General features: G+C 62.3%; 49 protein-coding genes and 2 tRNA genes. 31 read left to right on the top strand and 20 right to left on the bottom strand.

Features of this window, described 5'->3' with window-relative positions:
* The coding region (locus tag GSQ88_RS09940; protein ID WP_159007556.1) for an FAD-binding protein at positions 1 to 1,234 on the bottom strand (1,234 nt) is incomplete at its 3' end.
* A 227-nt stretch (positions 1,235 to 1,461) separates the two neighbouring features.
* On the opposite strand from GSQ88_RS09940, the gene GSQ88_RS35955 reads away from it, so the two are divergent.
* Positions 1,462 to 2,016: an MBL fold metallo-hydrolase gene (locus GSQ88_RS35955; protein WP_283810675.1), complete on the top strand. Its 555-nt coding sequence runs from the start codon at positions 1,462 to 1,464 to the stop codon at positions 2,014 to 2,016.
* Positions 1,916 to 2,434, top strand: coding sequence for an MBL fold metallo-hydrolase (locus tag GSQ88_RS09935; protein ID WP_283810674.1), 519 nt, complete (start codon positions 1,916 to 1,918; stop codon positions 2,432 to 2,434). The genes GSQ88_RS35955 and GSQ88_RS09935 overlap by 101 nt, the downstream gene beginning before the upstream one ends.
* Positions 2,435 to 2,504: 70 nt before the next feature.
* Here the strand turns inward: GSQ88_RS09935 and GSQ88_RS35190 are convergent, their stop codons facing one another.
* A complete protein-coding gene (locus GSQ88_RS35190) occupies positions 2,505 to 2,651 on the bottom strand; it encodes a hypothetical protein (protein WP_210253778.1) in 147 nt (48 codons plus the stop codon).
* A gap of 474 nt (positions 2,652 to 3,125) precedes the next feature.
* Here GSQ88_RS35190 and GSQ88_RS09930 point away from each other — a divergent pair, with 474 nt between their 5' ends.
* A complete protein-coding gene (locus GSQ88_RS09930; RefSeq protein WP_159007555.1) occupies positions 3,126 to 5,066 on the top strand; it encodes a sigma-54-dependent Fis family transcriptional regulator in 1,941 nt (646 codons plus the stop codon).
* Positions 5,067 to 5,085: 19 nt separating this feature from the next.
* Here GSQ88_RS09930 and GSQ88_RS09925 read toward each other — a convergent pair whose 3' ends face one another.
* The 10 genes from GSQ88_RS09925 to GSQ88_RS09880 form a co-directional block, all read right to left on the bottom strand.
* Positions 5,086 to 6,714, bottom strand: a complete 1,629-nt coding sequence (locus GSQ88_RS09925) for a molecular chaperone GroEL (RefSeq protein ID WP_159007554.1) — start codon at positions 6,712 to 6,714, stop codon at positions 5,086 to 5,088.
* Positions 6,715 to 6,782: 68 nt separating this feature from the next.
* The gene (locus GSQ88_RS09920) at positions 6,783 to 7,556 is read right to left on the bottom strand and encodes a metal-sulfur cluster assembly factor (RefSeq protein ID WP_283810676.1); all 774 of its coding nucleotides are present in this window, start codon (positions 7,554 to 7,556) and stop codon (positions 6,783 to 6,785) included.
* Between the two features lie 35 nt (positions 7,557 to 7,591).
* The gene (locus GSQ88_RS09915; protein WP_159007552.1) at positions 7,592 to 8,635 is read right to left on the bottom strand and encodes an amidohydrolase family protein; all 1,044 of its coding nucleotides are present in this window, start codon (positions 8,633 to 8,635) and stop codon (positions 7,592 to 7,594) included.
* A 127-nt stretch (positions 8,636 to 8,762) separates the two neighbouring features.
* Positions 8,763 to 9,119, bottom strand: coding sequence for an MmoB/DmpM family protein (locus GSQ88_RS09910; protein WP_159007551.1), 357 nt, complete (start codon positions 9,117 to 9,119; stop codon positions 8,763 to 8,765).
* A gap of 41 nt (positions 9,120 to 9,160) precedes the next feature.
* Entirely contained in the window at positions 9,161 to 10,258 is a 1,098-nt protein-coding gene (locus tag GSQ88_RS09905; protein WP_159007550.1) for an aromatic/alkene monooxygenase hydroxylase subunit beta, read from the bottom strand.
* Positions 10,259 to 10,306: 48 nt separating this feature from the next.
* Positions 10,307 to 11,347: a 2Fe-2S iron-sulfur cluster-binding protein gene (locus tag GSQ88_RS09900; RefSeq protein ID WP_159007549.1), complete on the bottom strand. Its 1,041-nt coding sequence runs from the start codon at positions 11,345 to 11,347 to the stop codon at positions 10,307 to 10,309.
* Between the two features lie 96 nt (positions 11,348 to 11,443).
* Positions 11,444 to 13,114 carry an aromatic/alkene/methane monooxygenase hydroxylase/oxygenase subunit alpha gene (locus GSQ88_RS09895; protein WP_159007548.1) on the bottom strand — a complete coding sequence of 557 codons (1,671 nt, stop codon included), beginning with the start codon at positions 13,112 to 13,114 and terminating at the stop codon, positions 11,444 to 11,446.
* Between the two features lie 165 nt (positions 13,115 to 13,279).
* Positions 13,280 to 13,549, bottom strand: coding sequence for a hypothetical protein (locus GSQ88_RS09890; protein ID WP_159007547.1), 270 nt, complete (start codon positions 13,547 to 13,549; stop codon positions 13,280 to 13,282).
* Positions 13,546 to 13,920 carry a hypothetical protein gene (locus tag GSQ88_RS09885; protein WP_159007546.1) on the bottom strand — a complete coding sequence of 125 codons (375 nt, stop codon included), beginning with the start codon at positions 13,918 to 13,920 and terminating at the stop codon, positions 13,546 to 13,548. The genes GSQ88_RS09890 and GSQ88_RS09885 overlap by 4 nt, the downstream gene beginning before the upstream one ends.
* Before the next feature lie 50 nt (positions 13,921 to 13,970).
* Entirely contained in the window at positions 13,971 to 15,014 is a 1,044-nt protein-coding gene (locus GSQ88_RS09880) for an NAD(P)-dependent alcohol dehydrogenase (RefSeq protein WP_159007545.1), read from the bottom strand.
* Positions 15,015 to 15,347: 333 nt separating this feature from the next.
* Here GSQ88_RS09880 and GSQ88_RS09875 point away from each other — a divergent pair, with 333 nt between their 5' ends.
* From GSQ88_RS09875 to GSQ88_RS09770, 22 genes are all read left to right on the top strand, one after another.
* Positions 15,348 to 17,228, top strand: coding sequence for a sigma-54-dependent Fis family transcriptional regulator (locus GSQ88_RS09875; RefSeq protein ID WP_159007544.1), 1,881 nt, complete (start codon positions 15,348 to 15,350; stop codon positions 17,226 to 17,228).
* A gap of 17 nt (positions 17,229 to 17,245) precedes the next feature.
* On the top strand, positions 17,246 to 17,665 hold the full coding sequence (locus GSQ88_RS09870; RefSeq protein ID WP_159007543.1) for an SseB family protein: 420 nt from the start codon (positions 17,246 to 17,248) through the stop codon (positions 17,663 to 17,665).
* A 350-nt stretch (positions 17,666 to 18,015) separates the two neighbouring features.
* A complete protein-coding gene (locus GSQ88_RS09865; RefSeq protein WP_159007542.1) occupies positions 18,016 to 19,266 on the top strand; it encodes an ABC transporter substrate-binding protein in 1,251 nt (416 codons plus the stop codon).
* 137 nt (positions 19,267 to 19,403) lie between these two features.
* On the top strand, positions 19,404 to 20,231 hold the full coding sequence (locus GSQ88_RS09860; protein WP_159007541.1) for an AraC family transcriptional regulator: 828 nt from the start codon (positions 19,404 to 19,406) through the stop codon (positions 20,229 to 20,231).
* A 195-nt stretch (positions 20,232 to 20,426) separates the two neighbouring features.
* On the top strand, positions 20,427 to 21,437 hold the full coding sequence (locus GSQ88_RS09855; protein WP_159007540.1) for a branched-chain amino acid ABC transporter permease: 1,011 nt from the start codon (positions 20,427 to 20,429) through the stop codon (positions 21,435 to 21,437).
* 1 nt (position 21,438) lies between these two features.
* Positions 21,439 to 22,545: a branched-chain amino acid ABC transporter permease gene (locus GSQ88_RS09850; protein ID WP_159007539.1), complete on the top strand. Its 1,107-nt coding sequence runs from the start codon at positions 21,439 to 21,441 to the stop codon at positions 22,543 to 22,545.
* Entirely contained in the window at positions 22,538 to 23,320 is a 783-nt protein-coding gene (locus tag GSQ88_RS09845) for an ABC transporter ATP-binding protein (RefSeq protein ID WP_159007538.1), read from the top strand. The genes GSQ88_RS09850 and GSQ88_RS09845 overlap by 8 nt, the downstream gene beginning before the upstream one ends.
* Positions 23,313 to 25,526 carry an ABC transporter permease gene (locus GSQ88_RS09840; protein ID WP_159007537.1) on the top strand — a complete coding sequence of 738 codons (2,214 nt, stop codon included), beginning with the start codon at positions 23,313 to 23,315 and terminating at the stop codon, positions 25,524 to 25,526. Before GSQ88_RS09845 ends, GSQ88_RS09840 begins: the two co-directional genes overlap by 8 nt.
* Before the next feature lie 3 nt (positions 25,527 to 25,529).
* A complete protein-coding gene (locus tag GSQ88_RS09835) occupies positions 25,530 to 26,363 on the top strand; it encodes a phosphoenolpyruvate hydrolase family protein (RefSeq protein WP_159007536.1) in 834 nt (277 codons plus the stop codon).
* Between the two features lie 25 nt (positions 26,364 to 26,388).
* Positions 26,389 to 29,283, top strand: a complete 2,895-nt coding sequence (locus tag GSQ88_RS09830) for a flotillin family protein (protein ID WP_159007535.1) — start codon at positions 26,389 to 26,391, stop codon at positions 29,281 to 29,283.
* A 9-nt stretch (positions 29,284 to 29,292) separates the two neighbouring features.
* Entirely contained in the window at positions 29,293 to 29,730 is a 438-nt protein-coding gene (locus tag GSQ88_RS09825) for an SRPBCC family protein (protein ID WP_159007534.1), read from the top strand.
* A 1-nt stretch (position 29,731) separates the two neighbouring features.
* A complete protein-coding gene (locus GSQ88_RS09820) occupies positions 29,732 to 30,175 on the top strand; it encodes an SRPBCC family protein (protein ID WP_159007533.1) in 444 nt (147 codons plus the stop codon).
* A gap of 16 nt (positions 30,176 to 30,191) precedes the next feature.
* The gene (locus GSQ88_RS09815; RefSeq protein WP_159007532.1) at positions 30,192 to 31,010 is read left to right on the top strand and encodes an FAD binding domain-containing protein; all 819 of its coding nucleotides are present in this window, start codon (positions 30,192 to 30,194) and stop codon (positions 31,008 to 31,010) included.
* A 19-nt stretch (positions 31,011 to 31,029) separates the two neighbouring features.
* Positions 31,030 to 31,509 carry a (2Fe-2S)-binding protein gene (locus GSQ88_RS09810; protein WP_159007531.1) on the top strand — a complete coding sequence of 160 codons (480 nt, stop codon included), beginning with the start codon at positions 31,030 to 31,032 and terminating at the stop codon, positions 31,507 to 31,509.
* Between the two features lie 11 nt (positions 31,510 to 31,520).
* Positions 31,521 to 33,104 carry a xanthine dehydrogenase family protein molybdopterin-binding subunit gene (locus GSQ88_RS09805; protein WP_159007529.1) on the top strand — a complete coding sequence of 528 codons (1,584 nt, stop codon included), beginning with the start codon at positions 31,521 to 31,523 and terminating at the stop codon, positions 33,102 to 33,104.
* 2 nt (positions 33,105 to 33,106) lie between these two features.
* On the top strand, positions 33,107 to 34,129 hold the full coding sequence (locus GSQ88_RS09800; protein WP_159007528.1) for a xanthine dehydrogenase family protein molybdopterin-binding subunit: 1,023 nt from the start codon (positions 33,107 to 33,109) through the stop codon (positions 34,127 to 34,129).
* 9 nt (positions 34,130 to 34,138) lie between these two features.
* Positions 34,139 to 35,020 (top strand): AAA family ATPase, encoded by an 882-nt coding sequence (locus GSQ88_RS09795; RefSeq protein WP_159007526.1) that lies wholly within the window; start codon positions 34,139 to 34,141, stop codon positions 35,018 to 35,020.
* Positions 35,017 to 36,135: a vWA domain-containing protein gene (locus tag GSQ88_RS09790; RefSeq protein WP_159007524.1), complete on the top strand. Its 1,119-nt coding sequence runs from the start codon at positions 35,017 to 35,019 to the stop codon at positions 36,133 to 36,135. The genes GSQ88_RS09795 and GSQ88_RS09790 overlap by 4 nt, the downstream gene beginning before the upstream one ends.
* The gene (locus GSQ88_RS09785) at positions 36,132 to 37,022 is read left to right on the top strand and encodes an amidohydrolase family protein (RefSeq protein WP_159007522.1); all 891 of its coding nucleotides are present in this window, start codon (positions 36,132 to 36,134) and stop codon (positions 37,020 to 37,022) included. Before GSQ88_RS09790 ends, GSQ88_RS09785 begins: the two co-directional genes overlap by 4 nt.
* A gap of 47 nt (positions 37,023 to 37,069) precedes the next feature.
* Positions 37,070 to 37,918, top strand: coding sequence for an MBL fold metallo-hydrolase (locus tag GSQ88_RS09780; RefSeq protein ID WP_159007520.1), 849 nt, complete (start codon positions 37,070 to 37,072; stop codon positions 37,916 to 37,918).
* A gap of 18 nt (positions 37,919 to 37,936) precedes the next feature.
* Entirely contained in the window at positions 37,937 to 39,517 is a 1,581-nt protein-coding gene (locus GSQ88_RS09775) for an isochorismatase family protein (protein ID WP_159007519.1), read from the top strand.
* Between the two features lie 13 nt (positions 39,518 to 39,530).
* Entirely contained in the window at positions 39,531 to 40,157 is a 627-nt protein-coding gene (locus GSQ88_RS09770) for an FMN-dependent NADH-azoreductase (protein WP_159007517.1), read from the top strand.
* 5 nt (positions 40,158 to 40,162) lie between these two features.
* Here the strand turns inward: GSQ88_RS09770 and GSQ88_RS09765 are convergent, their stop codons facing one another.
* From GSQ88_RS09765 to GSQ88_RS09750, 4 genes are all read right to left on the bottom strand, one after another.
* Positions 40,163 to 40,789 carry a 2-hydroxychromene-2-carboxylate isomerase gene (locus GSQ88_RS09765; protein ID WP_159007515.1) on the bottom strand — a complete coding sequence of 209 codons (627 nt, stop codon included), beginning with the start codon at positions 40,787 to 40,789 and terminating at the stop codon, positions 40,163 to 40,165.
* Positions 40,786 to 41,301, bottom strand: a complete 516-nt coding sequence (locus GSQ88_RS09760) for a winged helix-turn-helix transcriptional regulator (protein WP_246735186.1) — start codon at positions 41,299 to 41,301, stop codon at positions 40,786 to 40,788. The genes GSQ88_RS09765 and GSQ88_RS09760 overlap by 4 nt, the downstream gene beginning before the upstream one ends.
* 85 nt (positions 41,302 to 41,386) lie before the next feature.
* Positions 41,387 to 42,652, bottom strand: coding sequence for a CaiB/BaiF CoA transferase family protein (locus GSQ88_RS09755; protein ID WP_159007513.1), 1,266 nt, complete (start codon positions 42,650 to 42,652; stop codon positions 41,387 to 41,389).
* 2 nt (positions 42,653 to 42,654) lie between these two features.
* Positions 42,655 to 43,452 carry an enoyl-CoA hydratase/isomerase family protein gene (locus GSQ88_RS09750; protein WP_246735183.1) on the bottom strand — a complete coding sequence of 266 codons (798 nt, stop codon included), beginning with the start codon at positions 43,450 to 43,452 and terminating at the stop codon, positions 42,655 to 42,657.
* A gap of 303 nt (positions 43,453 to 43,755) precedes the next feature.
* On the opposite strand from GSQ88_RS09750, the gene GSQ88_RS09745 reads away from it, so the two are divergent.
* On the top strand, positions 43,756 to 45,171 hold the full coding sequence (locus tag GSQ88_RS09745; protein WP_159007511.1) for a M28 family peptidase: 1,416 nt from the start codon (positions 43,756 to 43,758) through the stop codon (positions 45,169 to 45,171).
* Positions 45,172 to 45,887: 716 nt separating this feature from the next.
* Here the strand turns inward: GSQ88_RS09745 and GSQ88_RS09740 are convergent.
* Complete coding sequence (locus GSQ88_RS09740) at positions 45,888 to 46,787, bottom strand: AraC family transcriptional regulator (protein ID WP_159007509.1); 900 nt, start codon at positions 46,785 to 46,787, stop codon at positions 45,888 to 45,890.
* A gap of 226 nt (positions 46,788 to 47,013) precedes the next feature.
* Between GSQ88_RS09740 and GSQ88_RS09735 the strand changes: the two genes are divergently transcribed.
* Entirely contained in the window at positions 47,014 to 47,604 is a 591-nt protein-coding gene (locus GSQ88_RS09735) for a DUF308 domain-containing protein (protein WP_159007507.1), read from the top strand.
* Positions 47,605 to 47,651: 47 nt separating this feature from the next.
* A complete protein-coding gene (locus GSQ88_RS09730; protein ID WP_210253777.1) occupies positions 47,652 to 48,437 on the top strand; it encodes an SDR family oxidoreductase in 786 nt (261 codons plus the stop codon).
* A 94-nt stretch (positions 48,438 to 48,531) separates the two neighbouring features.
* On the opposite strand, the gene GSQ88_RS09725 is transcribed toward GSQ88_RS09730, so the two are convergent.
* Positions 48,532 to 49,422, bottom strand: a complete 891-nt coding sequence (locus GSQ88_RS09725) for an aldo/keto reductase (RefSeq protein ID WP_159007503.1) — start codon at positions 49,420 to 49,422, stop codon at positions 48,532 to 48,534.
* Between GSQ88_RS09725 and GSQ88_RS09720 the strand changes: the two genes are divergently transcribed.
* Positions 49,421 to 49,888 (top strand): MerR family transcriptional regulator, encoded by a 468-nt coding sequence (locus GSQ88_RS09720; RefSeq protein ID WP_210253776.1) that lies wholly within the window; start codon positions 49,421 to 49,423, stop codon positions 49,886 to 49,888. The two genes, GSQ88_RS09725 and GSQ88_RS09720, sit on opposite strands and share 2 nt — an antisense overlap.
* A 31-nt stretch (positions 49,889 to 49,919) precedes the next feature.
* On the opposite strand, the gene GSQ88_RS09715 is transcribed toward GSQ88_RS09720, so the two are convergent.
* Positions 49,920 to 49,993 (bottom strand) — tRNA-Gly (locus tag GSQ88_RS09715).
* Between the two features lie 496 nt (positions 49,994 to 50,489).
* Here GSQ88_RS09715 and GSQ88_RS09710 point away from each other — a divergent pair.
* Positions 50,490 to 50,837 (top strand): GrlR family regulatory protein, encoded by a 348-nt coding sequence (locus GSQ88_RS09710; protein ID WP_159007501.1) that lies wholly within the window; start codon positions 50,490 to 50,492, stop codon positions 50,835 to 50,837.
* A 142-nt stretch (positions 50,838 to 50,979) separates the two neighbouring features.
* On the opposite strand, the gene GSQ88_RS09705 is transcribed toward GSQ88_RS09710, so the two are convergent.
* Positions 50,980 to 51,065, bottom strand: a tRNA-Tyr gene (locus GSQ88_RS09705).
* A 220-nt stretch (positions 51,066 to 51,285) separates the two neighbouring features.
* On the opposite strand from GSQ88_RS09705, the gene GSQ88_RS09700 reads away from it, so the two are divergent.
* Positions 51,286 to 52,034, top strand: a 749-nt coding sequence (locus tag GSQ88_RS09700; protein ID WP_159007499.1) for a TrmH family RNA methyltransferase, incomplete at its 3' end; no start/stop codon positions are given.

Here is a 52,034-nt window from a genome sequence, read left to right as displayed (position 1 = left end):
CGTTGGTTGCAAGCCCGCCAAATGTATAGGCGAGGCCGCCGACCAGTGGATAAGCCAGATATGGCGGTTGATCGATGGCGCGGGCCCAGTTCGATTTCGGCGGATCGAGTTCGCTGCTGGCCGCAAGCCCGTCGCAACGTGTGGCGTCGAAGCGCGCGGCGTCCCCGGTTGCCGCCCGATTGAACGCGTCGACCGTCTCGCGCAGTTGACCGGCGGGAGTGCCGATCAGCGCGGCGAGGTCCTCGATCGTGTCGGCCTGATGCGGCGCCACCTCCGACCTGATCGCGCGCTCGAAGCCTTTGATATCGAACAGCCGGCTATCGAGGATCGCATAGGCGATATGCTCCGGTCGCGCGAAATGGATGTCGCGGGCGAAAGCCTCCCAGGTCTCGTGCACGAGCCCGCCACCTTCATCCAGAAAACGGCGCCCATCCTGGTCGACGACAATTCCGTAGGGATAGACCAAAACCACCGGCGCGGATTGCCGGCTGCGCGGGTCGATCGGCTCGATGTGCATGCCGTTCCAATCGCCGGAGACGGATGCACCGAGATCAACGGCCATGACAATACCATCGCCGGTATCGAAGCGCGTACCTGGCGAGATCAATCTGATGGTCTCGGCGGCCGGCCCGAAACGGGCCCGCATCATCGCGAGATTGCCCTGAAATCCGCCGCTGGCGAGAACAACGGCGTCGGCACCGATCGCCGTGACGTGATCGCCGGATCGAACAAGGACGGCGCTGACGCGATCCCCCTGCCCCACCACCAAGCCGGTCGCCGGGGATTGATAGCGAACCGTCACGCCCGCCTTTCTGGCGGCGGCCGCAAGCGCATCGACGATGGCGCGGCCGCCACCGACAGGCTGGATCCGCGGCGGACCGGCGCTGAGATAATAGACCGGGATGTCAAACGCGACGCCGTGACTCCCCAGCCATCCAATGGTCGCTGCGGCGTTCTCTGCCAGCGTTCGAAAATAGCCGCGGTCGGCTAATCCGCCCGATGCCTGATGCATATCGTCTTCAAAACCGGGCGCGAGGCGATCGGGTGCCGCGAGCCGCATATAGGAAGGACTGCAGCGGGTGTTTCCACCGGCTTCATCTTCACCTGACTTTTCAACCAGGGTGATCTCAATGCGCAAGCCTCGTCTGGCTGCCTCTTCAGCCGCCGAGACCGCCGCGGCAAGCCCGGCGGCGCCGTGTCCGATGATCACCAGCTTTTGAGGATTTGGATTCATCAGGGAAATCGCAGGTCTTGAGTTTCAAGTATTGAGGTTCAGGTCACGAGCGCTCCGCCGTCAAGATAGACGATCAATCCCCGGACGGAAATCTGTTCTACTTATCGTGAGGGCGTGCCTATTATGCGCCTACCGGCCATCCATGCCACGGATCGTCGCGCTTGCGATAGCTGGACCAGGAAGGCCAATATTCGTTTTGTCAGTCCTAAAAAATGTGGGAAATGCTTATGCGATTGAAGCAAGCGATACGCACGGTTTTTACCGCAGCCTTTGCTGCCGCTGTCGGCACTCTGTCATCGGGTGCGGCCTTCAGTGCGGCACCTCAGATCAAAACCCAGGCGCCCGCTTACTATCGCCTCATGCTTGGGGACGACGAGATTACCGCAATCTCGGACGGCACGGTCCGATTGCCTATGGACAAATTGCTCTTCAATGTCGACCCGCAAGTTCTCCAGCGTACCCTCGCTGAGGCCTATCTCACGATCCCGGTCGAAACCTCGGTGAACGGCTTTTTGATCAACACCGGCAGCAAACTAATCCTGATCGATACCGGCGCCGGCGCGCTGTTCGGGCCGACGCTGGGCAAACTGCTGACCAACCTGAGGGCGGCCGGATATCAGCCTGAGCAGGTCGACGAGATCTATCTCACCCACATGCATCCCGACCATCTCGGGGGGGCTGATGGCGGACGACAAGATCGCGTTCCCAAATGCCATCGTACGCGCCGACCAACGCGAAGCCGAGTTCTGGCTCAGCCAGGCCAACCTCGACAAGGCGCCTGACGATTCGAAAGGCCTTTTCCAGGGCGCGATGGCGTCGCTCAACCCTTACGTCAAGGCCGGCAAGTTCAAGCCGTTCGATGGCGACACCGATCTGGGCGGAGGCATCAAGGCGGTGGCGAGCTACGGACATACCGCCGGGCATAGCGTCTATGTTGTCGAGAGCAAGGGTCAGAAGCTGATTGTCTGGGGTGACCTGATCCATGTCGGCTCGGTGCAGTTTCCCGATCCATCGGTCGTCATCCATTTCGACGGCGACTCCAAGGAAGCCCTGGCGCAACGCCTGAAGGTCTTCGCCGACGTGGCCAAGCAGGGCGACATGGTGGCGGCAGCCCACCTCTCGTTCCCCGGCATTGGGCACGTTCGCGCGGCCGGTTCCGGCTACACGTGGCTTCCGATCAACTATTCGTCGATGCCTTGACCGGCGTCGCAGGCCCCGCGGGTCCCGCGTCTACATGAACCGGCACGGCTCCCGATGCCGGCGTACACGGTCACTTTGAAGGACTTGCCGCGAAGATGGCGGCGCGAGAGCGCTGCCATCCTTCCGCGATCAAATCGCACGGTTGCTTCAGCGGGCGAAAGTAGTAGCGGGCTGTTTCGCGGTGGCGATCGAGCGGCTGCTCGGCGATGTCTAACACCGCTCAACCCTCGGATGCTGCGCTGCACCTGTCAAACGCCGCCCGAGCACGAGCCTTCGACCGAGTGGAACTGCAGCGAACTTCAGCAAAAGCGCGAGTTCCCGCGAGGTAATCGCGTTAAAACTCGCACCGGCTCCGGCCTTTCCGTGAAGCGCAAAAAGACTCCGGAGCTACGGACTCGTCCTTTGCGCGGGGTCGCCGACGAGTATAGGCTGTGTTCAGCGGGCGCTAAAGAACCGCATGGGACGTCTGGGAAGTAAACGCTGGATCGGGTGCTTGACTGGATGGCGCGACCGTCCTCGCGACACGTGTAACTGTTGTTCGGCCCGATACAGGCCGCCGCCTGGAAGGGTTTTGACGTTACGCTTTGCGTGATGAAAACGGCTATTGCGACAAGCAGCCCGCAATCAGGTGATGGATGGCGAGGCCCGTCAATGAGCGGGGCTTACGCCTTCTCACCTCGGAGGAGCCGGTATGGATCAACGAGAAGTGCTGGCCGCATGGGAGAAATTCATCGAACGCGGAACGCTGTCGTCCGATTTGAACTCATCGGTCGCAGCGTCGTGGCAGAGATCCAAGCGCCATCAAGTCACGATCGACCGCGCAAGAGCGCCGCTTGTCGCAGACGCCGAACTGTTTCGTCTCCGCTCCAAACACGCCTCGCTCCGTCATGCCGCCCGCTGCGCGCTCGAGAATTCAAAAACATTCCTGAGCGACGCCAATTCAATCATGATCCTGACCGATCCCACCGGATTGATCATCGATACGCAGGGTGATGACAGGGTCATTGACGCCGGTCGCACGGTTCACCTGGAACATGGCGGACGCTGGAGCGAGGCCGACATCGGCACCAACGCGATCGGCGCGGCGCTGGCGGAATCGAAGCCCGTTCAAATCCGCGGCGCGGAGCATTTTTGCTCAAAGGTGCAGCGCTGGACCTGTGCTGCGGTTCCGGTCCATGATCCTACCGACGGCGAACTGCTGGGCGTGGTGGACATCTCCGGCCCCGCCAACACCTTCAATCCGCAGAGCCTCGCTTTGGCCGTCGCCGTCGGCCATCATGTGGAGAGCGTGCTCGCGCAATCGGTCCGACAGGAACACGAGCAACTGCTCTGCCGCTTTCTTGCCAAGAGATCGCTGTGGTCGAACGACGAGTATATCGTACTCGACCGCCGAGGTCTGATTCTCCACGCCACCGAGCGCGCCCTGAGCGCCATTGAGAATGACCGCCACGGCGCTCGCGGCAATGCGCCAACCCGATTTTTAAAGACGCTTCCCTTCGAGGAATGGCCCGGCAAATTAAGAGAGCTGCTTCCGAACGCGAGCTTCAACCTCATTGAGAACGAAGGTTCCGGTATCGGCGCCATCGTGGTGCTGCATGCACGGCGACGCCAGCCGACAGCTGATCGTGACATGCAGAACCGGAAGCCCGAAATCGAACGCCGCGATACGGCGGACTTGTCGCCTCCCCGCAAGGATTCGGCGCCGGGACGTCGCCCTCTTGAGCGCAACATTGCGAGCGCGGCCTTCGGATTCGTTGCTCGCGATCCGACGGTGCGGAGCATTGTCCGTCAGGTCGAGACCGCGGCAGCGCGCAAGATGCCCATTCTGATCCGCGGTGAGACCGGCACCGGCAAGGAACAGCTCGCCCGCCACGCCCACGACGTCAGCGGACGAACCGGCGCCTTCGTCCCCGTCAATTGCGCTGCCCTGCCCGAAAGCCTGATCGAGGCCGAACTGTTCGGCTACGCCGAGGGTGCCTTTACCGGAGCGCGGCGCGGCGGTGCGATCGGGCTCGTCAAGGAGGCTGATGGAGGAACGCTGTTCCTCGACGAGATCGGTGACATGCCGGTCGCACTACAGGCCGTGCTCCTGCGCCTGCTTGACGACTGGACCGTACGTCCCGTTGGCGGTGTCCGATCGAAGGTAGACGTCTTTCTCGTCTCCGCCACCAACGCCAGCCTCGACAAGGCCATCGCCGCCGGGCGCTTCCGGTCCGACCTGCTCTATCGCCTCAATACCCTCGAGGTGACGCTACCAAAACTGCGGGATCGCAACGACTTCGACGCCATCGTTCGTCATCTGCTTGGCGCGATCGATCCGCATTGCGAGATCACGCCGGCGACCGTCGCCCATCTCGCCGCGCGCGCCTGGCCCGGCAACATCCGCGAACTACGCAATATGCTGGCACGCTTTACGCTGGCCGCCGCGGACGGCCTGATCGATGAGGCCAGCGTGGAGGCGACGATCGATCGGTCCGCCCAGACCGAACCAGGATCGCTCCACGACATCCAGCGGGCTCGAATCCTCGTGGTATATGCCGAGACCGCCGGCAACATCAGCGAAACCGCGCGACGTCTCGGTGTCTCGAGAAACACCATCTATCGCGCGCTCGGGCAAAAGAAGCCGACATGATCGGCGGCTGCCTCGACGATCAAAGCAACTCGGCGCCGCCGCCCAGCGCCGGTCCAGTGGTCGGGTCGTAGTCGTCCGGCTTCTTGGCGATCAGCGTCTGCGTGGTCAGGATGAGGCCGGCGACAGAAGCCGCATTGCGAACCGCACTATAGCAGACCTTGACCGGATCGATGATGCCCGCCTCGACGAGATCGACGGATGCCCCATTGCGCGCATCGAGACCGTGGCCGTTGCTGGCTTTGGCGGCCTTGGTCACTTCCGCCTCGGCATTCAGGCCGGCATTGGCGGCGATATAGAAGAACGGACGGCTTAGCGCGCGTTGCAGCAGCTCCGCTCCTTGCCGGGCTCCGCCCTTCAATCCCTCGATCGTGCCGTCGAGCTGCGGCGCCACCCTGAGCAGGGCGACGCCGCCCCCCGGGACGATGCCTTCCTCGATCGCCGCACGGGTGGCGTTGATCGCGTCCTCGATCAGCTGGGTCCGTCGCTTCTGCTCGACCGGCGTTGCACCGCCGGCCAGGATCATGGCCGTGCCGCCCGACAGTTTCGCGATGCGCTCCTGGAACTTGTCCCGCTCGATATTTTCCGGAGCGGCATCATATTGCCGCATGACCTGCTCGCGGCGCGCCGCGATCTTCTTTTGATCGCCGGCTCCCGCCGTGATCAATGTCTTGGACGCTGAAATTCGCACCTGGCGCGCAGAACCGAGATCGTGCAGCTCCACCTTTTCGAGCCGTCCGCCAAGATCAAGCGAGATCACCCGGCCGCCGGTGGTAATCGCAATATCCTCCAGCATCGCCTTGCGCCAATGGCCATATTCCGGCGGATGGATCGCCGCCACTTTGAAATTGGTCTTCTCCCGGCGCGCCAGCAATTGCATGATCACCGGCGGAGCTACCTCCTCGGCGATGATCAATAGCGGCCGCCCGCTCCTTTCGATGAGCGAAATCACGCCGGCGAGCTGTTCGCCGGTTTGAATTTTGTGATCCGTCATCAGGATGAACGGATTGTCGAGGACGACCTGCATCTTCTCGACATCGGTGACCATATGATGCGAGAGATAGCCGCGCTCGAAGGCCATGCCTTCGATCACCTCCAGCGTCGTATCGACCGTGTTGCCGAATTCGACCGCGACAATCCCGTGATTGCCGGCCCGCTCAAAGGCTTCCGCGACCATATTGCCCAACACCGCGTCATTGGCGGCAATGCTGGCGACCGCACGCAAACCGGATTGCCCCTGCACCGCTTTGGCCGAACGTTTCAGCGCCGCGATGGTCTCGGTAACCGCGAGTTCAAGCCCCTCCACCAATTCAACCGGATTGGCCCCCGCGGCCAGGCACCTCAAGCCGTCCTGCACCAGCACGTCGGCTAGCACGGTCGCGGTCGTCGTGCCGTCACCGGCCACGTCATTGGTTTGTTTTGAAACCTCGCGCAGCACCTGCGCGCCCATATTTTCGAATGGGCACTCAAGCTCGATCTCGCTGGCAATGCTGACGCCGTCGCGTGACACGATCGGCGTACCGATCGGTCGGTCCATGATCGCGTTCATGCCCTTCGGGCCCAGCGTGCCGCGAACCGCTTTGGCGAGCTTGGCGACACCCCTGCCCAGCGCCGCCCGCGCGGCTTCATCATGCAGCATGATCTTCGGCATTGGATGTCCTCACCTTTTCAAGAACGGGTCGTCTCGTTTGAAGTCGCTCACGGTCACGAACTCTCGTGTCAAGGCACGTGCTGAGAGCCCGAATTCGTTGATGACGACATCTTTGATTTTGCAACGAAGGGCGTTTCGAGATCGAAGCGCACCGAAAGCAGACCGCGGCACAGCGCGCTGTTGAACTCGGCGTTGATGCCGACGCGCCGCAAGCCGGAGACGTAGCTCGATAGACCATCCGCCTTCAGCCGTGCGCCTTCGGCATCCAGGAACGCCAAAGCATCGGCACGCACTGGTCCAACGACATCGCGCCGCTCAAGATAGCGGCGTACCAATTTCGCGCCTTCATCTTCGACGGGCAGATCGCCAAGCTCGCCCAGCGTCAGGCTGACGACCGTCGTCGCCGCGTGCCCTGCCCCGGCCAGATGGTTGAGCAGGGCCACCTGCCGACGCTGGAATGCCTTGATCAGAAACGTCCGGCGCAGATCGTCCAGGTCGCCGTCAGCCTCGACCCCGAAGGTGTCCCGAAAGGATAACCCCTTGGCGAGACCCTCGTTGATCTTGTCGGCATACATGTGCTCGCCGAGAACGACGCTGACGCCCACGACCCAGTCGAGCTCAATCACGGCGCGGCGCATATCGTCCGCCATCAGGAATGAAAAATTCGCGGCGCACCAATAAGTCGGAAGCCGGAATTCAATGTGGACCCGGTTTTCCGAATCCACCTCGACTCTGCTGATGAAGTTCAACTCGACGACCGACTCGTCGAGTTCCGGATCCGTCACGCCTTGCAGGCAGTGCCAGACTTCGGCCGCGCGGCCCCGGGGCCGCGCGCCTGCCATCTGTTGGTTTTGGTCGCCACGTTCGTTCATGGTGGTCATGGCGCGGCGTGAACGGCTTCGGGAAGATGGGCATAGCCACCACCAGCCCTGATCTTCTTCTTTTGCGCCTCGACATCGATGCCATAGAGCCGCGCGGCATTAAGGCCGAGAATCTTGGTCTTCGTCTCCATCGACAATACCGAGCCGGTCTCCTTGGTAACATCAGCCGGAATCTCAAAGGCCATGAACTTGTCGATCAGCCATTTCGGCGTCCAGATGCCGTAGTCGCTGCCATACAGGATCTTGTCGGGCCCAACCCAGAACAGGAGCTCCGAGATGATATGGGCGAAATAACCCGGCCGCGTATGGATGAAGGGCAGCGCCACGGCCAACCCCGCATAAACGTTGGTCTCCTGGGTTGCGATCCAGCAGAAATCGTCAAGCCGCGGCAGGCCGCAATGTTCGACGATGAAGTTCAGGTCCTGAAACGAGGTCGCGACGTCGTCGACATCGGCCACATCGAACGCATCGCGGTTGAGCGGGATGATGGTCGGCCCCTTGTGGACGTGAATGTTCTTGATACCGAGCTTCTGCGCAGCCTCCAGATATTGATAACAGGCCTTGTCCGTCAGCTTGTAGCCCTTGGATTCGCCACGCCATTCGGCGGTGTAGAGCTTGACGCCCTTGAGTTTGTGCTTCTCGGACAGCGCATGCAGATCCTCCAGGCCCTTGGTGCCATCGCGCGGATCGAATGCCCCATTCAGGATGAACCGATCCGGGTGGCTCTTTTTGATCGCCGAGTTGCGCTCGGTGGTGTTGAAGCCATTTTTGTAGAAATCCGTCAGGTAGGTCGGCTGCAGGATCGCCATATCGTCGTAACCGGTAACGAATAAATCGTCGAACATGGTTTTGGCGTCGTACTTCTCGAACTTTTCCAACGGCCACTTCTCGGACGGCGGACTGAGGTTCGAGTGATAGGCATAAAAGCACTCGATAAACTGCTTGCCATGGATATTTTTCTGGTTCGCGGGGCTTCCGTCCCAAAAATGCGTATGACCGTCGATGACGAATATTTCTTCACCCTTGGCTGTCCTGTACATGGCGTTTCTCCTGCTCCCGCGAGCGGTTTGAATATGATGGGGCTCGCCATCGGCGTAGCCGGTATCGTGTAGCCGGTATCGGTGCGGCCGGCTTCCCGGCCGGCCACACCGTCATTTTGCGCGACCGTCAGACGATGTATTTCATCATCTCGTTCATGTCGCCGAACAGCATCACCGTGTTGTCGTCGGTCATCACCATGCGGCCGTAATGGGTGGAGGTTGAAATCTCGAACAGATGCGGGGTCATGGCGCGCCCGAGTTCCTCCGAAATCTCATCCATCTTGAATTCCATCGTGCCGGTGCCGTCGATACGGATCATCGCCGGCATATAGGTCACCTTGATATGCTCGTGACGGCCCATGACATCGGCGATCGCGCGCGCCTCGACGCTGTCGTTCATCGTGACCCCGCATTGATGCGACACGGTATCCTCGAACGTGATGTCTTTCATCGATTTGAAGATATTGTCGTTCTCTTGCAACATTGCTGTCTCCTGAAGGATTCGGTTAAAGGATGTAGATCGGATTATGATGCGAGGTTGGCTGGAAGCTTCAGGCCAAGCTCGCTGGCGATCCCCTTGATGCGGTTCTTGGCGTGCGCCAGGGCATCGGCGAACGTTGCGACCTTGACGCGCGGCTGCGACCAGATCGGTTGCAGATGATTGGAGGCATCAAGTGCGAGGTCGGCATGTTTCACGAGCCACTTGTTGAACAGCGCGATATTGTGGCCGCCGTGCGTGGGATCCTCGCCGAGGATGTGGAACAGCTCGACGGTGTTGGCGAGATTACGCTCGTAGTCGGCCTCCGCGGCCGAGACGACGGCAGGGGTGATGAAGTCGTTCTGTGCCGAAGCCGCCTGCATCAGGAACCCGGAGCGGAATAATTCGCCAACCAGCGGCTCGAACACGACATTGGTTGCGAAATATTGCTCAAGATAATCGTTCGAACCCATGATCGATTCGATCGACTTGCGTACGCCCTGCCAGATCGGATCCTCGAGCCAGTGCTGCTTGCCGGCGGCAATGTCGAAACCCGGAAGGTCGAGGCCGATTTCGCTCAGATAGAGCGTGATATCCTGCGCGAAACGCAGCTTGTACGAGGAATTGGTCAGGATCGCATTGTTGACCATCTGGGTATAGCCGTAGCGCTGCGCCTGCATGGTCGACGTGCCCAGGCCAAATTCGGCGTGCTTGTAGGCGCCGAGATGGTTCTGCAATATCTTGACCCAGGCGGCATCGAAGCGCGCGGGCGCACCCGACCTCCGACCGTTCTCGATGGTGTTTTGCACCATGCCGCAAATGGTCGATTGACGCTGGTAGTGCGTCCGTTCCCATTCCTGGTCCACGGCGCGGAATTTGTGCCAGTTGGAGCTCTTGGCCGCGGTCCAGTCCTTGGAATAAGTCGGCGTTCCGTCCGGAAACGAAATGATCCAATCCTGCAGAAGATAGCGCTCGGGATCGGGTTGGACATCGACCGTCATGTCCTCGTAATGCGTCGCCTTGCGGCCCTTGGGCTCGAAATAGTTGTATTTACGACTGTCGGACCCCGGAAAGACCGCGGATCCGGCCGCCCCGGATTTGACGATTGCCGGCTTTGCTGCGGCTCTGCTCGCTTGTGCGCTCATAGGTGGCTCCCTTTGATGTCCTGTGTTGCGACGAACTTCCAAACGCCGTCATCGCACCGCCGGCGTAAATTTGTCGAAATAGATGTGCTCGGGCTCGACGCCGTTCATTTGCAGGATCGGCAGTACGGCGTCGATCATCGGCGTCGGACCGCAGGCGTAGGCATCGATCGTACCGGTCAGCTTTTCCTCGCGCAGATGACGCAACACGACCTCGTGGACAAAGCCGGTTTCGCCCTCCCACTTCTCGCCTGCCTCCGCATGCGATAGCGCGGGTATAAATTTGAAATCCTTGAGCTTGGCGGCGATCGCAGCCAGTTCCTCGAGGTAGAACAGGTCGTCACGCGTGCGGGCTCCATAGAAGAACCGCACGGGCCGTTGCTCCCCACTCTCGATATGGTCCGCCAGGATCGACCACAGCGGCGACATTCCCGAACCGCCACCGATCAGCAGCATCGCGCCGGGCCGCTCTTCCCGCCGAAAGCAGGTGCCGTAGGGTCCTTTGGCGACGACCGCGTCGCCGACGCCCAATTCACCGTCGAGCTGGGAGGAGAACGCTCCGTTCGGGTATTTCTTAATGATGAAGCGCAGGCTGGTGCCTTCGCCAGGCGCATTCGCCATCGAAAACGCCCGGGTGATCGCGCCACGTTGCAGCGTCAGGTCGACATATTGTCCGGCCCAGAATTTGAGCGGCTTTTCGATTTCGATCTCCAGCAACCTGATATCCGACGTCAGCGCGCTGATCCCGGTGACACGCCCGGGAAACGACTTCACGGCGATCGAACGGCTGAGCAGGTCTTCGTCGTAATTGAGCAATTCGAAGCTGACATCGCTGAAGGCGTGGGTACGGCACAACAGGACATGGCCGGTTTCGCTCTCGTAATCGGGCAGCGCGAAGGTCGAGTATTTCAACAGCTCGATGTCACCATCGACCAGCTTCGATTTGCAGCTGCCGCATTGACCTTCCTTGCAGCCATGCATCAGCGAGATGCCCTGACGAAACGCGGCGTCGAGCACGGTCTCCCCCTCCTCTACTTCCATCTCGATGCCCACAGGCTCGAACCGAACCTTGTGAACCTGCGCTTCTGACATTGGGTCGCCCTTGTTGCAGTCGTGACTGAAAAATGCCGGAGCGACACGCTCGCGCCGGGCAATGGGGGCCGCGACGGCGGCCCCCACCCGATTGGCTCAATGACAAGGATTGATCTTGAAGCCCTTGCGATAGTCGGCGATCGCGACCTCGCGTTCGATCGGCGAGAGCGCCCGGAAACCGCGCAGCGGGCTGCCAAGCTGATGCCCACGGACGTGATCGAGCGTCCACATGTCCTTCTCGTCGAAGCGCAGATGCGGCTGGGCGATCAGGGTCTTGCCGTCGGGTCGAACGAACCCGAGATCCTTGATCGCGTCTGCGACATCCCAACCGTGATAGCAGTCTTCCCATTCGCGGCGACCGCTGAAGCGGCCCATCGCCGGCGTGGCGCGGCCTTCGTACTCGGCGGCAAACGCCACCTTGTGGGTCCAGCGGCACCCTTCCGAGCAATAGGTGTAAAGCTTGCCGTCCACTTCGTCGCAGACGAAGTCTTCGCGGATCAGGCAGGGAACCATGCAGCTCCAGCAACGATGGGGATACGAATAGCCCACATCGCTATTGAACAGGATGTTGGTTTCGCCAGGGACGCTGAGCTTCGCATGCCACTTCCAGAAGTCGCCGAACTCGGCGTACCAGCCTGGATATTTATGCTCGAACCACTCGAAGTCCTTCTCGGTCTGGGCCTCGATCCGCCAGAAGTTCACCGACCAGCCGACCGTGAAGAATTGCGCGGTCTTGTGCACATAGTTCTTCTTCACGATACGATCCCAGGCCGCGGCCACGTCGTCGTGGTGGATCTTGATGCCGTATTTCTCGAGCGGCAGCATGTAGGTGCGATAGTAATCCTCGTAAATCCAGCGATGCCAAAGCTCGGCATAGGATTCCTTGTTCTTGTCGCGATTGGTCGTGCCGTATTCGATGAAGGTCCCGATCGCGGCATCGACGATGGCGTGATTTTGCCAGAAGGCGTATTTCAGGTCTCGCTCGAGCAACTGATGGTTCGACGGGTCGTTGATCATGGCCATCAGCATCGAATGGCCGTTGCCGATATGGCGGGATTCGTCGGACTGCACCGACAGGAACACTGTCGGCAGAGCATAATCACCGTTGCGCGCCGCTTCCGACGGCATCGCGACGAACAGCGTATTGGTGAACGCTGTTTCGGCAACGACCGTCAGATAGACGTTCGCGGCAGTTACGGCATCCCCGGTCAGGAAGCCTTCGGCGAACTGGCGACCGATGGTGGTGGCGTAGCACTTGCCGAACGCGGCCTCGGTAATATCGAACCCTGCGGGATCGATGTAGTTTTCCATGTACCATTTCTTCAGGTTCATCTGGATCGTCGAGTGGCGGAACTCATCGACCATCTGCATGGTGAACCCGGTACGCAATTCTTCGCCCGGCGCCAGCCGGCCGACCATCGCCATCGATCGCGCCGCCGAGATCTCCGGGAACGGGATGATGGCCAGGAAAAGCTTCATCCATTCGACCCAACGCGGCTCGACGTTGCGGAACATGTCGCCGCGCAACGCCGCATCGAGCGCGCCGTACACGCGGTTGTCTTTTTCTTCCTGCATCGGGAAATACGACCGCAGCACCTGCTTCATCGGGTCGCGCGGCGTCTTCGATATCTTGTAGTCGGTCGGGAACGTCATCGCTTCCTGCACGTAACTCGGCGTCCAGCCGAGATCGGCAACGCGGTTGGCCGCTTCGGCAATGCTTATGCCTTTCTGGGCAGTAATCTTGTTCAGCGTCAGACTTGCAGACATTTCTCTCTCCTTTGAACGTTGCTTTGGCTTCTATGTTTCGCTTCAGTTACCGAACCAAAAGGCAGCCCAATGGCAGGCCTTCTGATCGCTTTCTTCAAACTCGCGCCTGCGTAATGAACTTTGTCTCCCGAAAATTGACTTTGATTCCGAAATTCGAATTGTCTTTCAGGCCGGCTTGACGGCGTTGCTATTGTCATCACCGCCGCCGGCACGACTGCCGAATGGCTTTCCCTCCGCGATGAACTTCGCGGAAAGCAGCATCGTCCCCATCGCGAAATCCTTGCCGTGCCTGGCAATCATGGCTTCCGCGATTTCAGCTACCCGAACAAAGAACGCATCCTTCGATTTATCTTCCTCGCTCAATTCGGCTCGCTTAGGCGACGAGCGCGACGGCGCGGTTGTTCCGGCAGATTTGATCCCGACCTTGGTCATCATGCATGTCCCGAGCGTTGGTGTTCATTGGCGGATGGCCCGCTTTCAAATTCCAGCAGCGCCGCGTTGAGCCACTCGCGCTCGCTGACGAGACGCTGGTGGTCTTCCTGGAGCGCCTGCAAACGCGCCGTCGCCCGCTCCAATTCGGCCTGCGCCGCGGCGCCGGCACCGGTTTGCGCGACATCGCGCCGGGCACATTCGAGTTCGATTTCGGCGCCGCCGCGGGCACTTTCGTTTTTCAGCTGCATCTCGTTGTTCCGAATCATTCCTTCGATCAACTTGTGGCGCGCCAGCATTCGTTCCCGCGCTCGCCCGAGTTCGGCGGCTTCCTCGTCGGTGATTTGCGGGCCGTGCTTGCTGGCATTCACGGGCATTACTTTCGTTCGACGTGCTGGCCGCCGATGCATATTGATCGGCAGCATGGCTAGGGGATCAGGACCGCGCGGCCATGGATTTCGCCATGATGCAGGTCGTGCAGCGCATCGTTGGCCTGGTTGAGCCGGTATTCCCTGGTGTAGAGATTGACGAGGCCGCGATCGGCGAGCGCCATCAGTTCGACCAGTTCGGCATAGGTGCCGACCAGGTTTCCAACGATGGTCTTTTCGGTGGTAATCATATCGAGGGTCGGCAACTCGATCTTGCCGCCGTAACCGACGATGTAGTAGGTGCCGCCGTTCGCGGTCATCGACAGCCCTTTGGCGATGGCATCGCCCTCGCCGACGAAATCGATGACCGCTTCGGCGCCGCGTCCGCCTGTCAGCGCCAGCACTGCCTCGACTTCGTTGTTGTCGGCTTTTACCAGATGATGAGCGCCGCACTTCTTGGCGAGATCGAGCGATTTCTGGGCGCGATCAACCACGATGATCTCGGCCGCGCACAGTGCCGCCAGTACCTGGATTCCGATGTGTCCCAACCCGCCTGCGCCGATCACGACAACATATTCGCCCGGCAGCAAATGGCGGGACGCTTTTTTCGCGGCGCGATAGGCGGTCAGGCCGGCATCGGTGTAGGGAGCGACATCTTTCGGCGCGAGCGACTTCGGCAACTTGATGAGGGAACGCTGTCCGGTCAGCAGATATTGCGCGTAGCCGCCGTTGGCATTGATGCCGGGGAACGAACTGTCGAGAGCGTGCATGTCGTTGCCGCGCCGACACGCAAGGCAGTGACCGCTCGTCACCAGCGGATGGCAGATGACGCTGTCGCCGACCTTGACGCCTTCGACGCCAGGCCCGATCGCTTCGACCCAGCCCGCATTCTCGTGGCCCATGATGTAGGGAAGTTTGACGTCGACCTTGCTGCGCCAAATGCCTTCGACGATATGTAGATCCGTACGACAAACACCCGCGCCGCCGATGCGGACGATCACATCCATTGGTCGGGAAATCTTCGGATCTGTCACATCCTCGTATTTGACAAATTCCTTTGCCGTCAGCTTTTCGTCAAAAGCGTGGAGCACTGCGGCTTTCATTGATCTACGTCTCCCCCTGAAAATTTTTATTTGGCGCGCGTGGCGTCGCCGCCATCTTGCTAACTATGTGAGCAAGGGCTGTGCCAAGCCGATAACCGACTGATATTTTTGGTGTTCTCTGTCTTTCGGCGATTTCGCTTCGATCCGCATCGGAGCAGACTTGACGAAAATATTGTTCCGAGACGGAACACTTCGGCGACGACCGTCAGCGACGAGGAAAATTTGGATTTCCGGGCGCTTGTTCTATGCTCAGCTAAATCGCAGAGCGCGCAAAGAAGGCCCGAACGGGGCTCAGGAAGAAATTGCCGAACGGTAGTTCACGGAGGAACGATCATGCTGCCCGCCACCCGGCGTGTCGAGACTGCGTGGAAGACGCTTGAGCAGCGCGGCGCGCCGCCGGCCGAACTTCTGTCGGCCGACATCTACGATAGCTGGATGCGCTGCATTTCCTTCGGCCTCGACACGCTGCGCCCTCCTTCGCCGGAATTCGTCAGCCCCGCGTTGCTCCGACAGGAGCAACAGCGCTGTTCGCTGGTGCGTGGCCTCGCGCTCGCCGAGATGCACACGCTGCATCAGCAGATCGCCGGTTCGAACTTCATGATCGCCTTCGCCAATGCCGATGGCCTGCTGCTCGACATCATATCCGACCCCAGCTTCAGCGATGCGTCGCACGCAGCGAGCATTCGGCCTGGCACGATCTGGAAGGAGAGCATCTGCGGTACCAACGGCCTTGGGACCGCGGCGCATCTCAAGCGGGCAATCGTCGTGCACGGGCGGGACCACTTCTTCTCACGGTACAACAATCTCACCTGCGTCGCGGCGCCGATCTTTGGGCCCGACGGCGAACTGACCGGAATCCTCGATGCTTCGTCGGATTGCATGTCCAGGCAGGCTCATACCCAGGCCCTGGTCGGGATGGCCGCGACACAGATCGAGAATGGTCTGTTCCGGGAACACCACCGCGGAAATATCCTGATCGCGTTTCATAATCGCGGCGAATACCTGCACACGCTGAGTGCGGGTTTGCTGGCCGTCGACAATGAAGGAATGATCCTGGCCGCCAACAGGGCCGCGAGCGTCTTGTTGCACGGCCTGCCGGCCTCGCCGGGCCGTCGCTTCTCCGACGTCTTTCGTACGAAGTTCAGCACGTTTGTCGATGAAGGCCGGCGCAAGGAACGCCAGCGCCTCGAGGATGACGTCGGCAGCCAGTTCGTCTCGACGATCGAGAACACGCGCCAGTTCCCGATGATTCAGGGAGCTTCCAGACCTCGGCCGCCGTCGCCGAAGGAGGTCACGCCGCAATTCGTATCCGTCGATCCCAAGATGGCTGGATTGGTTCGACGGGTGGAGACCGCCGCGGCGCGCAAGATGCCGATCCTGATCCGCGGCGAGACCGGCACCGGCAAGGAGCAGCTCGCCCGCCATGCCCACGCCGCAAGCGGAAGGAACGGCGCCTTCGTTCCGGTCAATTGCGCCGCGCTACCCGACAGCCTGATCGAAGCGGAGCTGTTCGGCTACGCCGAGGGCGCTTTCACCGGCGCCAAGAAGGGCGGCGCGGAGGGGCTATTCAAGGAAGCCGACGGGGGCACACTGTTCCTCGATGAGATCGGCGACATGCCGGTCACGCTGCAAGCGGTGCTGCTGCGCTTCCTGGACGATTGGACTGTCCGCCCCGTCGGCGGGATCAAGCGTCAGGTTGACGTTCTCCTGGTGTCGGCGACCAACGCCGATCTCGACGAGTCGATTGCAAAGGGCCGATTCCGCTCGGATTTGCTGTTTCGTCTCAACACGCTCGAGGTGACATTGTCGCCCTTACGCGAGCGGTCGGATTTCGCCGAGATAGCACGCCATCTGATCGAGAAGATTGACCCGTCGGTGGACCTGACGGAGAGCGCGATCGATCGGCTGGCAGAACTCGATTGGGACGGCAATATTCGCGAACTGCGAAACGTCCTTTCGAGGCTGACGCTGGCCGAGCGCGGAAACTTGATCGATGAGGCGCTGGTCGATTCCGTCGTCGGACCTTCGTCCGACGACCGGCCGTTCGGAACGGTTTCAGGCAACAACAGGCTGAAGCCCGGTCTGCACGAAATTCAACGCGCCCACGTTCTGACCGCCTACGCGGAATCCGGCAACAACATCAGCAAGGCCGCGCGCCGGCTCGGCGTCTCGCGCAATACGATCTATCGCGCCCTTCGTGATACGCAGGGCTGACATCTGGGAGGATCGCTGTGTTTGAACCGGAAAACGGCCTTGAAGCCCTGATGCAGGCGGCAGGAAAGGATCCGGGCGTCGCTCCGGCGTTCTATCGAGCGTTGCTTGAAGCTGAAATCTACATTCTGACTCCGGAAGTGCCGATCAAACCCGGCCGCCGCCGCTCGCTCAAAGCCCAGGAAGAGATCAACGTGGCGACGGTCGAATTCCAGGGCATGAGATGGCACCCCGCCTTTACGTCCAAGAAGCGCATTTCCGACTACGTCAAGGAGCCGGAAACCTGTCTTGGCGCCGCCGCGCGCAACCTGTTCGAAATATTGCCCAACTCCAATTTCTGGCTCAATCCGTTGTCCGAGTGCCAAAAGCCTCTGCCCGCGACTGAAATCGCCCTTCTGTTGAACGGCACGATTTTCGAGACGTTAAAGAAGGTGAAGTAGGCGGGGCACCGCATCGCGAGCGCACGTCACGGCGCTGACGATCGCATCGCCTGCGCAACTGCCGGCGCTCAGGTGGCCGGAGCAAACGACAATATGACTGTCTCGATCCGCAAAACCCCGGCGCGCTCGCCAGCTCCGCGAAAATACAGCCAGGGTTGTGCACTGCGAGATTGATCGCGTCGCAGCATGCAAAATGAGACTGCCTGTCAAACAGCGAGGCCGAGAAGCCGCGCGTGCAACGGCCTTCATCAGCTAGCTTTCACCGCGGCGATCCGGGGCTTCAGCTCCCGACCGCATGGAAGCAACTCGCGACGGAACGATTGGCGATAAAAAAAGGGAGGAGGAATTCAATGTTAAAAAGTTGTGCGGGACTGGTCGCGCTGAGTAGCCTGTTGCTTTCAGGCGTCGCAGTCGCTCAAGAAAAGATCAAGGTCGGCGTTACCGCTACTCTCGAAGGCACCTATACGGTGCTCGGCGAGGATGGCATACGCGGTTTCCAGACGGCGCTTAATAATTTCGGGAAGAAGATCGGCGACAAGGAACTGGAATTTGTCATTGCATCGACGGATGCGACGCCTGACTCGGCGGTTCGCGCCGTGCGCAAGCTGATCGAGCAAGACAAGGTCCAGATCCTGCTCTCGCCGCTGTCGGGCGATGAAGGCATTGCGGTCAAGAACTTTGCCAAGACGCATCCGGAACTGACATTCGTCAACGCGGCCTCCGGCGCCCAGGAAACGACGTATGTCGACCCGGCGCCCAATTTCTTCCGCTACAACATGGATGGTGCCCAGTGGCAGGTCGGCCTGGGCAAATATGCCTTTGAAACCAAGGGTTATCGAAAGATCGCAACCGTCGGCGAGGACTATTCGTTTATCTACACGCAGGTCTTCGGGCTGGTGCTGGAGTTTTGCGGAGCTGGCGGACAGGTCACCAATCGGCAATGGGTGCCGCTCGGCACCAAGGATTTTGCATCCGTCATCGCCGCTCTGCCGGACGATGTCGACGCGATCTATCTCGGCCTCGGTGGTGCGGACGCGGTCAATTTCCTCAACCAGTACCAACAGGCAGGTGGCAAGGCCCATCTGATGGGCGGCTCGATCATGGTCGACCAGACCATCCTCTCGGCCAAAGGCAACGCCAAGAACGCGATGATCGGCACGATCGCGGCGAGTGGCCAGGGCGACAGCTGGGACGATCCAGCCTGGCAAAAGTTCGTCAAGGACTATCAGGACGCGTTCCCGCCGAACAAGCGGTTCCCCAGCCCGTCCTTGCTCGCGACCAACTATTACGATTCGACCATGGCGCTGATCCTGGCGCTGCGTCAGGTCAACGGCGACCTCAGCAACAACCAGGCAAAGCTCAAGGACGCGCTCGCCAAGATCGAGATCGATGCCCCCAACGGCAAGATCAAACTTGACCAAAACCGCCAGGCCATCGGCACCAACTTCGTCACCGAGGTGGTGGACGACGGCAAGGGCGCGTTGTTCAGCAAGGTCGTGAAGGTCATTCCCAACGTCAACCAGACCCTCGGCTACGACCCGGCGGTATTCGCCAAGATCGGTCTGCCGAGCCGAACGGTTCCGGAGTGCAAAAAGTACTGACGTCTTCCGTCTTCGCAACTGCGAGGGGCGCCCTTCCGAGCGCGGCGCCCCTCGTAGGACATCGTTCACTCTTGCATTCTCGCCCCAGATGTTGAACCTTAAAAGAAAAAACCAGAACATCCCGCGGGAGGGAGGCCATGAGCAGAGCGCTCGCCGTCTTCCACGGCCGGTTCGGTCGCGCGACGGTCTATCAGCTAAATCGTCCCTTCAACATGCATACGCACCGCGAAGGGCATCTGATTTTCCATGTCGGCGGAACGCCGGCTCGCATCGACGTTTGCGACGAAAGGCGGCTGCTGAAGGAAGATTCCATCGTCGCGATCAATCCGTGGGAACCGCACAATTTCGTCCCCACCGATCTCGACAATGGCGCGATCTTCTTCGTGCTCTATGTCAATGCCGAGTGGTTCGCTCCCGATGCCGCGCGTTCTCCCGCCCTGCGGTTCGGCCGGACCTATTTCAAGCGCACGGTTTCCCTCGACAAGCAGGTGCGGCGGACCGCGGCGCTGGTCTGCGGCGCCCCCTCGCTCAGCAGTCTGGATTGCGAACTCAGGCAATTGATCGACATTTGCTACGAGGAAAGCTGGCAGCAGAGTTCCGAGCCCGTACCCGAGGCGCGCTCGGCCGCCGTCACCGACTTCCGCGTACGCAAATCCATCAAGCTGATGTCCGAAAGCCCCGGCGCCGAGATCGAACTGGATTCGATTGCCCGGGCGTCCGGCCTCTCGCGTCCGCACTTCTACAGGCTGTTTCGCACCCAGACCGGCGTCACCCCGAACCTGTATCTCAACACCCTCATCATGGAACAGGCGCTGGACGCGCTGGTCGCAACCGAATCGCCGATTGCCGACATCGGCTTCGATCTCGGCTTCTCGTCGCAGAGCGGCTTTACACGCTTCTTCGCCGCCAATGTCGGGATGGCGCCCACCGAATACCGCCGGGCCGCCAAGATCTTACGTCCCTAAAGGGATTGCGCGAAAAGATACTGGCAATCAAGCACCCGCCTTGCGGTCGCCGTACGATGCCCAAAACGCGATCCAAAATGGCCGCGACCCCCGGGAGGACGGAATGGCAACGGCGCGAACTGCCGTAGGTTTTCCAGCGTTCGGCGTACGCCTGAGCGTTGGCCGAAGCGCCGCCCTGTCAGCCGGACAGCAGGCGTGACACGGATCATCGAACGCCATCCCGCGTGGGCGCTGGTCATCTTGATCGCGATTGCGCTGCTGCTGTGGCTGGTCTTTGTCGTTTGGCCGCCCGGCCTCGAGGACGCGATCGGCAAAAAGAAGGTCTTTCTCAACGCCATCTTCAATGGGATCACGCTCGGTGGTCTTTATTTCCTGGTGGCGAGCGGCTTCACGCTGATTTTCGGCCTGATGCGCAATGTCAATCTGGCGCATGGCTCGCTCTATTTGTTCGGCGGCTATGTCGGTTACGCCATCAGTGCCTGGACCGGCTCCTGGATTCTCAGCTTCATCGTCGCGTTTCTCGCGGTGGCGCTGGTCGGCGTCGTCCTGCAACTCGTCGTCTTCCGCCGCATGGAGGGCCAGGACCTGCGCCAGACCATGGTGACGATCGGTCTCTCGATCGTGTTCGCAGACCTCATGCTCTGGGTGTTCGGTGGCGATTTCTATCAGATCCAGACCCCGGCCTGGCTGGTCGGTCCGATCGAACTGCCGCTGGTGACCGCGGTCAAATCGTCCGGCGAAGCGGTTTACCTGCTATATCCGCGGGTGAGGCTGTTGATCTTCGCCGCCTCCGTCGTGATCGGCGTCGCGATGTGGCTGGCGCTCAACCGCACGCGCGTCGGAATGATGGTGCGCGCCGGCGTGGACGATCGCGAGATCCTGGCCGCCACCGGCGTAAACATCCAGCTCGTGTTCGTTGTCGTGTTCGCGCTCGGCGCCGGGCTTGCGGGTATCGCGGGCGTGGTCGGCGGCACGTTCCAGTCGATTTCACCGGGCGAGGACATCCGCTTTCTGCTGGCGTCGCTGGTGGTCGTCATCGTCGGCGGCATGGGATCGATTCCGGGCGCCGCACTGGGAGCGCTGATCATCGGCCTCGCCGAGCAACTCGGCTCCGTCTACATCCCGACCTACGCGATCGTGGTGACGTTCCTCATCATGGTGCTGGTACTTGCGTTGCGCCCGCAAGGCCTGATGGCGAGGCGATGACATGTCGTTGATCCAGGGCGCACATCTTCAGGCCAAGCCGCCGGCAGCCGCCAAGCCGCCGGCAGCAGCGGCGCAACGCCGAGGGGCTGTTGCGTGGTCCGAATTCGACCAGCCCGCCACCTGGATCGTCGCCGCGATCCTGCTGATCATGCCGCTGATCGCCAACGGCTTCTTCCTGATCGAGATCTTCGGCACCACCCTGATCCTCGGCATCATCGCGCTCAGCCTGATGTTCCTGGCGGGCTATGGCGGCATGGTCAGCCTGATGCAACTCACCATCGCCGGCTTCGCCGGCTACATGTTCGCCGTGTTCGGCATGAGCGGTAGCGCCAATATCAGTCTCGGCTGGCCGTGGTGGCTGGCGACGCCGATGGCGCTTGTGCTGGCAACGGCCTTCGGCACGCTGGGCGGGGCGCTCGCGGTTCGCACCGAGGGCATCTACACCATCATGATCACGCTCGCCATCGCGGCGGCGTTCTTCTATTTCACCAACCAGAACTGGGCCATCTTCAACGGCCACACCGGCATCAACACCATCGTGACCCCACACTTCTGGGGTGTCGACTGGCGATCCGACATTCCGTTCTATTATGTGACGCTCGCGGTCGCAGCACTGTGCTATTTCGCCGTGCTGTATTTGTCTCGTGCGCCGTTCGGCCTCGCCTTGCAGGGCGTCCGGGATAATCCGCGCCGCATGGCGGCGCTCGGATTCAATGTCAACGCGCATCGGATCGCGGCCTATACGTTCGCGTCTTTCGTCGCAGCGCTGGGCGGGATTCTCCAGGTCTGGAACTATCGGCAGATATCTCCCGGATCGGTCGCCGTCGAGCGCGCTCTCGATATCCTGATCATCGCCGTCGTCGGCGGCATCACGCGTCCGGCCGGGCCGTTCATCGGGGCATTCATTTTCGTCATGTTGCGCACCTTCGCGCTCGACTTCCTGGTCCAGATCGGTCTCGACGGCAACCGCTTCCGGCTGCTGATCGGCCTGGGCTTTCTCGTCATCGTGTTCTGGTCGTCGGATGGCGTGATCGGCCTCTGGGAACAATGGCGCCGCCGTTCATCAAACGGTGAGACCCGCTTGGGCGGAGGCCAACGCCATGGCTAACGCAGAACAACGCTTCTCGGCGGTCGGCTCCGGCGCGGCGCTGGAGCTGCGCGGCGTGACGCGGCTGTTCGGCGCGCTCGCGGCGCTCACCGATGTCACCATCACGGTCCGACCGGGCGAACGCCGCGCCGTGCTCGGCTCCAACGGCGCCGGCAAGACCACGCTGTTCAACTGCGTCACCGGAGACTTTCCGCCTTCGTCCGGCACCATTCGTTTCTTTGGCGAGGACATCACCCACTTCCCGGCCTACGAACGGATACGCCGCGGCTTGCGTCGTACGTACCAGATTTCCGCGTTGTTCCCCGGCCTCACGGTGCGGGACAACGTCTATCTGGCCTGCCGCGGCGTTTCGCGCGGACGCTTTTCGCTGCTGCGCCCGCGTCCAAACGATGCATTAATGCATTCGGCCGAAGCGCTGATCCAAGCGGTGCATCTGACGCCGGTCCGAGAGCGGCGGGTCGCCGAACTCGCTCACGGTCAGCAACGACAGCTCGAGATCGCGCTCGCGCTCGCGGGCGCCCCGCGTTTCATCCTGTTTGACGAACCGGCCGCGGGACTTTCGCCGGCCGAGCGGCGCGAACTGATCGAGATACTGACATCCCTGCCCGCCCATATCGGATACATCATCATCGAGCACGACATGGACGTCGCCCTGCGGGTGGTCGAAAGCGTCACGATGATGCACAACGGCCGTGTCTTCAAGGAAGGCCCGCCGCAGGAAATTGAATCCGACCCCGAGGTCCAGGAACTTTATCTTGGGGGTGGGCATGGCTGAGGTCCGCCGTTCCGCGCCAGCGCTCGAAGTCCGAGGCCTCGACGTCTATTACGGGCATTCGCATGCGTTGCAGGGCGTCGACCTGACCGTGGATTCAGGCGTGTTCTCGGTGGTCGGCCGCAACGGCATGGGCAAGACCACCCTGTGCAAGACCATCATGGGATTGTTGCACGCGAGCGGCGGCTCGGTGCGCGTTCGCGGCGAGGAAATCACCCGCCTCAGCCCGGCCCGGATCGCGCGCCTCGGCGTCGGTTATGTTCCGCAGGGCCGCCGACTATGGCGCTCGCTCACCGTTGCGGAGCATCTGCGGCTGGCCGCGGGGATGCGACGCGGCCCATGGACCGTCGAGCGGATCTACGAGACCTTCCCTCGCCTTGCCGAGCGCAAGGACAATGGCGGAGGCCAGCTCTCCGGCGGCGAGCAGCAAATGCTGGCGATCTCCCGCGCACTTCTAACCAATCCGCACCTTCTGATCATGGACGAGCCGACCGAGGGCCTCGCCCCTGTCATCGTCACCCAGGTCGAAGAGATGCTGGTCCGCCTCGCCGAAGACGGCGACATGTCGGTGCTGGTGATCGAGCAAAATATCGGCGTGGCGACCGCGATCTCGAAGAACGTCGCCATCATGGTCAATGGTCGCGTCAATCGCATCATCGAATCCACGCGTCTGGCGGCGGACCGCGACCTGCAACAGCGCCTGCTGGGTGTCGGGGTCCATGCTGAAATCGAAACGGACGTCGCCGCCGCCGCCGACACCAAGGGAAGTCTCGAGCCGGTGCCCCCGCGGAACGGCGCGCCGATCCGGATCTATGTCTCCAATCCCACTCTGCCGACACGCTGGTCGCAGCCGGCACCCATTGCGCGTATCGAAACCGCGGCACGCACGGTCTCGACAGGTATCGTTCGCATCGAAGGCGCCACGCGGCAACGACGCGAAGCGGGCACGCAGCCGGCGGCGGGACCGCCGGTCGTGCTGGTTGTCGGTACGCTCGACACCAAGGGCGAGGAGTTACGCTTTATTCGCGAGATCATCGCGCGGCACGACCTGCGCACCCGCCTGGTCGACGTTTCCACCAGCGGCAAACCCTCCACCTGTGACGTCTCCGCACAGGAGATCGCGCTGAACCATGGACGCGGTGGCTCCGGGGTATTTGGCTCCGATCGCGGCGCATCGGTGACGGCGATGGCGGACGCGTTCGTCGCCTGGCTGCGCCGCCAGGGCAATGTGGCCGGTGTCATCACGGCAGGAGGATCGGGCGGCGCATCGCTGGTCGCGCCCGGTATGCGCGCCCTCCCGATCGGCGTGCCGAAGCTCATCATCTCGTCGGTCGCGTCTGGCGATGTCGGGCCTTATGTCGGGCCTGCCGACATCACCATGATGTATTCGGTCACCGATGTGCAGGGCCTCAACTCGATCTCCCGCGAGGTGCTCGCCAACGGCGCCAATGCCATGGCCGGCATGGTGAAGGCGCGTCTCGATGAGCGCGCCAGGAAGACACCCGCGACGAAGGCCGGGCTTCCCGCCGTCGGCATCACCATGTTCGGCGTGACCACGCCCGCCGTGCAGAAGGTCGCAGCCGACCTGCGCAACGAGTTCGAGTGTCTCGTCTTCCATGCCACCGGCGTCGGCGGCCGTTCGATGGAAAAGCTGGTCGATTCCGGTATGCTGGCGGCGGTCATCGACCTCACGACCACGGAAGTATGCGATCTCTTGATGGGCGGCGTGTTTCCCGCCACCGACGACCGTTTTGGCGCGGTGATCCGCAGCCGCGTTCCCTTCATCGGCTCCGTCGGCGCGCTTGATATGGTCAATTTCGGTGCGCCCGACACGATCCCCGAGCGCTATCGCCAGCGCAAGTTCCACGTTCACAATCCGCAGGTGACCTTGATGCGCACCACGGCGGAAGAGAACGAGCGCATCGGGCACTGGATCGCCGAGCGGCTCAACCGCATGGACGGACCTGTGCGCTTTTTTCTGCCGGAGGGCGGGGTCTCCGCGCTCGATGCGCCGGGTCAGCCGTTTTGGGATCCGGATGCCGACGCCGCCTTGTTCAAGGCACTGGAACGCAGCGTACGCCAAACCGGCAACCGCCAGATCATCCGGATCCGGCACAACATCAACGACCCCGAATTTGCATCCGCGATTGTAGGCGCATTCCGACCGCTGGTCGGACGCGCCGGGACGCTCCGGAAAGTGGCGAGGTGACGCATGGCGAGGTTTGAGCGTTCCGCGATCCTGAAGAAATTTCACGCGATGGTGGCGAGGGGCGAACCGATCGTCGGTGGCGGCGCCGGCACCGGCCTGTCCGCCAAATGCGAGGAAGCCGGCGGCGTCGATTTGATCGTCATCTACAATTCCGGCCGCTACCGGATGGCTGGGCGTGGTTCTCTCGCCGGCCTGATGCCATACGGCGACGCCAACGCGATCGTGGTGGAAATGGCCGGCGAAGTGCTGCCCGTCGTCACCAAGACGCCGGTACTGGCCGGCGTCAACGGCACCGATCCGTTCCGTGACATGGATAGCTTCCTCGAACAATTGAAGGCGTTGGGCTTTTCCGGCGTACAGAATTTCCCGACCGTCGGCCTGATCGACGGTGTGTTCCGCGCCAATCTCGAAGAGACCGGGATGTCCTATGCGCTCGAGATCGACATGATCGCCAAGGCGCGTGACAAGGACATGCTGACGACGCCCTACGTCTTCAGCGAGGCACAGGCAACCGCGATGGCGATTGCGGGCGCCGACATCGTGGTCTGTCATCTCGGCCTCACCACCGGCGGCGCGATCGGCGCGCACACCGCGCCGAGGCTCGAAGACTGCCCCGAACAAATCGACGCATGGGCCACCGCGGCGCTCAGCGTCAATCCGGACATCCTGGTGCTGGCCCATGGCGGCCCGATCGCGGAGCCGGCCGACGCCGATTTCATCATGAAACACACCCGCAAATGCCACGGCTTCTACGGCGCCTCATCGATGGAGCGCCTGCCGGTGGAGCGAGCGCTGACGGAACAGGTTCGTAAATTCAAGGCGATCGGCGCGCGATAAACGTCGAGACCAAGGGAGGAAGAAGATGTCGGGGATTCTGGTAGGTGAATTGATCCTCTGGCTGATCATTGCGATCATCGCGATCGTCATCGTCGTCTACATCGTGAACTGGCTCTACCATCGCTCGTCGAAGGAAGTGTCGTTCGTGCGGACCGGCCTGCTCGGCGAACGTGTCGTGATCAATGGCGGCGCTTTCGTACTGCCCTTCATTCACGACTTCACGCCCGTCAACATGAACGTTCTGCCGATGGGAATCGTGCGGGCCAAGCATGATGCCGTGATCACGCGAGACCGGATGCGGATCGACATCGAGGCCGACTTCTACGTTCGCGTTCAGGCAACGCGAGAGGCCGTCTCGATTGCGGCCTCCACGCTCGGACGGCGCACGCTCGAACCGGAGCAGCTTCATGCCCTGCTCTCCGGCAAGTTCGTCTCCGCGATACGCTCGGTGGCCGCCGAAATGACCATGGAACAGATGCATGAACAGCGCGGCGAATATGTCGCGCGGGTCAAGGCCGCCGCCGCCGAGGCGCTTGCCCAGAACGGGCTTGAACTCGAGTCCGTCGCGATCACCGACCTCGACCAGACCGACCTGGAATATTTCAATCCATCGAACCGGTTCGACGCCGAAGGTCTGACCCGGCTGATGGAAGACATCGAAGCCAAGCGCAAGCTGCGCAACGATATCGAGCAGGACTCGATGATCAAGATTCGCGCCCGCAACCTCGATGCCGAGCGCCAGGCGCTGGATATCGAACGCGAGAGCGAAACCGCCCGCCTTGACCAGGAACGCGACATCGAGATGCGGCGGGCGCTGCAGCGTACCGAAGTGGCGCGCGAGCGCGCCTTGCGCGAAACCGAGGCCGAACAGGCGCAGATTTCCGCCCGCGAGACCATCGAGAAGGCGCGCATCGCCAACGAGCAGACCATCGCTGAAGCCCGCATCGCCTCCGAACGCGAAACCCGGCACCGCGAAATCGAGCGCACCCGCGCGGTCGAGGAAAAGGAGCTGGTTGCCCGCGAGGAAATCGAAAAGGCCCGGATCGCCAATCAGCGCTCGGTCGACACCGCACGTATCGCCTCCGAGCGTGAAGTACGCCAGCGCGAGATCGAGCGCACCCGAACGGTCGAGGAAGCCGAAATCGCGGCGCGTGAAGCGGTCGAGAAGGCCCGCATCCAGCAGGATCGCTCGGTCACCGACGCACGCATCGCCAATGAGGAAGAGACCCGGCGCCGGGAGATCGAACGCACCCGCGCCATCGACGAAGCCGAAATCGCGGCACGCGAGGCCACCGAAAAGGCCCGCATCGCCCAGACCACGATCGTGAACGTCGAACGCATCGCCTCCGACGAGCGCACGCGCGCGCTGGAGATCCAGCAGGTACGCACGATCCAGGAGGCGGAGATCGAGGCGCACAAGGCCGTGGAAGGCGCCAAGATCGCACGCGAGCGGGCCCTCGCCGCCGAGCGCATCGGCGCCGAGCAAGCCACCCGCAAGCTCGAAATCGAACGCAACCAGGCGCTGGAAGTCGCCGGCATCGCCGCGCGCGAGGCGACGGAGGGCTCACGCATCGGCCAGGAAGAACGCGTTCGCGCGCTTGAAATCGCGCGCAACCGCACCATCGAAGAGGCCGACATCGCCTCGCGAGAGGCGATCGAGGCGGCACGCATCTCCCAGGAGAAGGCGATTGCCGCGGAGCGTATCCGTGCCGAACGGGAAACCAAAAGCCTCGAGATCGCCCGCTCCGAAGCGATCGAGGCCGCCGAACTCAAGCGTCGCGACGCGATCGAGCGGCGCCGCATCGATGTCGAACTGGCCCTCGAGACCGAACGCATCGCTTCGGCGAAAACCCGCGAAGTACTCAATATCGACCAGAAGAAGTCGGTCGAGCTCGCCGACGAGGAGCGCGTGATAGCGCTCGCAGCCAAGCGGTCCGAGCGCATCGACGCCGACCGCCAGGTCAAGCAGGCCGAGATCAATGCGCGCAAGGAGGTCGAGGCCACCGATATCTCGCGCGAACAGGCGCTGGAGGTCGCAAGGCTCGCACGCCGGCGCGCGATTGAGCAACTCGAGGTCGCGCGAATCCAGTCGCTGCAGGAAGCCGAGATCGCTTCCCGCGAAGAGGTCGAGCGCGCCCGCATCGCGTCCGACCGAGGCCTCGACGAGGCGCGGGTCGGCCGCGAACGCGATCTGCGCAAGCTGGAGGTCAATCGCGAAAAGGACGTCGAAACGGCGCTGATGGAGAAGGCCATCGCGCTCTATCAGAAGTCGCTGGAGGAATCGGCGGCCAAGGCGGCGGCGGAAGATGCCGGGCTGCTCGCGATCGAGGCAGCGGAACGCGCGGTGACCGCGCGCGAAAGCGAAATCGCCAAGCGGCGCAAGACCATTGACGTGTTGATCGCGGAGAAGAAGGCTGAGGAAACCCGTATTGGCGCCGAGGTCGAGCGCGTGCGCGCCGCGGTCGAGGCCGAAGCGCAAAAGCTGCTGAACGAAGCCGAGAACGTGCTGACCGACCAGGCGCGTTATTCGTTGTTCCGCCGCAAGCTGCTCGATCGCATCGAGGGCATTGTCCGCGAGAGCGTCAAGCCGATGGAGAAGATCGAGGGCATCCGTATCCTTCAGGTCGACGGCCTCAACGGCCATGGCGGCGGCGGCAATGGCGGCCGCAGCGCCACCGACGAGGTGATCGACTCGGCGCTGCGCTACCGCGTGCAGGCCCCGCTGATCGATTCCCTTCTCGCCGATATCGGCATCGAGGGCGGCAACCTCGCGAAAATGCCCGGCCTGATCCGCGAGGCCCGCGACATGCAGGGCATCAAGGAATCGGCGCGCAAGAGCAGCGGCGACGCCAGGCCGGCGGCTGCGGAAGGCACCGGCGAACCGGCGCGCCCTGAGCGCACGCCGCGCAAGAAGGATTGAGTTGGCGCCATGGCAAGGGTCTACGTCTCCACCATCGTCAATGCCCGCAACGACCGCGTCTGGGCCCGCGTGCGCGACTTCAACGGTATGCCGAACTGGCATCCCGCGATCGCGGAAAGCCGCATCGAGGGCGGCGAGCCCGCCGACAAGATCGGATGCGTGCGGGACTTTCGGCTGCGCAACGGGGATCGCATTCGCGAAAAACTGCTCGGGCTCTCCGACTACGACATGTTCTGCACCTACTCCATCCTCGAATCCCCGATGGGGGTCGAGAATTACGTCGCCACCCTGCGGCTGACGCCAGTGACCGACGGCGACCAGACGTTCCTGGAATGGACCGCGGAATTCGACTGTGCACCCGAGCGGGAAAGCGAACTCGTCAACAATATCGGCGGCGGTGTGTTTCAGGGCGGCTTCGACGCCCTCAAGCGCGCTTTCGGAGGCTAGCGTGCCGCATATCGTCAAAAGCACGGTCCTGAACGCGCCGACAGACACGGTCTGGAACCTGTTGCGCGACTTCAACGGCCACGACCGTTGGCATCCCGAAGTCGCGACCAGCGCCATCGAGCGGGCGCAGGCATCCGACAAGATCGGCTGCGTCCGCCGCTTCAAGCTGAAGGACGGCTCGGAACTGCGCGAGCAGTTGCTGGCGCTGTCCGATCTCGAGCAATCGTTCAGCTATTGCCTGCTCGATACGCCGATTCCGATGTTCAACTATGTGGCGCATGTCCGGCTGCTTCCGGTCACCGACGGTGACCGCACCTTCTGGCAATGGGAATCCAGGTTCACGACGCGCCCCGGAGATGCCGACGGCCTCACCCGAATGGTTGCGGAACAGATCTACCAGGCCGGGTTCGAGGCGATCCGACAGCATTTGAAGGCCGCCGCATGACAATGGAGCCGAGATCATGACCGTCACCGTCAAGACATTCGCGACTTCAGGCGAAGCTGCGGCAGCCTTGTCGTCCGACCGGAGCGCGCGTTATCTCGGCGGCGGCACCCTTGTGATGCGCGCGCTCAACGAAGGCGACATCTCGGTCTCGACCGTCGTGCGCGCGACCGATCAGGCGCTGGCGCGGATCGAAGTGACGAACTTGCGCGTCACGATCGGAGCGGGCGTGACGTTCGCCCGCATTCTGGCGGAACGCGACCTCGGCTTTCTCCACGCCCCCGCCCGCTCGATCGGTGGGCCGGCGGTGCGCAATATGGGAACCGTAGGGGGCAATCTGTTCGCACCCAGTCCCTTTGGTGACTTCACCGTCGCGCTGCTGGCGCTCGATGCAACCATCGCCATGCAAGGCGGCCTCGGCACCCGCGACCTGCCGATCGAGGAATTCCTGCAATCGCGTGACCGGCAGAACGGCGCGCTCGTGCTTGCGATCTCCTGTCAGAGGCCGGCCAGCGCCGACGCGTTCCGCTATCGAAAGGTCGCCCGCATCAAGCCCAAGGGCGGTTCGGTGATCACGCTGGCTGCGCATTTGCCGGTCAGCAGTGGACGCATTTCGGGGGCGCGCATTGCGCTGGGCTCGATGGCAGCGACCCAAATCCGCGCACGTGCTGCCGAGCGCGCGCTGGAGGGGCGCTCGCTCGATAGTTCGGCCATCAGCGCCGCCGCGGCTGCGATCGCGGAGGGGACCTCGCCCACCGACAGTGCCCTCGCCAGCGCCTGGTATCGCCGGGAGGTCGCCGGCGTCCATCTGCGCCGCCTGCTGTCCGGCCAGGAATAGGATTGTAATAGGGATCATCATGCCCAAGACCGCCCTGCAATTTCATCATAATGGCCGCGAGGTCGCCCTGTTCGTGGACGGCGGCGTCAACCTGTTGGTCGCGCTGCGCGAGATCATCGGCGACATGACGCCCAAATTCGGCTGCGGTCAGGGTGGTTGCGGCGCCTGCTCGGTGCTGATCGACGGCGAGCTGCATCTGTCCTGCCTGACGCTCGCCGAAACGGCGGCCGGACGCGCCGTCGAGACGCTCGATGGACTGAAGGACGGTCCCAATCTGCATCCATTGCAACGCGCCTTCATGGAGCACTTTGCAGCCCAGTGCGGCTATTGCACGCCGGGCATGCTGATGGCGGCAAAGGCGCTGCTGGATCGCAATCCGACACCGAGCCGCGACGAAGTGGTCGAGGCCATCTCCGGCAATATCTGCCGTTGCACCGGCTATGAGCCGATCATCAATGCCGTGCTCGCCGCCGCTGCCGGCGGGCGGGCACGCGCCTGAAGGAAACCGTCATGCTGGAATTACGCAAGGACATCTTCGCCGACGAGCGCGACGACAACCTCAAGGAAGTCGGCAAAGGTACGCAACGCCAGGACATGCTGGGCCATGTCACGGGAACCTCCACCTATTTCGACGACCACAAGCTGCAGGGCATGCTGCATCTCAAGGTGCTGCGCAGCGCACACGCCCACGCCCGATTGCGCCGGATCGATACGACCGAGGCGGAACGTTCGCCGGGCGTGCGCCGTATCATCCGTGGCAGCGACGTGCCGCGCAACCTCAACACGCTGCTCAGCCTGATCAATTTCGGCAAGGACGACGAGCCGACGCTGGCGGTCGACAAGGTGCGCTACAAGGGCGAGCCGATCGTCGCGGTGGTCGCCGATAGTCCGCGCGAGGCCTATGAAGCCATCGCCAAGCTGAGGGTCGACTACGAACCGCTGCCTACCGTGTTCGACGTCGAGGAAGCGCTGAAACCCGGCGCTCCCGTGGTCAACGAGACCTACCCCAAGAACACGTTTACCTATCACGACATCTACGATCACCAGAAGCTGCGCTTCGGGGACGTCGATCGCGCGCTCGCGGAAGCCGATCACGTGCTCGATCAGCGCTATCAGATGGCGCCGATCGAGCATGCGCCGACCGAAACCAACGGTTCGATCGCAGCACCCGATACCAACGGACGCTATGTCGTCTATACCTCGACGCAGGCGCTGTTCTTCTCGCTCGACACCTGCGCCAAGATCCTCGACGTGCCCTCCAACACCTTCCACTTCATCGGCGGCACCGTCGGTGGCGGATTTGGCGGCAAGGTCGACACGCTCACCGAACCCCTCTCCATCCTCGGCGCGATGTTGACCGGGCGGCCGGTGCGCTATGTGTTCGGCCGTGAGGAGGAGATGCAGTACGGTCCGCCGCGGGGCGCCGAACGCATCTATATCCAGGATGGCGTCATGCGTGACGGCCGCATCGTCGCGCGAAAGGTTCGCGCCTATTTTGACAGCGGCGCCTATACGCGGCTTTCCAGCTATGCCGTGGTCAAATGCGCCGCGCATCTGCCCGGGCCTTATGCGATCCCCAACGTCTATGGCGACATCTATTGCGTGTTCACCAACCGTACGCCGGCGACCGCGATGCGCGGTTTCGGGGTCACGGCGATGGACTTTGCGATCGAATGCCAGATGGACAAGCTTGCCCATATCGTCGGCATGGACCCTATGGAGTTTCGCATCCTCAATGCCTATCGCGACGGCGACATGAAGGCGCACCGGCGCGAGGCAAAGAACACCGCCCTGATCGAATGCGTGCAGGTCGCGGCCGAAAAGGCCAAGTGGCCATTGCGCGAGGAGTTCAAGCGAATGTCGTCGCTTGAAGGCGGCGGCGGCATCCGGGCGGCGATACCGCTGACCCCGCGCGAGCCGAGCACCCCGCGCGCGGCAGCTTCACAGCAGCGCACGAGTTACGACCGGGCGCCGGCGGCATCGAGCCACGAGCCGCCTGCTCCGCCGCCGGCGCCGCCCCCTCCCCCGAGACCACCAGCGCCGTCGCATGGCGCCACACGCTTTTCTTCCGTCTTCGGCAACAGGAGGCGCTGATCATGACTAGACATCGCGGACGCGGCATCGCTTCGATCAATTATCCCATCGGCATGAACCTCGGTGGCGACCCCAGCCAAGCGCTGGTTCACTCGAATCCCAGCGGAAAATTCACCGTATCGCTTTCCTCGATCGACCTCGGCCAGGGCATGAAGTCGGTGACGCGGCAGATCTGCGCCGAGGCGCTCGGCGTGCCGGTCGAAGATGTCTATGTCGACACCGCGGATTCCGACACCGGGCCGCACTGCATGGGCTCGTTCGCCTCGCGCGGCACGCATCGCGTCGGCAACGCGGTGATGGCTGCAGCGAAAGAGGCGCGTGGCGTCATGATGGAGGCCGCGGCCGAGGAGCTCGAAGTCAATGCCGCCGACCTCGAGACCGACGGCCGCGGCAACATTCACGTGAAGGGCGCGCCGCATCGGTCGATCTCGACCAAGGACGTCGCCATCGCCGCACAGTTCAAGCAGGGCAAGACGATCTCGGGACGCGGTATCTTTCTGGTGCCGCTTTCCGCGGTCGATCCGGAGACCGGCGAAATGTCGCCCGCCACCTGCTACGCGCATGCCTGTTTGGTCGCAGAGGTTGACGTCGACGACGAGACCGGCGAAGTCGCGATGGTGCGGATGGACAGCGCCTATGAGTTGGGGCGCGCCCTCAATCCGCGGCTGGTCGAACAACAACTGGTCGGCGGCGCCTGGATGGGGATCAGCCACGCGCTGTACGAGACGCCCGAACCCTATTATCCAGATCCGGTCCATGGGCCGCGCGACTTCGTCGAATATGTGATGCCCGGCCCCGGAGACATCTGCCCGCACGATATCGCGGTGCTGGAACGTCCGGCGGCCGACGGACCGTTCGGCGCCAAGGGGCCTGGAGAAATGTGCGCCAATCCGGTGCTGCCGGCGGTGGCCAATGCGATCTTCAACGCCGTCGGGGTGCGGATGGACGAGCTGCCGATCACGCCGGAAAGGGTATTGCGGGCGATCAAGGCTCAGGGCGGCGCGCGACCGCAGACGCGGCGCTGAGGTCGAGGCATGCCCGTCCGCAGCAGCATCGTTGGAATCGACAGTCCGGAGGCGCTGGAGAAGGCGCTGCGGGCGGCCTATTACCTGGCAGATGAAGGCGTCGCAACCGCGGCCTATCTCGGGCTTGCACTTGGCAAGCCGCTGCTTCTGGAAGGAGCACCTGGAGTAGGAAAGACCGAAGCCGCCAAGGCGATCGCGGCCGTGCTCGGTCGCCGCTTGATCCGCCTGCAATGCTATGAAGGCATCGACGCCGCGGCCGCGCTCTACGAGTGGAATTATCCGCGCCAGATGCTGGCGATCCGGCAGGCAGGCGAAGAGAGCATCGATATCTATGGCGAGGCCTATTTGATCGAACGGCCCATGCTCGCAACATTGCGCGCACCGGATTCCACCGTCTTGCTGATCGATGAAATCGATCGCGCCGACCAAGAGTTCGAGGCGTTTCTGCTCGAATTCCTGTCCGACTTCCAGATCTCCATCCCCGAGCGCGGCACGATACGCGCGGCGGAACGCCCCGTCGTCGTGCTGACGTCGAACCGCACCCGCGACCTGCACGAAGCGCTGCGCCGCCGCTGCGTCTATCACTGGATCGATTATCCCACCGCTGAGCGTGAGGCACGCATCGTGATGATGCGGGCGTCGAGCGTCGCCGAGTCGACCGCGCATGCTGTCATCGCCGCCGTCGGCAAGCTGCGACGGGAACCGTTGAGCAAGGCGCCGGGCATCGCCGAAGCGGTGGACTGGGCGGAAGCCGCCACGCTGCTGCACAAGATCGGCGCCCGCTGGCCGGATGCGTTCAAGCGATCAATCGGGGTCGCCCTCAAGGACGAGGAAGATCTCACCTTCATCTCCGGTCGGCTGGATGCGCTGCTTGCGGAGGCCGTCGCGTGAACGACGAATTGCAATTGCCGCGCGCAGCCCGTGTTTTCGTTTCCTTTGCCGCGCTGTTGCGCGCCAACGATTTCGCCATAGCACCCGAACAAACTATCGCGTTTCTGGCGGCGATCGAACTATTGGGACCGCGAAGCCTGGACGAAATCCGCCGCGCGGGGCTGGCGACCCTTGCCCCGCCGCCCGAGCGGCGCGCGACCTACAACCGGCTGTTCGACATCCATTTCGTCGGCAGCGAAGAGATCGACCAGCCAGGAGGCGAGGACGACGAGGTCGTTCGGCTGCAGGAGGAAGGACACGGCGAGGACGAAGCCCTGTTGGCCGACGAGGCCAACGAGTCGGGTCTTGCCGCCGCGCGCGCCGAAGCGCTGGTCGAACGCCGGTTCGCGCAGGACACAACCAACGACGCATTGCGTCGCCTCTCCCGCGAGGCGCCCGCGCGCCTGCCGCGACGGCGAGGCCATCGACGCATGCGGGCCCGGCGCGGCCCGTGGGCCGATCTTCGCCGTACCCTGCGCGACAGCGTGCGCAATGACGGCGAAGTGCTGCGATTAGGGCGCCTGAAGCGACGGGCGCGGCCACGCAAGGTCCTGCTCCTGATCGACGTTTCCGGTTCGATGAAAGGGCGCACCGAAGATAATATGAAGCTCGCGCATGCCCTGTTGCAGGCGGCTCCCAATGTCGAGGTGTTCACGTTCGGAACACGGCTGACCCGCGTGACGCGCGCGCTGCGCCTGAAGCGTCGCGAGCAGGCGCTGTTCGCGGCCGCGCATCTGGTCAGCGATTGGGACGGCGGCACCCGCATCGGCGACGCGCTGCAGGCTTTCCTGGCGGTGCCGCGGTTCGGCAGCTACGCGCGCGGCGCCGCCGTGATCGTGGTCTCCGATGGGCTGGAGCGCGGCGACCCCTCCGCCTTGCGCGACGCCGTCGCGAAATTGTCGCGCCGGGCCTGGCGCCTGAGCTGGCTGACACCCCTGGCCACAGGCGCCGGCTTCAAACCGCAAACCGAGGCTCTGATTGCGATCCGGCGCTTCGTCGATGATCTGGTCGATGGTGGATCGAGCATTGCGATCATCTCGCATCTTTTGACGCTCGGGAACAGGGCGGCGGCATGACGGCTATTGTCGACGGGCATCATCATATCTGGCGCCGGGACGACCTGCCCTGGCTGAGCGGGCCGATGCAGCCTCGCATCTTCGGCCCTTATGAGCCGATCCGACGCGACTATCCGATCGGCGAATATCTCGACGATCTCGCAGGTTCAGACGTGGTCCGCTCGGTCTATGTGCAGACCAACTGGGCCAACAGCCGCTTCGAGGACGAAACCGCCTGGGTGCAGCAGACCGCGAACGAGAGCGGTTGGCCGCACGCTATCGTCGCCTATGCCGACTTTAGCATCGACGACGTACGCCCGCAGCTCGATCGTCTGGCGCGTTACCCGCTGGTGCACGGCGCGCGTATGCAACTGCACTGGCATGAAAACCAACTGTATCGTTTTGCAGCGCGTCCAGACCTTTGCACCGATCCCGTTATCCGCCGCAACATCGGACGGCTCGCCGACTATGGCTGGAGCTTCGATCTGCAAGTGTTCGCGCCACAGATGACGGATGCCGCGGCCCTCGCCGAAGCCTGCCCGGACGTGACCTTTATCCTGCAGCACGCCGGTATGCTGGAGGACCTTTCGCCCGAGGGACGGTCCGCCTGGCGCGCCGGAATGCTGCGGCTCGCAGCCTGCCCCAATGTCGTGTCGAAACTTTCCGGGCTCGGCACTTTCATCCACCGCAACGATCCCGCGCATATTGCCGATGTCGTAACCGACACGGTTGCGATCTTCGGCGCCGGGCGCTGCCTGTTCGGATCGAACTTTCCAATCGAGAAACTCTGGACCAGCTATCGCGACCTGGTCGGCGCCTTCCGAGGTGCTGCGGAACGGCTTCGGCCCGACCAGCGCGAGGCGATTTTCAACACGACCGCGACACGGGTCTATCGGCTGGAGCTATAGACGCGCGGACTACGCAGACACGAATAACACGAATTGGGAGGGACCAGATGCCGTTGGAAATCAAGATATTGGACTATGGCGATATCGAGCTGGAATCGAGCTTCCTTGTGCTTGGGCATAATTGCGGCCGCACCCGCCGGGTGCTGACGCTCGGTTTCCTCATTCTTGGCGGTCCATATCCGGTGTTGGTCGATACCGGTTACCGCTCCAACCAGATCATGGAGACGCTGGGCATGCGTGGCCTGCAATTCCACGAGAATATGATCGAGAACCAGCTCGCGCGCCATGGCGTACGGATGGGCGATGTACGTTTCGTCTGCCACACCCATCTGCACATCGACCACGCCGGCAAGGACGATCTGTTCCCGATGAATACGACGGTCGTGGTCAATCGCAAGGAGTTGGAATACTCCGTGTCGGGGCTGATGCACCCGCAATATCCGGCGCCCGACATCAAGCACCTGATAGATCGCCTGCACACCAAGAGCGCCCTGCGTTTCCTCGATCTCGAGATCACCGGTCCGGTCGAATTGATGCCGGGTGTCTATTGCGACGCCGCCAACGCCCATACCGAGGGTTCGATGAACATCCACGTTCATACCGCCGACGGCATCGCCACGATCTGCGGCGACGTGATCTACGACTTCAACGACCAGATCGTCACCCCGTTCAACGAGATTCAGGACGCCGAACCGCGCACCACCGGCAACCACGGAACCAGCAAGCGAGCGGAGAAGGCCTCCATCAAGAAGCTGCTGAGCGGTTCGCGCTATCTGCTGCCGGTCCACGACCGGCCGGCCAAGATCGAGGGTGGCGCGGTGGTGGGCCGGCTGCACGACCAGGTGCCCGGACCCGTCGTTCAATCCCTGCCGCAACGCAACTGGTTTCCGGCCTGAGCCTGAAAGGAAGGACCGATGACGCATGCAACATTGCGCCCGGAATTCGAAGCCCTGATCGATCCTTATGCGCCGGTCGGCCAGGTCGGCACCGGTTTCGAATTTACCGAGGGACCGATCTGGCATCCGGTTGATCACTATCTTCTGTTCTCGGATATGCCCGGCGATGTGCGCCGGCGATGGGATGCACGCCGTGGCGTCGTCGAGGTCAAGCGGCCCTCGAACAAATGCAATGGCATGACGTATGACGCGGAGCTGAACCTCATCGTCTGCGAGCACGCGACCTCGTCCTTGATCCGCGAGCGCCCCGACGGGCGGCGCGAGATCATCGCCTCGCATTACGAGGGACAGGAGCTCAACAGTCCGAATGACGTCTGCGTGCATTCGAGCGGCGCCATCTATTTTTCCGACCCGTGGTACGGTCGAATGCCGGTCTATGGCGTCGAGCGTCCGCGCCAGCTCGGCTTCCAGGGCGTCTATCGCGTTCCGCCCGGCGGCGGCATGCCGAAACTGGTAGTCGATCGGGATCTGTTCGACCAGCCGAACGGCCTGTGCTTTTCGCCCGACGAAAAGCGGCTTTACGTCAACGATACCGTGCAGGCCGTGATCCGCGCTTTCGACGTCGAGGCCGATGGCTCGCTTTCCAATCAGCGCACGCTCGCCAGCGGCGTTCGCTCCGAACTCGAAGCGGGCCTGCCCGACGGCATGAAGTGCGACCAGCGCGGCAATATCTGGGTGACGGCGCCCGGCGGCGTCTGGGTCTATTCACCGGCCGGCGAACTGCTCGGCAAGGTTCGCCTCCCGGAAATGGTCGCCAATCTCGCATGGGGCGGGCCCGATTTCCGCACGCTCTATTTGACCGCGACACATTCGGTCTACGCGATCCCGACCAAGGTCGGACCGCGCAACGAGCCCTATATGAGCGGCCGGCGTTCGACCGGTCCGGCGGTTTCGCCCTCGCTTGCACCGGCGTCGCCCGTGTTGGCCGCGGGCGACATGCAGATCGATCCGCAGCGCTGCGCGATGATCATCCAGGATTTGCAGAACGACGTGGTCATGGACGGGGGAGCGTTCGCGGACTCCGGCGCTCCCGCTCATGCGCGCCAGCAGCACGTGATCGATAACGTCCGTCGGCTGGCGGAGGTCGCGCGGGCGCGCGGCGTTGTCGTCATCCATGTCTGGTTCATCGTCGAGCCGGGCGCGCCCGGCGTCACGCTCAACGCCCCGCTGTTCGAAGGACTGGTCGATAGCAAGGCGATGGTGCGCGGGACCTGGGGAGCTGCCCCGGTTGCGGGACTGGAGCCGCGCCCCGGCGACTTTGTCGTCGAGAAAATGCGCATGAGCGCCTGGGAAGGCACCCGACTGGAGACCATCCTCAAGGCGACGGGTCGCGACATGATCATCAATACCGGCGCCTGGACCAATATGTCGGTCGAGCATACCGCCCGTACCGGCGCGGACAAAGGCTTCTTCATGATTACCCCGGAGGACTGCTGTTCGACGATGAACGCGGACTGGCACAACGCCTCCGTCAATTTCGCGATGCAGAACGTCTCCGTCGTGACCAACGCCGATGCGGTCCTTAGGGCGCTCGGATGAAAAGAGTTCGGCTGTGCCCAAGCTGTTTCACCTGAGCTGCTCGCCGCGGGCGGACGCGGAGTCGTCCGCCGGCGCGAGGGTTTTCCTTGACGGATTCCGCAAGGCGCGGCCGGACTGGGACATCGACGTGATGGACCTGTGGCGGGATCAGCTGCCGGAATTCGAAGGCCCGTTGTTGGAGGCCAAATATGCCCGTACCGGCGGACAAGCCTTTACCGACGCGCAGCGCGATGCCTTCGCGGCTGTCGAGCGCGTCGCGATCCGGTTCGCGCTCGCCGATCGCGTGCTGATTTCAACGCCGATGTGGAATTTCAGCATTCCCTACCGACTGAAACAATGGATGGACCTGATCGTCCAGCCCGGATTGACGTTCCGGTTCGATCCGGCGCAGGGATACCTGCCCTTGCTCAAGGACAGACCGACGATCGTCATCCTGGCGAGCGGCAGCGACTTCGTCACCGGCATGAACCGCGGCCGCATCGACATGGCGACGCCCTATCTGCGTGAGGTGCTGCGCTTCGTTGGGGTCAGCAATGTGCGTTTCGTGCCGATCGGACCGACAACCGGGCCTACGGAGCCGATCCGGGCGGCACGGGAAAGCGCCCATCGCCGTCTCACCGAAGCGGCTGCGAGGTTCTGACGCCGCTACGGGCGAATCGGCGGTCGCTTGGACGCAATCGCCAACTCCAGATGGTCGAGGCGGTCCTGTCCCCAGAACGGCTCGCCGCGATGAAAGTAGAACGGTGCGCCGAATAGTTGCCGGTCAATCGCCTCGCGCGTTAGATCCGCTTCGCGTGCCGCCAGCACCGGATCGTTGGCTTGCGCGAGCAGGTCGTTGCCATTCAGCCCATTTGCGTCGGCCAGATGCACGAGTGTATCCGGATCCTCGACATTCAATTCATCGGCCCAGACAGCCCGCAGACCGGCATGGGCGAACGCCGTCACATCGCGGCCGTCGCGAACCGCGGCCAGCAACATGCGATGGCCAAGAGATGGATCGGCCGGATAGAATTTCGGCCATGTCACCAGCGGAATGCCCCGGATAGCTTTCCAGCGCTCCATCTCGATAAGCCGGTAGGCCTGCCGCTGCGGCGGCCGCTCGCGAACCGGCTTGCCGCCACCCGCGGCAAAGACCGCCAGCAGATCGATCGGCTTGAACGCGACGCCGACATCGTGTCGTTTGACGATGTCCTGGAAGACAAGGCTGCCGATATAGGACCACAGCGAGATGAAGCTGAAATAATATTCGACCGCAGGACGCTGTTCTGTCATGGCTTCGGCTTGATCGCTGCGCTGTGCGCGACTTGTCCGCCAAATCGCTTGCGATTGAAGGGCACCGCACCCGAACCTGGGATGATTTCGATGTCTTCCAGTTCCAAGGGCCTGCCGCGGGAATTATTCAGGGGCGGATATTCAAGTTGCCGCCCGCTGGCGCGATCCCTGAAGACGACTTGCGGACCTTCCGGCTCGGCCAGCCAGTCGTCGCCCCATTTCTTGAGCATCAGATAAGTCGGGAAAAAATCGCGGCCCTTTTTGGTCAAAACATATTCATAGCGCCCGCCATGCTCCGGCAGCGGCGCCCTCGTCATGATACCGAGGTCGACGAATTTCTTCAGCCGCGCGCTGAGAATGTTGGTCGCGACGCCAAGGTAGTATTGAAATTCGTCGAACCGCCTGGTGCCGTAATAGGCTTCCCGCAGCAACAGGATCGACCAGCGATCCCCGACCACCTCCATGGCGCGGGCGATGGAGCATTCCTTGTTGAAAGAACGTGAACGCTTCACGTGCGGTCTCGCAGTCCGTTTGCCTGAGACGATTCCCGATTATTGATAGCAGCAGGCCAAACACCCGCTGTCTACCCCTTCTTGATTAGGCCGCCTGACCCGAAGCGCCGGCCGGCTTGACCGCCGCCTCGGGCTCGAGCGCGCGGCGATGCGCAACCAGCGCGCCCGTCTCGGAGAGCTGCTGCAGCTGCGTCTCGCTGACACCGAGTTCGCGAAACACCTCTCTGTTATGCTCGCCCTGAAAAGCCGGCGTACCAATCGGCGTCAGTTCATCCCTGGAGAAATGCCAGGGGCGCCCCGGCAATTTGTATTCGCCACCGCTGCGATCTGGAACCAGCTGAACCGCCCCCCAGTAATCGCTCCACTCCGATTGGGTCAGCTGCTTGATCGAGCGGATTTCGCCCATTGCGATCTTGGCCTCGTCGAACTGGGCATCAAGCGTCGCCATGTCGGGGAAAGTCAGCATCCAGGACTGGATGATCTGGTGCAACGCCCCGAAATTCAGGCGCCGCGCCGCGGCGCTCGAAAATCGCGGATCATCCATCAGATCGACCCGGCGCATCGCCCGCAGCCAGGACGGAAACGTCCTGCTGCCGACAATACTGGTGGCGACGGTGAAATGCTCGCCCTGTGGCCCCGTGAAGAACGAGCAATCGGTGGCGCCGAGCACCGCGGGCTCTGCTCCGATATCCTCATCGGACAGATCGACATGGGCGCGTTCGTTGACCGCAAGCAGGGTCGCCGCCATCGCGACGTCGACATACTGGCCCTGCCCGGTGCTCTGGCGGCTGTTCAGCGCCGCGAGGATCGCGATCACGGCCTGCAATCCGGCATAGACGTCGGCATGCGACAGGCTGTCGGTGCGTGGCTCCTTCAAGGCCTCACCGTAGTGACGAACGCTGTTTTCGGTAAAGCCGGCCTCGGCTTGCACCGTCGGCGCATAGGCCATCCGGCTGCGCCAAGGGCCACCCTGGCCGTAGCCCGTGATCGACGCGTAGATCAGCCGTGGATTGCGCTTCGACAACGTCGCGTAATCGAGGCCGAAGAAACCGAGCGTCCCGGCACGAAAATTCTCGACGACGACATCGGCGGTGTCGCACAGCTTCAGCGCCAGATCGTACGCGCCCGGAACATTCAGATTGATGCTGACGTTGCGCTTGCCGGCGTTCTGCTGCGCATAATAACCCGACATGCCATCGGTCGACGGAAACGCAAAGCGCGACACGTCCGGGCTTGGCGGTTCGACCTTGATGACCTCGGCACCCAAATCCTGCAATGTCCGCGCGCACAGCGGACCCGCGAGCACCCGGGAGAAATCGACGACACGAATTCCGGCAAGGGGTCCACTCATGATCAGCGCCCCGCGAATTTGGCGAGGCCGGGCCCGTTTTTCCGGAACGAGGCAAGCCCGGCTTTCAAATCTTCCGACGCCCATATCGGCGCCTGAACCCTGGCCATCGCCTCGTCGGCGGCTGCCACACCGTCGTTGACGGCGATATGGACCAGTTCCTTGGTCGCCGCGTGGGCGAGCGTCGGTCCCTGCGCGAATTCCTCGGCGATCGCCATGGTCGCCTTTTCCAGCGACTCTTCGGGAACGGTCAGATTGATCAGGCCCCACTTCTCCAACGTCGGCGCATCATAGCGACGCGCCAGCATCGACATTTCCTTGGCGCGCAAGGCGCCAATGCGCTGGGCCTGCCGCTGGATGCCGCCCAACAGCGGATGCAGCCCGAGCGTCGCCTCGACCGAACCGATCTTCGCCGACGACGCCGCGATGATGTAGTCGCACGACAGCGCCAGTTCGAGGCCGCCGCCGAGGCAAACGCCGTGGACGCTGGCGATCAGCGGAATCGGCAGCAATTCCATGAAGCGGAGAAATTCGACGCCATTCAGTCGCCGGTTTTCATGGCTCGTGTCGCCGCTGCCCTGCTCCACGCGCTGGTCGAAAATATCGAGATCGGCGCCCGCCGAAAAATGCCGCAGGCCGCTGCGCAGCACAATGGCGCGGCTTCCGGCCTTCTGCGCCTGTTCGATGGCCTCGACGATGGCGTTGATGAGCTTGGGCCCAAGCAGATTGTAAGGCCTATAGACCATGGTGAGTACGGAAATATTGCCGCGCTGTTCGCGGCTGATCAATGCATCCTCGGACACGATTTACCTCCATGATTTGACGTTGCGACGGGTCTCGTCGCTTCTATTTTCTGTAAGGCTACATCATAACTTGCAATTTGCAAGTCACTATCGCGCGATTGAATTATCATTATCATTTCAAATTGCTGCTTGATGCCGTCGGCGACCGGGGCCCACAACCCTCTCCTGCCGTTCAACCTCTCTTGTTGTCCCAGAGCAAAGACAAATCCGCAAAAGCCCGCTCCGGCGACTTGGTAGGCGTTCCACTGTTCGGCCAAACCTGCTTTATTCGGATAAGATCGCATTGGCGAAGGAGCAATTCGGATGAGCAGTTTCTTGCGCGTTCTGGTCGTGGCGGCTGCGCTTGCGGCTAGCGCCGAAGCAACGATGGGAGCGACCGACACGCCGCCTTCGGAATCGTTGGTCGTTACCGCATCGAGCCTCGGACAAAAGGCGCTGAGCGATCCCGCAGCGTTCGATTTCGTGGCATCGCTGACGACCGAGATTGGGCAGCGTCTGGCCGGCACGGAAGCCCATCGGCGGGCGGTCGCATGGGCGGAAGCGAGATTGAAGGCAGCCGGCTTCGAGAACGTACATTCCGAGCCATTTACCTTGACCGCGTGGATCCGTGGCGCCGAAAGCGCGGAGATCGTCGGCCCGGTGCCGCAGCATCTAGCGGTAACCGCGTTGGGCGGCTCGGTCGCGACGGATGCCAACGGCATCGAGGCCGAGATCGCGCTGTTTCGGACTTACGACGATCTGCTGGCGGCTGCTCCGGGTTCGCTCAACGGCAAAATCGCGGTCGTGACCCAGCGCATGGTGCGCGCGCAGGACGGCAGCGGCTATGGCGCTGCGAACCGGATCCGGCGTCGCGGTCCCTCCGAGGCCGCCAAACGCGGCGCCGTCGCTTATCTGCTGCGCTCGCTCGGCACCGACAGCCACCGCCTGCCCCACACGGGTGCGCTCAATTACGCGGAAGGCACGCGGCGGATTCCAGCGGCCGCGCTGGCCATTCCCGACGCTGAGCAGCTCGAGCGGTTGGCAGCACTTGGTCCGGTCAAGGTCCACCTTCTGCTCACACCGACGGTTCAAGAGAACGCCCCATCCTGGAATGTCGTCGGCGAGGTCAAAGGCACAACGCATCCGGACGAGATCGTTCTGATCGGTGGACATCTGGATTCCTGGGATCTCGGCACCGGCGCTACCGATGACGGCGCTGGAATCGCGATCGCCTTCGGCGCCGCCCGGTTGATCGCCGCCCTGCCGCAGCACCCCAGTCGCACGATCCGTGTCGTCCTGTTCGGCGCCGAGGAGATGGATTTCAGCGGCGCCGCCTATGCCCAAGCCCACGAAGGAGAAGCCGGCAAGATTGTAATGGCCGCCGAGGCAGATTTCGGCGCTCGGAATGTCTACTCCGTGCAGCTTCCGCCCGGCGCCGCCGGCAGTGATTTCGGCCGCACGCTGGAGCGTGTCATCGCGCCGCTCGGTGCCAACCTCGATCGCAGGCCGGCGCTGTTTGGTGGCGACGATATCAATGGATTGCAGAAGGCCGGCGTGCCGGTGGCATCCCTGCGCCAGGACGGCCTGGATTATTTCGACACCCATCACACCGCCGATGACACGCTCGACAAGATCGATCAGAAGCAGCTCGACCAAGCGGTCGCCGTGTGGTCGGCGTTCACGTATCTTGCCGCGGCATCGGACGTGGATTTCAGGAGCCTCGCCGCAACGACGAAATAGTCCGCGCTGCGATGCGGTGCGCATGACCGACAGGAAGCAGGCACATGGCCTTCATTTTTCGATTCAGTTTTCAAACAGCCACGTGCGTTCTCGCGACAGCATTTGCCCGAGGTTTGCAAATTCATCTGCCCCCAAAAAATGAGAGGGCGCAGGCGACCCTCAAAAGAAGAGGGCGCAGGGAAGACCGGGTGCGCGCTGCACCCGCGGTCTCATGTGCCAAGGTAGATAAAAAACGCACATGAGCATACAGGTTCAGCGGAAACACTCCGGCCTTCCCCGCACAATGGTTCTACGACTTATTCCGTGCTCTCCCCGGTGAGACCAGAGCTCGTTTGTCACCGTCGCCCTCAAGAAGCTTGAGCTTCTTGCGAACTTGACACCTGCTATTGGGGCGTCAGGACCACACGACTTCGCCGTACGCCTCGCGCTGTTCGTCAAAAGCGCATCGGCGTCCACCGCTCCCCGCCCCAACGTCAGTGACGATGGCCAACGCCCCCTCTCTCGGGACGGGATGGCATGAGATGTGAAGGTGATTTGCCTTCGCGATCAAGCTCGACCGCTGCGACACATTGGCACGACGGGCAAATCAGTAAATCCGTGTCAAGTTTTATTTTGCGAATGCGACGCATCCGTGATGCGCATTCAGTAGCGCGCCACGACTGGACCGCCAAAATGATTGTTGGGGCGCCGCAATCTGCCTGGCAGATTCTGGATTGTTAATTGGCCATAACGTTACGCAGTCTATATTCGGCGCGCGGCGAATGGCCGAACAAACTTTTATAGGCACGGCTGAAGGCTGCTTCCGACTCGTAGCCAATACTGAGTCCGATCTCGCCGACCCGGGCGGTCCGCCTGGCTAAAAGATCTCGCGCCAGCGCCAGGCGCCATTCATTGTGGTACCGCAGCGGCGAACGGCCCACCAAGGCGGTAAAACGTTCACAAAAGCTCGAACGAGACATTCCGGCAATGCCAGCCAGGGCCTCGATGCTCCAGCGTTGCATGGGCCGCTCGTGAATCGCTTTCAGCGCGCTCGCGATCCTTGCGTCCGCGAGTCCTCCAAGCCATCCCGAAGTATTTCCCAGATGAACCCAGGTGCGCAACGCCCGGATAACCGCAAGATCGATGATCCGGGAAATCATCAAGGCCGCCCCTGGCTGGACGTCGCCAGCCTCGACCAGCAAAAAATGCATGATGCCTTCGAGCCAACCGGCGCTATCCGACCGCCGAATGTGGATGCATCGAGGCAGCGCGAAAATCATGCCTCGAAGGCTGTCGGGATCGAACCTGAAGCGGCAAAGGAAAACGCTCGCAGAAGTGCCCTGGGCTTTGAAGCGCAACTCGCCCGCGCCGCGCGGTAGCAGGACGAGGTCACCGGTCTCGATAACGACCGGTGTACGACCGTCTTGCTCTGCATGCAGAACACCCTCGGTAACGACGCACACATAGGCCGTGTCTGGCTCCAGTTCCAGACGGCTCCTCTTTGCGAGGGTGGTCGAATAAACACGCTCTCCCGTGAGCCGGATTTGCGCCAGCACGTGAGACAGCAGATCCGTCGAACTGTCACCGCGCTCCGTGGCGTCCGGACGAATGGTCAAATTTTCGAGTATTTCAGTCATGGCAAAGAAGTCTCAAAAGGTTACATCAATCTAACGCGGAATGCATGAATACACCAAAAATCGAGCGGTTTCGAGTGAATAACAGAAGCCATTGCGGTCCGAGGTTCCGAAGATAAAAATATGCTGATCTTCCGACTTCGCATGACCGCGCTCATCGAACGGTTCCGTGCCTGATCGTCATTCGCAAAACATTGACGTGCCCAATCACCAACAAGGGAAACTGACCATGAATCATTCGACCGTCCAGCAATCCAACCAAAGGGGCGCTTCCCATTGGCTGAAGTCGTATTATTTCGTGCGCGCCGGCGTAGCCGTGGCCTGGGTCGCGGGCGCCTTTACGATCGGCAAAGCGATGCCGCCCGTCGCCGTTGCACTGCTTGTCGCCTATCCCGCATGGGACGCTGCCGCGAACTTCGTCGATGCTCAGCGCAATGGCGGCCTCGTGAACAATCCAAGCCAATCGCTCAACGTCGTCATCAGTGTGATAGCAAGTGTCGCGGTTGCGCTTACCATCGGTACAAGCATGAATACCGTCCTGGGAGTGTTCGGCGCGTGGGCGGTGCTGGCCGGTCTTTTCCAACTGATCACGGGCGTTCGCCGCTGGCGGACCACCGGCGCTCAATGGGCCATGATCCTTGCCGGCGCACAGTCCACAATCGTCGGAGCCGTTTTCATCAAGCAGGCAAACGAACCGACCATTCCAGGAATTACCGACATCGCTCCCTATGCGGCGTTTGGCGCTTTCTACTTTCTGGTCTCGGCTATCTGGCTCACTGTCAGCGAAGCCAGAGCCAGGAAGCGCTTACAGTCTGCCTAACCGTCGTCAGGTCGATCAGCGAACCGAAGGATAAAATGCCAAAGACAGTGCTGATAACCGGAACCTCCAGTGGCGTTGGCGAGGCGGCCGCAAAGGCGTTCCTCGCCGATGGCTGGAACGTCGTCGCAACCGCACGTGATCCGGCAACGGTCTTGCGCGAGGTCGACGATCCCCGTCTTTTGCGGGCCCGTCTTGATCTGACGGACACGCATTCCATTACGACGGCCTTTGAACAGGCTTCGAGTCGCTTCTCCGCGATCGACGTCATCGTGAACAACGCGGGCATCGGCCTCGCTGGTCCCCTTGAAGGGATCGGCCTCAACCAGCTTCGTGAGCACTTCGAGGTCAACGTGTTCGGAGTCGCCGCCGTATGCCAGGCGGCGGCGGCGCACATGCGATCGCTCGGCCACGGATTGATCATCAACGTTACTTCGCTTACCGGCCGCACCGGCGTTCCTTTCCTCTCGCCTTATTGTTCCAGCAAGTTCGCGGTCGAAGGCTTGACCGAGGCCCTGCACTATGAGCTTCGGCCATTCCGCATCCGGGTGAAGCTGGTTGAACCGGGCGGGGTCCGCACCAGATTTTCCCACATATGGGCGGAGCACCCTGCCTACTCTCCCGCCGCGGACAATGTGCGGCAGACCATGGTTCGCGGAGGGGAAAAGGCGGCGCTTCCCGACCGCGTTGCCAAAGTCATCCTGGCCGCCGCCAAGGATAGCAGCGACCGTCTCCGCTATGCCGCGACGGATGCGGTACCGGCCCTGTTCATGCGTCGACTGTTGCCGGACTGGGCTTGGCGCAAGATGCTGTCGAAGGGTTTCGGCCTCGGCTAGAGCCCGATTCTGATGGAATCAGAACCGGGCTCTAGACTCTTGTTTAGACGCGTTTTCTTGATGCGAACCGGTGGCCACTTCGTTCGAAAACGCTCTAGGAGCCGCTCGCTTCCGGCTGCGGACGGGACAGTACATCGAGCGTTTCCATATCCCGCGCTGTGAGTGTAACGCGGCAGGCCTCGGCATTCTCTTCGAGATGATCAAGCGAAGACGTGCCGGGGATGGGAACGATGACGGGCGAGCGCCGAAACAGCCACGCCAGCGCTATCAGCGCCGGTGTCACTTGCTCCCGGGCCGCCAGCGATTTCAGTGCCTCGGAGTCCGCGAGGTCACCGATCTTCAGCGGGTAAAAGGGGATGAAACCGATCCCATGGCGCGCGCAATAGTCGATGACATCGTCATGCTTGCGCTGCGCGAGGTTGTAGAGGTTCTGGACGGTTGCGATCTCGACTTCCGAACGCGCGCGTTCGATGTGATCGACGGCTACCTCCGACAAGCCGATGTGGCGGATCTTGCCCTCGTCGCGCAGGCGCGCGAGCACGCCCATCGTCTCCTCGATGGGCACCGCGGGGTCGACGCGGTGCAATTGGTAGAGATCGATGCGCTCGACACCAAGATTGCGCAGGCTGCCTTCGACGGCGTGGCGAAGATGCGCCTCGCTGTTGTCGGTCCCCATACCCGGATTCTGCGCCGTCGCAGGGCCGCCCCGCACAAGGCCGCCCTTTGTCGCGATAACGAGGCGCGCCGGATAAGGCGCCAACGTATCGCGGATGAGCCTTTCATTGTCGCCCGGGCCATAGACATCGGCAGTATCGATGAAGTTGATCCCCAGCTCGACGACGCGCCGGAGCACGGCCTGCGCTGCGTGGAGATCGGTCGGCGGTCCCCAGATGCCGGGCCCCGTGAGCCGCATCGCACCGAAGCCGAAACGGCATATCGGCAGGTCCCCACCGATGCGAAACTCTCCTGCGCGCTCCAGGTTCATGATGCTGCAATCCTTTGATACCAATGCAGCAGGCGTTATAAGTGTGGAGTGCACTCCACAGTCAAGGCCATGGATGTTGATCTCTGAATTCGTTCGACGCACGGGTCTCGCCCGCGAGACCGTCCGGTATTACGTGCGGTTTGGTCTATTGCGGCCGCAGACCACGCAAAAGGGCGGTCGCCATCCCTATTTCATGTTTACCGAGGACGACGTGCATTGCGCCGACGTTATCCGCGTCGGTCAGGCGCTTGGCCTGTCGCTCCGCGAGATCGGGGAATTGAGAAAAGCGCGGCGCAGCGGCGACCTGCCGCGCAAAAAGCGCCTAGTGCTCATGAAAGATCAACTCGCCCGGCTGGAGGCAAAGTCAGCCGAACTGGAAAGGCTGAAAACCTATGTCCGGGCCAAAATCGCCTGGCAGCAACACGGCGAAAAGGGTGATGAGCCGATGCTCGCCGGCATGAAGTGAACAAGGGTAAAGCAGGAGTCTTTGAAAAGGCTGGAGCGGGTGAAGGGAATCGAACCCTCGTATTCAGCTTGGAAGGCTGCTGCTCTACCATTGAGCTACACCCGCTTGTTGGCGATCAACTATCACGCCGGGCCAGCGGCCTCAACCGTTATGCGCCGGACCCGTGACCTCGCCAAACATCACCGGAAACCCACCGACAACCGCCTCGAAGGCGCTCGCGGGCCGCCCGCGTTCCCCTTAACATCGGTCAATTCCCCGTCTATATTGAGGTCTCCGTAAACCAACGAAAGGAGGTGATCCAGTGTCTTTCTCCAAGCGCTGTCACCTCGCTGGGATCGCCCGCTAGGCTTGTTTTAGGCTTCGCAAAGGGCGCTCTCAGCGCCTGGACCAGCGAGTGCAAGGATTGGGGCGCGACGGGGAAACCCGCCGCGCCTTTTGCTTTTTCGCGGTCAAAAGCCGAACAGGTTGACCGATCGTTGGCGTGGTCCACGGCGGGTTTTTGTCGCGCTGCGTCCGATTGCCCCTCTCGGATGGCCCTTCTCGACGTCCATCGCCGGGGCCTGTATCGTTGCGGCCTGAATGAGCGATGGTCGCGTGCGCCATGAAGAATGGGCTTTATTCTATTCACATCCACATGCTCGACGGCGTGAACGGCCGCGACAGTGGCGTGCTGATCCTGCGCGACGGCACGTTCCTGGGCGGCGGCCCGTATTTCTGGTCGACCGGCTCCTACGTCGTCACGGGCGGGACCTGGAAGGGTCATCTGCGCACCAATCAGCATACACCTTTCCCCGACCCGTTCGTCCGCCCGCTGTTCGGCGGACAGGAAGTCACCAGCGGATTTTCGGGGACGTTTGCCGACGACCAGGCCGAAGTATTCGGCACCACGCTGGTCGGAACCCAAAGCCTGAGTTTTCGGGCGACCTTGAAGAAAATCGCGGATGGCTAGGCTGGATCGATCGCGCACGAGGGGATGCGGAACAGATTCCAACCGTCCGTCTTCGCTTTCGCTTCGCTCAAGCTACGCCGGACACGCTTCACCCTACGGGCTACGCTTTGGCTGCGCCACGCGTAGCCCGTAGGGCGAAGCGTGGTGGGGGAAGAAGGACTCGAACCTTCGAAGTCATAAGACGGCTGATTTACAGTCAGCTCCCTTTGCCACTCGGGACACTCCCCCGTCCAAAACCCCATCGCAAACCCGCCCGCCGAAACGGCGGCAGGAAGGCCATTGATGACGTTAATACCGAGCGCCGATGGCGGGCCTCCCGGTTGGCGCGTTTATGGTCGAAACGCCCCCGGAAAGTCAACCAACCGGAGACCCTAAAAAGATACCGTCAGGGGCCCAAATTGCCATAATCCGGAACCCGTGACAAAAGCGGGCGCAAGGGATGATGGGCATGAATGATCGCGACCGAAAGCCGCCGTTCCGGCGCAGCGGCGGCAAAACCTTCGATAAAGGGCGTGGATCCGGCGGACGGCCGGGCCGGCGTGACCGCGGGGAGGCTTCCGACGGGCCGGTCATCCTGTATGGCTGGCACACGGTAGCCGCGGCGCTCGCCAACCCGCAGCGGACGATCAGGCGGCTATATCTGTCGGAAAACGCCGCCAAGCGGCTCGCCGACGAGAATATCGACAGCCGTGTGACGCCGGAAATCGTCCGGCCGGCCCTGATCGACCAGCGCCTCGGCCCGGATGCGGTGCATCAGGGCCTGCTGGCCGAGGCCGATCCCCTGCCCTCGCCCGATATCGAGGAGCTGCCGCAGCAAGGAATCGTGCTGGTGCTCGACCAGATCACCGATCCGCACAATGTCGGCGCCATCCTGCGCTCGGCGGCGGCGTTCGCGGTCAAAGCCATCGTCACCACCGCGCGCCACAGCCCCGAGGCGACCGGCGTGCTGGCGAAATCCGCCTCCGGCGCGCTGGAGCTGGTGCCGATGGTCACGGTGACAAACCTGGCGCGCGCGCTCACCGAGATGAACGACCAGGGGTTTTTGACGGTCGGGCTCGACAGCCAGGGGGCCGAGAACCTCGGCGCGGTTGCCTTGCGGCAGCCGCTGGCGCTGGTGCTGGGGGCGGAAGGCAAGGGCTTGCGGCAACTGACCCGCGACACCTGCGGCGTGGTGGCGCGGCTCGACATGCCCGGCGA

It is taken from the genome of Bradyrhizobium sp. S69, from assembly GCF_009766005.1.
In the GTDB taxonomy this organism is placed as follows: domain Bacteria; phylum Pseudomonadota; class Alphaproteobacteria; order Rhizobiales; family Xanthobacteraceae; genus Bradyrhizobium.
The sequence above is the reverse complement of the archived record's forward strand: the minus strand, read 5'-3'. Positions and strand labels throughout refer to the sequence as shown.

Coding starts and splice junctions, on each gene's coding strand:
- GSQ88_RS09915 (WP_159007552.1), bottom strand. CDS start 8,635: ATGTACAGGACAGCCAAGGGTGAAGAAATATTCGTCATCGACGGTCAT.
- GSQ88_RS09935 (WP_283810674.1), top strand. CDS start 1,916: ATGGCGGACGACAAGATCGCGTTCCCAAATGCCATCGTACGCGCCGAC.
- GSQ88_RS09840 (WP_159007537.1), top strand. CDS start 23,313: ATGGCTGAGGTCCGCCGTTCCGCGCCAGCGCTCGAAGTCCGAGGCCTC.
- GSQ88_RS09725 (WP_159007503.1), bottom strand. CDS start 49,422: ATGAACCTGGAGCGCGCAGGAGAGTTTCGCATCGGTGGGGACCTGCCG.
- GSQ88_RS09735 (WP_159007507.1), top strand. CDS start 47,014: ATGAATCATTCGACCGTCCAGCAATCCAACCAAAGGGGCGCTTCCCAT.
- GSQ88_RS09845 (WP_159007538.1), top strand. CDS start 22,538: ATGGCTAACGCAGAACAACGCTTCTCGGCGGTCGGCTCCGGCGCGGCG.
- GSQ88_RS09875 (WP_159007544.1), top strand. CDS start 15,348: ATGCTGCCCGCCACCCGGCGTGTCGAGACTGCGTGGAAGACGCTTGAG.
- GSQ88_RS09880 (WP_159007545.1), bottom strand. CDS start 15,014: ATGAAAGCCGCAGTGCTCCACGCTTTTGACGAAAAGCTGACGGCAAAG.
- GSQ88_RS09865 (WP_159007542.1), top strand. CDS start 18,016: ATGTTAAAAAGTTGTGCGGGACTGGTCGCGCTGAGTAGCCTGTTGCTT.
- GSQ88_RS09805 (WP_159007529.1), top strand. CDS start 31,521: ATGCTGGAATTACGCAAGGACATCTTCGCCGACGAGCGCGACGACAAC.
- GSQ88_RS09745 (WP_159007511.1), top strand. CDS start 43,756: ATGAGCAGTTTCTTGCGCGTTCTGGTCGTGGCGGCTGCGCTTGCGGCT.
- GSQ88_RS09815 (WP_159007532.1), top strand. CDS start 30,192: ATGACCGTCACCGTCAAGACATTCGCGACTTCAGGCGAAGCTGCGGCA.
- GSQ88_RS09795 (WP_159007526.1), top strand. CDS start 34,139: ATGCCCGTCCGCAGCAGCATCGTTGGAATCGACAGTCCGGAGGCGCTG.
- GSQ88_RS09740 (WP_159007509.1), bottom strand. CDS start 46,787: ATGACTGAAATACTCGAAAATTTGACCATTCGTCCGGACGCCACGGAG.
- GSQ88_RS09860 (WP_159007541.1), top strand. CDS start 19,404: ATGAGCAGAGCGCTCGCCGTCTTCCACGGCCGGTTCGGTCGCGCGACG.
- GSQ88_RS09825 (WP_159007534.1), top strand. CDS start 29,293: ATGGCAAGGGTCTACGTCTCCACCATCGTCAATGCCCGCAACGACCGC.
- GSQ88_RS09925 (WP_159007554.1), bottom strand. CDS start 6,714: ATGCCGAAGATCATGCTGCATGATGAAGCCGCGCGGGCGGCGCTGGGC.
- GSQ88_RS09755 (WP_159007513.1), bottom strand. CDS start 42,652: ATGAGTGGACCCCTTGCCGGAATTCGTGTCGTCGATTTCTCCCGGGTG.
- GSQ88_RS09710 (WP_159007501.1), top strand. CDS start 50,490: ATGAAGAATGGGCTTTATTCTATTCACATCCACATGCTCGACGGCGTG.
- GSQ88_RS09910 (WP_159007551.1), bottom strand. CDS start 9,119: ATGTTGCAAGAGAACGACAATATCTTCAAATCGATGAAAGACATCACG.
- GSQ88_RS09775 (WP_159007519.1), top strand. CDS start 37,937: ATGACGCATGCAACATTGCGCCCGGAATTCGAAGCCCTGATCGATCCT.
- GSQ88_RS35955 (WP_283810675.1), top strand. CDS start 1,462: ATGCGATTGAAGCAAGCGATACGCACGGTTTTTACCGCAGCCTTTGCT.
- GSQ88_RS09920 (WP_283810676.1), bottom strand. CDS start 7,556: ATGGCAGGCGCGCGGCCCCGGGGCCGCGCGGCCGAAGTCTGGCACTGC.
- GSQ88_RS09885 (WP_159007546.1), bottom strand. CDS start 13,920: ATGCCCGTGAATGCCAGCAAGCACGGCCCGCAAATCACCGACGAGGAA.
- GSQ88_RS09835 (WP_159007536.1), top strand. CDS start 25,530: ATGGCGAGGTTTGAGCGTTCCGCGATCCTGAAGAAATTTCACGCGATG.
- GSQ88_RS09765 (WP_159007515.1), bottom strand. CDS start 40,789: ATGACAGAACAGCGTCCTGCGGTCGAATATTATTTCAGCTTCATCTCG.
- GSQ88_RS09895 (WP_159007548.1), bottom strand. CDS start 13,114: ATGTCTGCAAGTCTGACGCTGAACAAGATTACTGCCCAGAAAGGCATA.
- GSQ88_RS09810 (WP_159007531.1), top strand. CDS start 31,030: ATGCCCAAGACCGCCCTGCAATTTCATCATAATGGCCGCGAGGTCGCC.
- GSQ88_RS09850 (WP_159007539.1), top strand. CDS start 21,439: ATGTCGTTGATCCAGGGCGCACATCTTCAGGCCAAGCCGCCGGCAGCC.
- GSQ88_RS09930 (WP_159007555.1), top strand. CDS start 3,126: ATGGATCAACGAGAAGTGCTGGCCGCATGGGAGAAATTCATCGAACGC.
- GSQ88_RS09890 (WP_159007547.1), bottom strand. CDS start 13,549: ATGATGACCAAGGTCGGGATCAAATCTGCCGGAACAACCGCGCCGTCG.
- GSQ88_RS09780 (WP_159007520.1), top strand. CDS start 37,070: ATGCCGTTGGAAATCAAGATATTGGACTATGGCGATATCGAGCTGGAA.
- GSQ88_RS09900 (WP_159007549.1), bottom strand. CDS start 11,347: ATGTCAGAAGCGCAGGTTCACAAGGTTCGGTTCGAGCCTGTGGGCATC.
- GSQ88_RS09800 (WP_159007528.1), top strand. CDS start 33,107: ATGACTAGACATCGCGGACGCGGCATCGCTTCGATCAATTATCCCATC.
- GSQ88_RS09720 (WP_210253776.1), top strand. CDS start 49,421: ATGATGCTGCAATCCTTTGATACCAATGCAGCAGGCGTTATAAGTGTG.
- GSQ88_RS09785 (WP_159007522.1), top strand. CDS start 36,132: ATGACGGCTATTGTCGACGGGCATCATCATATCTGGCGCCGGGACGAC.
- GSQ88_RS09905 (WP_159007550.1), bottom strand. CDS start 10,258: ATGAGCGCACAAGCGAGCAGAGCCGCAGCAAAGCCGGCAATCGTCAAA.
- GSQ88_RS09830 (WP_159007535.1), top strand. CDS start 26,389: ATGTCGGGGATTCTGGTAGGTGAATTGATCCTCTGGCTGATCATTGCG.